This window comes from Streptomyces sp. NPDC050145 (genome assembly GCF_044460245.1).
Lineage (GTDB): Bacteria > Actinomycetota > Actinomycetes > Streptomycetales > Streptomycetaceae > Streptomyces.
Genome location: NZ_JBITJS010000015.1, coordinates 55,520 through 100,453, shown reverse-complemented (window position 1 = coordinate 100,453; position 44,934 = coordinate 55,520). Strand labels below are relative to the sequence as shown.

Annotated in this window: 44 protein-coding genes (1 of these 44 running past the window's edge); 20 read left to right on the top strand and 24 right to left on the bottom strand. The window is 72.7% G+C overall.

Annotated elements, in window-relative coordinates; genetic code table 11:
- Nucleotides 1–282 precede the first annotated feature (282 nt).
- The gene (locus tag ACIBTU_RS28190) at nucleotides 283–1,587 is read right to left on the bottom strand and encodes an MFS transporter (protein ID WP_399129311.1); all 1,305 of its coding nucleotides are present in this window, start codon (nucleotides 1,585–1,587) and stop codon (nucleotides 283–285) included.
- Nucleotides 1,588–1,658: 71 nt separating this feature from the next.
- On the opposite strand from ACIBTU_RS28190, the gene ACIBTU_RS28185 reads away from it, so the two are divergent.
- Nucleotides 1,659–2,654 carry a GlxA family transcriptional regulator gene (locus tag ACIBTU_RS28185; protein ID WP_399129310.1) on the top strand — a complete coding sequence of 332 codons (996 nt, stop codon included), beginning with the start codon at nucleotides 1,659–1,661 and terminating at the stop codon, nucleotides 2,652–2,654.
- A 9-nt stretch (nucleotides 2,655–2,663) separates the two neighbouring features.
- Here the strand turns inward: ACIBTU_RS28185 and ACIBTU_RS28180 are convergent, their stop codons facing one another.
- From ACIBTU_RS28180 to ACIBTU_RS28165, 4 genes are all read right to left on the bottom strand, one after another.
- Nucleotides 2,664–2,879 (bottom strand): hypothetical protein, encoded by a 216-nt coding sequence (locus ACIBTU_RS28180; protein ID WP_399129309.1) that lies wholly within the window; start codon nucleotides 2,877–2,879, stop codon nucleotides 2,664–2,666.
- Between the two features lie 68 nt (nucleotides 2,880–2,947).
- Nucleotides 2,948–3,997: a Zn-dependent alcohol dehydrogenase gene (locus ACIBTU_RS28175; RefSeq protein WP_399129308.1), complete on the bottom strand. Its 1,050-nt coding sequence runs from the start codon at nucleotides 3,995–3,997 to the stop codon at nucleotides 2,948–2,950.
- Nucleotides 3,998–4,014: 17 nt separating this feature from the next.
- The gene (locus ACIBTU_RS28170) at nucleotides 4,015–5,220 is read right to left on the bottom strand and encodes an acyl-CoA dehydrogenase family protein (protein WP_399129306.1); all 1,206 of its coding nucleotides are present in this window, start codon (nucleotides 5,218–5,220) and stop codon (nucleotides 4,015–4,017) included.
- Between the two features lie 29 nt (nucleotides 5,221–5,249).
- Nucleotides 5,250–6,161 (bottom strand): SDR family oxidoreductase, encoded by a 912-nt coding sequence (locus ACIBTU_RS28165; RefSeq protein WP_399129305.1) that lies wholly within the window; start codon nucleotides 6,159–6,161, stop codon nucleotides 5,250–5,252.
- Nucleotides 6,162–6,260: 99 nt separating this feature from the next.
- Here ACIBTU_RS28165 and ACIBTU_RS28160 point away from each other — a divergent pair, with 99 nt between their 5' ends.
- Entirely contained in the window at nucleotides 6,261–7,187 is a 927-nt protein-coding gene (locus tag ACIBTU_RS28160; RefSeq protein ID WP_399129304.1) for a cyclase family protein, read from the top strand.
- A 218-nt stretch (nucleotides 7,188–7,405) separates the two neighbouring features.
- Here the strand turns inward: ACIBTU_RS28160 and ACIBTU_RS28155 are convergent, their stop codons facing one another.
- From ACIBTU_RS28155 to ACIBTU_RS28140, 4 genes are all read right to left on the bottom strand, one after another.
- Nucleotides 7,406–7,849, bottom strand: coding sequence for an ATP-binding protein (locus tag ACIBTU_RS28155; protein ID WP_399129303.1), 444 nt, complete (start codon nucleotides 7,847–7,849; stop codon nucleotides 7,406–7,408).
- Nucleotides 7,850–8,325: 476 nt separating this feature from the next.
- Entirely contained in the window at nucleotides 8,326–9,186 is an 861-nt protein-coding gene (locus tag ACIBTU_RS28150) for an acyl-CoA dehydrogenase family protein (RefSeq protein WP_399129302.1), read from the bottom strand.
- A gap of 2 nt (nucleotides 9,187–9,188) precedes the next feature.
- Complete coding sequence (locus tag ACIBTU_RS28145; protein WP_399129301.1) at nucleotides 9,189–10,325, bottom strand: acyl-CoA dehydrogenase family protein; 1,137 nt, start codon at nucleotides 10,323–10,325, stop codon at nucleotides 9,189–9,191.
- Between the two features lie 12 nt (nucleotides 10,326–10,337).
- Nucleotides 10,338–11,531 carry an amidohydrolase family protein gene (locus tag ACIBTU_RS28140; RefSeq protein ID WP_399129299.1) on the bottom strand — a complete coding sequence of 398 codons (1,194 nt, stop codon included), beginning with the start codon at nucleotides 11,529–11,531 and terminating at the stop codon, nucleotides 10,338–10,340.
- A gap of 235 nt (nucleotides 11,532–11,766) precedes the next feature.
- On the opposite strand from ACIBTU_RS28140, the gene ACIBTU_RS28135 reads away from it, so the two are divergent.
- Nucleotides 11,767–13,299 carry a class I adenylate-forming enzyme family protein gene (locus ACIBTU_RS28135; RefSeq protein WP_399129298.1) on the top strand — a complete coding sequence of 511 codons (1,533 nt, stop codon included), beginning with the start codon at nucleotides 11,767–11,769 and terminating at the stop codon, nucleotides 13,297–13,299.
- A 208-nt stretch (nucleotides 13,300–13,507) separates the two neighbouring features.
- Here ACIBTU_RS28135 and ACIBTU_RS28130 read toward each other — a convergent pair whose 3' ends face one another.
- Both ACIBTU_RS28130 and ACIBTU_RS28125 read right to left on the bottom strand, forming a co-directional pair.
- Entirely contained in the window at nucleotides 13,508–14,002 is a 495-nt protein-coding gene (locus ACIBTU_RS28130; protein WP_399129297.1) for an EF-hand domain-containing protein, read from the bottom strand.
- A 163-nt stretch (nucleotides 14,003–14,165) separates the two neighbouring features.
- Nucleotides 14,166–14,540: an STAS domain-containing protein gene (locus tag ACIBTU_RS28125; RefSeq protein WP_399129296.1), complete on the bottom strand. Its 375-nt coding sequence runs from the start codon at nucleotides 14,538–14,540 to the stop codon at nucleotides 14,166–14,168.
- A gap of 351 nt (nucleotides 14,541–14,891) precedes the next feature.
- Between ACIBTU_RS28125 and ACIBTU_RS28120 the strand changes: the two genes are divergently transcribed.
- Both ACIBTU_RS28120 and ACIBTU_RS28115 read left to right on the top strand, forming a co-directional pair.
- Complete coding sequence (locus ACIBTU_RS28120; protein ID WP_188337555.1) at nucleotides 14,892–15,464, top strand: sigma-70 family RNA polymerase sigma factor; 573 nt, start codon at nucleotides 14,892–14,894, stop codon at nucleotides 15,462–15,464.
- Complete coding sequence (locus tag ACIBTU_RS28115) at nucleotides 15,461–16,729, top strand: zf-HC2 domain-containing protein (RefSeq protein WP_399129295.1); 1,269 nt, start codon at nucleotides 15,461–15,463, stop codon at nucleotides 16,727–16,729. The genes ACIBTU_RS28120 and ACIBTU_RS28115 overlap by 4 nt, the downstream gene beginning before the upstream one ends.
- A 181-nt stretch (nucleotides 16,730–16,910) precedes the next feature.
- On the opposite strand, the gene purU is transcribed toward ACIBTU_RS28115, so the two are convergent.
- Together purU and ACIBTU_RS28105 are read right to left on the bottom strand one after the other, a co-directional pair.
- Entirely contained in the window at nucleotides 16,911–17,789 is an 879-nt protein-coding gene (gene purU / locus ACIBTU_RS28110) for a formyltetrahydrofolate deformylase (protein ID WP_399129294.1), read from the bottom strand.
- An 84-nt stretch (nucleotides 17,790–17,873) separates the two neighbouring features.
- Nucleotides 17,874–18,374 (bottom strand): hypothetical protein, encoded by a 501-nt coding sequence (locus tag ACIBTU_RS28105; protein ID WP_399129293.1) that lies wholly within the window; start codon nucleotides 18,372–18,374, stop codon nucleotides 17,874–17,876.
- Between the two features lie 117 nt (nucleotides 18,375–18,491).
- Between ACIBTU_RS28105 and ACIBTU_RS28100 the strand changes: the two genes are divergently transcribed.
- On the top strand, nucleotides 18,492–19,766 hold the full coding sequence (locus ACIBTU_RS28100) for an ABC transporter substrate-binding protein (protein WP_399129292.1): 1,275 nt from the start codon (nucleotides 18,492–18,494) through the stop codon (nucleotides 19,764–19,766).
- Nucleotides 19,767–19,824: 58 nt separating this feature from the next.
- Here ACIBTU_RS28100 and ACIBTU_RS28095 read toward each other — a convergent pair whose 3' ends face one another.
- Together ACIBTU_RS28095 and ACIBTU_RS28090 are read right to left on the bottom strand one after the other, a co-directional pair.
- Complete coding sequence (locus tag ACIBTU_RS28095) at nucleotides 19,825–21,495, bottom strand: hypothetical protein (RefSeq protein ID WP_399129291.1); 1,671 nt, start codon at nucleotides 21,493–21,495, stop codon at nucleotides 19,825–19,827.
- A gap of 142 nt (nucleotides 21,496–21,637) precedes the next feature.
- A complete protein-coding gene (locus tag ACIBTU_RS28090) occupies nucleotides 21,638–23,026 on the bottom strand; it encodes a transcriptional regulator (protein WP_399129290.1) in 1,389 nt (462 codons plus the stop codon).
- 300 nt (nucleotides 23,027–23,326) lie between these two features.
- Between ACIBTU_RS28090 and ACIBTU_RS28085 the strand changes: the two genes are divergently transcribed.
- The 4 genes from ACIBTU_RS28085 to ACIBTU_RS28070 all read left to right on the top strand — a co-directional run bounded on the left by ACIBTU_RS28085 (nucleotide 23,327) and on the right by ACIBTU_RS28070 (nucleotide 28,295).
- Nucleotides 23,327–24,025, top strand: coding sequence for a bifunctional DNA primase/polymerase (locus ACIBTU_RS28085; protein ID WP_399129289.1), 699 nt, complete (start codon nucleotides 23,327–23,329; stop codon nucleotides 24,023–24,025).
- A 131-nt stretch (nucleotides 24,026–24,156) separates the two neighbouring features.
- Nucleotides 24,157–24,948 (top strand): ABC transporter ATP-binding protein, encoded by a 792-nt coding sequence (locus ACIBTU_RS28080; RefSeq protein WP_399129288.1) that lies wholly within the window; start codon nucleotides 24,157–24,159, stop codon nucleotides 24,946–24,948.
- Nucleotides 24,945–26,513 carry a transporter gene (locus tag ACIBTU_RS28075; RefSeq protein ID WP_399129286.1) on the top strand — a complete coding sequence of 523 codons (1,569 nt, stop codon included), beginning with the start codon at nucleotides 24,945–24,947 and terminating at the stop codon, nucleotides 26,511–26,513. The genes ACIBTU_RS28080 and ACIBTU_RS28075 overlap by 4 nt, the downstream gene beginning before the upstream one ends.
- 405 nt (nucleotides 26,514–26,918) lie before the next feature.
- Nucleotides 26,919–28,295 (top strand): PAS domain-containing protein, encoded by a 1,377-nt coding sequence (locus ACIBTU_RS28070; RefSeq protein WP_399129285.1) that lies wholly within the window; start codon nucleotides 26,919–26,921, stop codon nucleotides 28,293–28,295.
- A gap of 28 nt (nucleotides 28,296–28,323) precedes the next feature.
- On the opposite strand, the gene ACIBTU_RS28065 is transcribed toward ACIBTU_RS28070, so the two are convergent.
- Nucleotides 28,324–29,088, bottom strand: coding sequence for an SIS domain-containing protein (locus tag ACIBTU_RS28065; protein WP_399129284.1), 765 nt, complete (start codon nucleotides 29,086–29,088; stop codon nucleotides 28,324–28,326).
- A 303-nt stretch (nucleotides 29,089–29,391) separates the two neighbouring features.
- Between ACIBTU_RS28065 and ACIBTU_RS28060 the strand changes: the two genes are divergently transcribed.
- Nucleotides 29,392–30,084 carry a metal-dependent transcriptional regulator gene (locus ACIBTU_RS28060; RefSeq protein WP_399129283.1) on the top strand — a complete coding sequence of 231 codons (693 nt, stop codon included), beginning with the start codon at nucleotides 29,392–29,394 and terminating at the stop codon, nucleotides 30,082–30,084.
- Between the two features lie 497 nt (nucleotides 30,085–30,581).
- Nucleotides 30,582–31,445 (top strand): alpha/beta fold hydrolase, encoded by an 864-nt coding sequence (locus ACIBTU_RS28055; protein WP_399129282.1) that lies wholly within the window; start codon nucleotides 30,582–30,584, stop codon nucleotides 31,443–31,445.
- A gap of 223 nt (nucleotides 31,446–31,668) precedes the next feature.
- Here ACIBTU_RS28055 and pdxH read toward each other — a convergent pair whose 3' ends face one another.
- Entirely contained in the window at nucleotides 31,669–32,304 is a 636-nt protein-coding gene (gene pdxH, locus ACIBTU_RS28050; RefSeq protein ID WP_399129428.1) for a pyridoxamine 5'-phosphate oxidase, read from the bottom strand.
- A gap of 284 nt (nucleotides 32,305–32,588) precedes the next feature.
- Between pdxH and ACIBTU_RS28045 the strand changes: the two genes are divergently transcribed.
- A complete protein-coding gene (locus tag ACIBTU_RS28045; protein WP_399129280.1) occupies nucleotides 32,589–33,701 on the top strand; it encodes a citrate synthase 2 in 1,113 nt (370 codons plus the stop codon).
- Between the two features lie 213 nt (nucleotides 33,702–33,914).
- Here the strand turns inward: ACIBTU_RS28045 and ACIBTU_RS28040 are convergent, their stop codons facing one another.
- Complete coding sequence (locus ACIBTU_RS28040) at nucleotides 33,915–34,646, bottom strand: helix-turn-helix domain-containing protein (protein ID WP_399129279.1); 732 nt, start codon at nucleotides 34,644–34,646, stop codon at nucleotides 33,915–33,917.
- A gap of 254 nt (nucleotides 34,647–34,900) precedes the next feature.
- Between ACIBTU_RS28040 and ACIBTU_RS28035 the strand changes: the two genes are divergently transcribed.
- From ACIBTU_RS28035 to ACIBTU_RS28020, 4 genes are all read left to right on the top strand, one after another.
- The gene (locus ACIBTU_RS28035) at nucleotides 34,901–35,569 is read left to right on the top strand and encodes a DUF4097 family beta strand repeat-containing protein (protein ID WP_399129278.1); all 669 of its coding nucleotides are present in this window, start codon (nucleotides 34,901–34,903) and stop codon (nucleotides 35,567–35,569) included.
- A 29-nt stretch (nucleotides 35,570–35,598) separates the two neighbouring features.
- Nucleotides 35,599–36,594, top strand: coding sequence for an ATP-binding cassette domain-containing protein (locus tag ACIBTU_RS28030; RefSeq protein ID WP_399129276.1), 996 nt, complete (start codon nucleotides 35,599–35,601; stop codon nucleotides 36,592–36,594).
- Between the two features lies 1 nt (nucleotide 36,595).
- On the top strand, nucleotides 36,596–37,375 hold the full coding sequence (locus ACIBTU_RS28025; RefSeq protein WP_399129275.1) for an ABC transporter permease: 780 nt from the start codon (nucleotides 36,596–36,598) through the stop codon (nucleotides 37,373–37,375).
- A 76-nt stretch (nucleotides 37,376–37,451) separates the two neighbouring features.
- Nucleotides 37,452–37,739, top strand: coding sequence for a hypothetical protein (locus ACIBTU_RS28020; RefSeq protein WP_399129274.1), 288 nt, complete (start codon nucleotides 37,452–37,454; stop codon nucleotides 37,737–37,739).
- A gap of 99 nt (nucleotides 37,740–37,838) precedes the next feature.
- On the opposite strand, the gene ACIBTU_RS28015 is transcribed toward ACIBTU_RS28020, so the two are convergent.
- Nucleotides 37,839–38,249, bottom strand: a complete 411-nt coding sequence (locus ACIBTU_RS28015; protein ID WP_384625910.1) for a rodlin — start codon at nucleotides 38,247–38,249, stop codon at nucleotides 37,839–37,841.
- Between the two features lie 153 nt (nucleotides 38,250–38,402).
- Nucleotides 38,403–39,473 carry an LCP family protein gene (locus ACIBTU_RS28010; protein WP_399129272.1) on the bottom strand — a complete coding sequence of 357 codons (1,071 nt, stop codon included), beginning with the start codon at nucleotides 39,471–39,473 and terminating at the stop codon, nucleotides 38,403–38,405.
- Between the two features lie 188 nt (nucleotides 39,474–39,661).
- Here ACIBTU_RS28010 and ACIBTU_RS28005 point away from each other — a divergent pair, with 188 nt between their 5' ends.
- The gene (locus ACIBTU_RS28005) at nucleotides 39,662–39,862 is read left to right on the top strand and encodes a hypothetical protein (protein WP_399129271.1); all 201 of its coding nucleotides are present in this window, start codon (nucleotides 39,662–39,664) and stop codon (nucleotides 39,860–39,862) included.
- An 87-nt stretch (nucleotides 39,863–39,949) separates the two neighbouring features.
- Here the strand turns inward: ACIBTU_RS28005 and ACIBTU_RS28000 are convergent, their stop codons facing one another.
- Nucleotides 39,950–40,360: a rodlin gene (locus ACIBTU_RS28000; RefSeq protein ID WP_188337575.1), complete on the bottom strand. Its 411-nt coding sequence runs from the start codon at nucleotides 40,358–40,360 to the stop codon at nucleotides 39,950–39,952.
- A 169-nt stretch (nucleotides 40,361–40,529) separates the two neighbouring features.
- On the opposite strand from ACIBTU_RS28000, the gene ACIBTU_RS27995 reads away from it, so the two are divergent.
- Nucleotides 40,530–40,940, top strand: coding sequence for a rodlin (locus ACIBTU_RS27995; RefSeq protein ID WP_399129270.1), 411 nt, complete (start codon nucleotides 40,530–40,532; stop codon nucleotides 40,938–40,940).
- A 423-nt stretch (nucleotides 40,941–41,363) separates the two neighbouring features.
- Nucleotides 41,364–42,620: a glycoside hydrolase family 26 protein gene (locus tag ACIBTU_RS27990; protein ID WP_399129269.1), complete on the top strand. Its 1,257-nt coding sequence runs from the start codon at nucleotides 41,364–41,366 to the stop codon at nucleotides 42,618–42,620.
- Here the strand turns inward: ACIBTU_RS27990 and ACIBTU_RS27985 are convergent.
- The 3 genes in view from ACIBTU_RS27985 to ACIBTU_RS27975 are tightly spaced (each overlapping or abutting the next) and all read right to left on the bottom strand, a layout consistent with a single transcriptional unit that may run on beyond the window.
- The gene (locus ACIBTU_RS27985; RefSeq protein WP_399129268.1) at nucleotides 42,617–43,738 is read right to left on the bottom strand and encodes a GNAT family N-acetyltransferase; all 1,122 of its coding nucleotides are present in this window, start codon (nucleotides 43,736–43,738) and stop codon (nucleotides 42,617–42,619) included. The genes ACIBTU_RS27990 and ACIBTU_RS27985 overlap by 4 nt on opposite strands.
- Nucleotides 43,738–44,391, bottom strand: coding sequence for a lipopolysaccharide biosynthesis protein (locus ACIBTU_RS27980; protein WP_399129267.1), 654 nt, complete (start codon nucleotides 44,389–44,391; stop codon nucleotides 43,738–43,740). Before ACIBTU_RS27980 ends, ACIBTU_RS27985 begins: the two co-directional genes overlap by 1 nt.
- On the bottom strand, nucleotides 44,388–44,934 hold the end of the coding sequence (locus tag ACIBTU_RS27975; RefSeq protein ID WP_399129266.1) for a glycosyltransferase. The gene runs 602 nt beyond the window's last position; the window shows 547 of its 1,149 coding nt (coding positions 603–1,149); the start codon falls outside the window, past its right edge — the gene reads right to left on this strand; it ends in the stop codon at nucleotides 44,388–44,390. The genes ACIBTU_RS27980 and ACIBTU_RS27975 overlap by 4 nt, the downstream gene beginning before the upstream one ends.

Genomic DNA, 44,934 nt, shown 5'->3' with positions numbered 1-44,934 from the left:
CAGGGGCGCGGGGCTGTGTCCGATCAGCGACTCCGTCGAGGGGCGCGACCGGCAAGCCCCTGGGGCGCACGGAGTGTGCCTTCAGGGGCGCGGGGCTGTGTCCGATCAGCGACTCCGTCGAGGGGCGCGACCGGCAAGCCCCTGGGGCGCACGGAGTGTGCCTTCAGGGGCGCGGGGAACTGCGCGACCAGCCACGACGACGCGGCACCCGGCGACGATCCTCGACCCCTACGGCGTCCACCCGGAACTCACCCAGCCCGCACAGACTCCCCCGCCCCCCGATCACACAGCCCGCACAGGCTCCCCGGCCCCCCGACGAATCACCAGAGCCATCAGCGCGGCGACCGCGCACAGGGCGCCCGACGCGTACCAGACGACGTCGTACGAGCCGAAGACGTCGCGGGCCACTCCGCCCAGGAACGCCACGACCGCCGCCCCCACCTGGTGGGACGCGAGGACCCAGCCGAAGACGATCGCCGAGTCCTCGCCGTAGTGCTCGCGGCACAGCGCGATCGTCGGCGGCACGGTGGCCACCCAGTCGAGCCCGTAGAAGACGATGAAGAACAGCATCGGCGGATGCACGCTCGGCGCCAGCAGGATGGGCAGGAAGAGCAGCGAGACGCCGCGCAGCGCGTAGTACACGGCCAGCAGCCGCCGCGCCGAGAACCGATCGGTGAACCAGCCGGAGGCGATCGTGCCGACGACGTCGAAGACCCCGATGACGGCGAGCAGCGAGGCCGCGGCGGTGACCGGCATGTGGTGGTCGTGCGCGGCGGGCACGAAGTGCGTCTTGACGAGCCCGTTCGTGGAGGCGCCGCAGATCGCGAAGGTCCCGGCGAGCAGCCAGAAGGGACCGGTGCGCGCGGCCCGGGCGAGCACGCCGACGGCCCGCCGCGCGGCCCCACGCACCGGTTCCGGCTTGGGCACGAACGCCTCGGCCCCGTACGGCTTCACGCCCACGTCGGCCGGGTGGTCCCGCAGGAGCAGCCACACGAAGGGGACGACCGCGAGCGCGGCGATCGCCACCGTGACGGCGGCCGGACGCCAGTCGTGCCGGGTGACGATCCAGGAGAGGAGGGGGAGGAAGACGAGCTGGCCGGAGGCGCCGGCCGCGGTGAGGATGCCGGTGACGAGGCCGCGCCGGGCCACGAACCAGCGGTTGGTGACGGTCGCCGCGAAGGCGAGCGCCATCGAGCCGCTGCCGAGGCCGACCAGCACGCCCCAGCACAGGACGAGTTGCCAGGCGCTGGTCATCCACACGGTGAGCAGGGATCCGGCCGCGATGACGGTGAGCGCCACCGCGACGACCTTGCGGATGCCGAACCGGTCCATGAGCGCGGCGGCGAACGGCGCCGTGACCCCGTAGAGGGCGAGGTTCACGGACACGGCGAAGCCGATCGTGCCGCGGGACCAGCCGAACTCCTCGTGGAGCGGCTCGATGAGCAGTCCGGGCAGGGAGGCGAAGGCGGCGGCGCCGATGATCGTCACGAAGGTGACCGCGGCCACGGCCCAGGCCCAGAAGGGCGCGCTGCCGCCACCGGAGGCGGCCCTGCCCGGGGCCGCTGAGTTCTGCGTAGTCGTCGTCACGGGGAAGATCCTGCGGCAGGGCGGCCCGCCGATCGAGTGGCCCGAATGACATCCTTCGTTAGGATCGGGCCATGACCGCTGACCGGCACCGTGTCGTCGTCCTCGCCCTCGACGGGGTCATCCCGTTCGAACTGGGCATCCCGCAGCGCATCTTCGGCCGCGCCCGCACCTCCGCGGGCGAGCCCTTGTACGAGGTCCTGACCTGCGGCGTCCGCGGGCCGGGCCCGGTGATGACGGACGCCGACTTCGCGATCCTCGTGGAGCACGGTCCGCAGGCGCTCGCCTCGGCGGACACGGTGATCGTCCCGGCCTCGTACGAGCTGGGGCCGGTCTACGAGGAGGGTCGGCTCACGCCCGAGCTGGCCGCGGCCCTCGCCCACGTCCGGCCCGGTACGCGCATGGTGTCGATCTGCACGGGCAGTTGGGTGCTCGCGGCGGCGGGGCTGCTCGACGGCCGGCCCGCGACGACGCACTGGGCGGACGCGGAGGCGTTCCAGCGGATGTTCCCCGCGGTGCGGGTGGACGCCGACGTGCTGTTCGTGGACGACGGCGACGTGCTGACCTCGGCCGGGGTGGCCGCCGGCATCGACCTGTGCCTGCACCTGGTGCGCCGCGACCACGGCGCGGCCGTCGCCAACGACGTGGCCCGCCGCACGGTCGTGCCGCCGCACCGCGACGGCGGCCAGGCCCAGTACGTGCACCGGCCGGTGCCCGAGCCGGGTCTCGCCTCCACGACCGCCGCCCGCGCCTGGGCGCTGGCCCGGCTGCACGAGCCGATCCAGCTGCGGGACATGGCGGAGCAGGAGTCCATGTCGGTGCGCACGTTCACCCGGCGCTTCCGCGAGGAGGTCGGGGTGAGCCCCGGCCAGTGGCTGACCGGGCAGCGCGTCGAGCGCGCCCGGCACCTCCTGGAGACCTCGGACCTGGGCATCGACCAGGTCGCCCGGGAGTCGGGATTCGGCACGGCCCAGTCGATGCGCCAGCATCTGCAGGCCGCGCTCGGCGTGACCCCGACCGCGTACCGCCGCACCTTCCACCGCTCGGCGGAAAGGGCGGCGGCCACATAGGGCCGGCGGTCACCTCTTGGGGCGGTAGTCCCCGATGTTCGGCATCGTGTTGTGCTGGGCGAACGCGTTGTACTGGTACTTGTCGCCGACCGCGCGGACCCGGCTGTCCTGCTCGATGCGCAGGCCCTCCGCGGTCTCCGTCGTACTGCCGCGCCGCAGGATCTTCCAGATCAGCAGGCCCGCCACGAGGCCGAGCACTCCGAACAGGACCAGGACCGTCACCATCGCGTACCCCCGTCTCCAGGGACGGGCCCCCGGCCCGCCCACCGTCCTTTCACGATAGGCGCCCCGGGTCAGAAGGTCAGTACGCCGCGTGCGACCCGGCCCGCCTCGGCGTCCTCGACCGCCTTGGCGAAGTCCTCGACCGGATAGGTGCGGGTCACCAACTCGTCGAGCAGCAGCCGCCCTTCGGCGTACAGGTCCGCGTAGAGCCGGATGTCGCGCTGGGGGCGCGAGGAGCCGTAGCGGCAGCCGAGGACCGACTTGTCGAGGAAGAGCTGGGCGGGCACGAAGGTGGCCTCCGCGTCGGCGGCCGGCATGCCGAGCAGGACGGCCTGGCCGTGCCGGTCGAGGAGGTCGATCGCGGCCCGGATCAGCGCGACGTGGCCCACGCACTCGAAGACGTGGTCGGCGCCGTCGGGCAGCACCTCGCGCACCTTCGCCAGGTCGGTGAGGAACTCGGTCGCCCCGAACTGCCGGGCCACCTCCTCCTTCGCCGGGTTGGTGTCCACCGCGACGATCTTCAACGCGCCCGCGATCCGGGCCCCTTGGAGGACGTTGAGGCCGACGCCGCCGGTGCCGATGACGACGACGGAGTCGCCGCGGTCGACCCGGGCCCGGTTGAGGACCGCGCCGACGCCGGTGAGGACGCCGCAGCCGATGAGCGCGGCCGAGGTCAGCGGTATCTCCTTCGGGATCTTCACCGCCTGGACGGCCTTGACGACGGTCCGCTCGGCGAACGCCGAGTTCGACGCGAACTGGAACAGCTTCCTGTCCCCGCGCGAGAACGGCTTGCCCGGCATCCCGATCGCCTTGCGGCACATCGTGGGCCGGCCCCGGTCGCACTCGGCGCAGGCCCCGCAGTTGGCGAGCGTGGACAGCGACACGTGGTCGCCGGGCTCCACGTGCGTCACCCCGGCCCCGATCGCCTCCACGACCCCGGCGCCCTCGTGCCCGAGCACGACCGGCCTCGGGAACGGGATCGTCCCGTCGATCACCGACAGGTCGCTGTGGCACAGCCCCGCCGCCGCGACCTTGACGAGCACCTCCCCGGGCCCCGGGTCGCGAATCTCCAAGTCGTCGACCACCACGGCCTGTTCGCCGTCGAACACCACACCCCGCATGACGCCTCCCTGACTGACTAGCCGCGACCGGCTTCTTCTCTGGGCAGGCCGAGCACGCGCTCGGCGATGATGTTGCGCTGGATCTCGTCGGAGCCGCCGTAGATGGTGTCGGCCCGGGTGAACAGGAACAGGCGCTGCTGCGCGTCGAGTTCGTACGGCTGATCCGGCGACCAGTCGGCGGGCCCGACGGCCGCCGCGGGCCCGCGCACGCGCAGCGCGAGCTCACCGAGCCGCTGGTGCCAGCCGCCCCACAGCAGCTTGGCCACGCTGGGCGCGCCCGCGGCCCCGGCGTCGTCGGCGCCGCCGAGCGTGCGCAGCGCGTGCCAGCGCATGGTGCGCAGCTCGGCCCACAGCCGTACGAGCCGGTCGGCGATCACCGGGTCGCCGACCGCGCCGGACTTCACGGCGGTGCGGGTCACCTCGCGCAGCTCTTCGGCGAAGCCGATCTGCTGGGCGAGCGTGGACACCCCCCGCTCGAAGCCGAGCAGCCCCATCGCGACCCGCCAGCCGCCGCCCTCCTCGCCGACGAGGTCCTCGGCGAGCGCCCCTTCGAAGAACACCTCGTTGAACTCGCTGGTGCCGGTGAGCTGCCGGATCGGCCGTACGTCGATCAGGCCCGGCTGGTCCATCGGCACGAGCAGGAACGACAGGCCGTGGTGGCGGCGCGAGCCCGGCTCGGTGCGGGCGAGCACGAAGCACCGGTCGGCCTCGTGCGCGAGCGAGGTCCACACCTTCTGCCCGGTGACCCGCCAGCGCCCGTCGGCGTCGCGCACCGCGGTGGTGCGCAGGGAGGCGAGGTCGGAGCCGGCGCCCGGCTCGCTGTAGCCCTGGCACCACAGCTCCTCGCCGCGCGCGATCGGCGGCAGATAGCGGCGCCGCTGCTCCTCGGTCCCGTACGCGAGGAGGGTGGGGGCGAGGAGGTTCTCGCCGATGTGGCCGTAGCGGCCCGGCGCCCGCACCCGCGCGTACTCCTCCGCCCATACGACCTGCCGGGTCAGCGAGGCGACCCGGTTGCCGTACCCGGACTCGCTCCAGCCGAGGCCGATCCAGCCGCCCTCGCCCAACTCGCGTTCCCAGGCGCGCCGTTCGGCGCCGCCCTCGTGCTCACTGCCCGGACCACCGCGCCCCACCGCGGCCGTGAACCGGCCGACGAGATGCTCCTCCAGCCAGCTCCGCACCTCCTGCCGGAAGGCCTCGTCCCCGTCCCCGAACCCGAACTCCACGCCGTCACCGCCTCCTCACGAGGATGGGTCTACTGGTTGGGCCGTTCCTTGGCCGCCGCCGCCCGCGCCATCTCCTCGAGCTTCGCGAGCATCGGCATCGGGTCGGTGCCGACGGTCCCGGGCAGGAAGTCGGCGATCTTCTCCGGCGTCCACGGCCCGTCCGCGTACCCGGCGCGCAGCTCGCGCGGCTGGGCCCACACGGCGATCTTCGGCCCGGCGACGGTGTAGACCTGCCCGGTGATCTTCTCCTCGCGGGCCCGCTCGCTGAGCAGGTAGACGACGAGCGCGGCCACGTCCTCGGGCTCGCCGATCTCCTTGAGCTCCATCGGCACGTTGGCCGACATGCGGGTACGGGCGACGGGCGCGACGGCGTTCGCGGTCACCCCGTACTTGTTGAGGCCGAGCGCGGCGCTGCGCACGAGCGAGATGATGCCGCCCTTGGCCGCGCTGTAGTTGGCCTGCGCGACGGAACCCTGGTGGTTGCCGCTGGTGAACCCGATGAGGGTGCCGGTCCCCTGCTTGCGCATGACCGCCGACGCGGCCCGGAAGACGGTGAAGGTGCCCTTCAGGTGGGTGGCGACGACCGGGTCCCATTCCTGCTCGGACATGTTGAACAGCATCCGCTCGCGCAGGATCCCGGCCACGCACACGACGCCGTCGAGCCGCCCGTACTCCTCGACGGCCACGTCGACGATCCGCTGCCCGCCCGCCATCGTGGACACGTCGTCGGCGACGGCGACGGCGGTGCCGCCGGCCGCCTCTATCTCCTTGACCACCCCGAGCGCCACCTCGGAGGTGGGTTCACCGCCCTCGATGGACACCCCGTAGTCGTTGACGATCACCTTCGCGCCCTGCTCGGCACAGGCGAGCGCGACGGCCCTCCCGATGCCCCGGCCCGCTCCGGTGACGGCCACGACCTTGCCAGCCAAGAAGTTCCCCACGCCCGGCCCCTTCCCGCAGTTTCTGACGACCCGTTAGATTTCCTTCGTTCGGATTCTACGACCCGTCAGACACCGGAACACAAGACCCGGGAGGCCCCGATGCCGCTGCCCGCCGAGTTCCACGACATCGCCAAACGCGTGAACAACTGGGGGCGTTGGGGGGAGGCCGACGAGATCGGGACCCTGAATCTGGTCACCGACGAGGTGGTCCGCCAGGCCGCCGCCGAGGTCCGCACGGGGCGCCGGGTGCCGCTCGCGCTGCCCCTCAAGGAGGACGGAGTGCAGTCGGGGCTCATCCCCGGCCGCATCAACCCGTTCCACACGATGGTGCAGATCAACCAGCAGATCTTCGGCCCCGAGACCGTCGCCACCAGCGACGACGCGGTGACCATGGGCCTCCAGGCGGCCACCCACTGGGACGCCCTCACCCATGTCTCGCACTCGGGCCGCATCTACAACGGCCGCTCCGCCGACACGATCACGGCGCACCGCGGCTCCGAGTTCAGCGGCATCGACAAGATCCCGCACATCGTCTCGCGCGGGGTGCTGCTGGATGTCGCGGCGGCGAAGGGGCTCGACCGGCTGCCCGGCGACCACGCGGTCACCCCTCAGGACCTCGACGAGGCGGCGGAGTTCGGGCGGGTCACGGTGCGCTCCGGCGACATCGTCCTGGTCCGCACCGGTCAGATCCAGGTCTACCTGGCCGGCGACAAGCACGGCTACGGGTATCCGTCACCGGGGCTGTCCGTCCACACGCCCGAGTGGTTCCACGCCCGTGACGTGGCGGCCGTCGCCAACGACACCCTCACCTTCGAGATCTTCCCCCCGGAGATAGAGAACCTCTGGCTCCCCGTCCACGCCCTCGACCTCGTCGAGATGGGCATGCTCCAGGGCCAGAACTGGAACCTGGAATCCCTGTCCACAGCCTGTGGAGAAGCGGGGCGCTACGCGTTCCTCCTGACCGCCATGCCAGAACCCTTCCAGGGCGCGACGGGCACGCCGGTGGCCCCGGTCGCGGTGTTCTAGGTCGGAATTCCGGCTCTCCCGCCGCGGGGGCTGGTCGCGCAGTTCCCCGCGCCCCTGGAGATGCGCACTTCGTGCGCCATCTCCATCGGGGCGTCGGCGCATCGGGGAAATGCGCCCGAAGGGCATACATTTCAGGGGCGCGGGGAACTGCGCGAGAAGCCCCACCGGCCCGCACGCGGCAGCGAACCGCACAGGGCAGACGCACACCCGCCCCACCCTCAGGCAGACGCCCCCACCACGGTCCCGCCACCCACAGGCGCCCCCGCGCCGGGGACCCGTTCAAGCTCCACCCAGATCGCCTTGCCGGCCCCCTCGGGCCGCCACCCCCAGCGATCCGCCAGCACATCCACCAGCTCCAGGCCCCGCCCGTTCGTCTCGGACCCCTCCGCATGCCGCGGCGCCGGCGGCCGCGAACTCACGTCGGCCACCTCCACCCGCACCACACCCGAGCCCACCGGCAGCGCGAGCCGGAGCACCGCGGGGCGCCCCGTGTGCACCACGGCGTTCGTCACGAGCTCGGACACGAGGAGGATCAGCGTCTCGGCCACCGGCTCATCGGCCTCTATCCCCGCCCCGGCGAACCGTGAACGCGCCCACCTGCGAGCCCGACCCACTTCCGCGGGGTCGGCCCCGACCTCCAGCTGAACCTGAAGCACCTGCACCGCTCACACCATCCGAATCCGGCGGGACCGTTGGAGTTCTGCCTCGCGCCACTGACCACACTGGCCACGGAGCGGGATCACGGACCGTGATCCCCGTACAGCACAGCATGGTTGACGTACAGTCACCTCAACAAGCGCTTCGGGCATATTCCAGCGCGAAGGAGTACGCGTGCGGCATACTGTGCGACGCGTCTCGCAGGGGGTCGAACAGGCGGGCACGTGGCTCCGCCCTGCACCGCGAACGGCGGGCAACCCGGGGCCCGGAGCCACCTCACCGGCGACACCGGCACAGACGCCCGGGTTCAGCACCACTCGCATCTGCCACAAGGTACCGGAGCCGGGGGCCGACTCCATGCCGTGACGAGCCCCGCGAAGGACACAACCCGATATCGGACGCACCGTCACTCTCCGTACGGCACAGGCCCTGACGCCAGAGCCTGACCCACCGCCCCGCACCGCGCGCCCGCCCCGCCGGATCACAGCGCCGCCGCCAGCACCTCCTCCGCGTCTCGCGCGCTGCCCGCGAGCCCGGCCCGCACCCACGCCCGCTTCAGGTGGAGATGGACGTCGGCCTCCCAGGTGAAGCCCATGCCGCCGTGCACCTGGAGGCAGTCCCGCGCCCCCCGCACCGCGGCCTCGTCGGCGAGCAGCCGGGCCGCCGCGACCTCGACGGGGTCCCGGGTGACGGCCGCCGCGTACACGGCGGCCCGCGCCACCTCCACCCGCACGAGCAGGTCCGCGCACAGGTGTTTGACGGCCTGGAACGCCCCGATCGGCTGCCCGAACTGTTCGCGCTGCCGGGCGTACCCGACCGCCATCTCCAGGGTGCGGCCCGCCGAGCCGAGCTGTTCGGCCGCGTACAGCAGCGTCGCCTCCTGCGGTACGGGAGCCTCGGCGGGGACGCGGTGCAGCGGGGTGAGCGGGTCCACGGAGTCCGTCGCCACGGCCCCCTCCGCGTCCCCGCGTACGAGGTCCGCCGCGTCGGCCCAGGGCAGCAGCGCCCCGTACGGGCAGGTCACGACGGTCTCGCCGGTCGCGGCGCCCGGCACCTCGCCGGCCGCGAGGAACGTGGCGACGAGGGGGCCCGGCACCAGCGCCCGGCCCAGTTCCTCGAACACCACGACGGCCTCCGGCAGTCCGAGTCCGACGCCGCCCGCCGCCTCCGGCAGGCACAGGCCGAAGAGTCCGGCCTGCGCGAGCTCCGTCCACAGGTCCCGGTCGAGTGCGCCGGGCCGGTCCACGGCCGCGCGCAGCGCGTCGCGCCCGAACCGTCCGTCGAGCAGCTCTCGGATGCCCGTACGCAAGGCCCGTTGTTCTTCGGTCAGTTGGAAGTGCACGCCTACCGGCCCCCCTTGGGCAGTCCGAGGATCCGCTCGGCCACGATGTTGCGCTGGATCTGCGAGGTGCCGGCGGCGATCGTGTACGACAGCGAGGACAGCCGGTCGAAGGTCCACTCCTGCCCCGCGTCGAGAGCGCCGGGCCCGAGCACGTCGGCGGCGACGTCGAAGAGCTTCTGCCGCGCGTGCGAGTACCGCAGCTTGAAGACGGAGCCGCCGACCCCGGGCACCCCGCCGGTGGCCTGCGCCTCGCTGACGTTCCACTGCGTGAGCCGCCACAGGGCGCTGAACTCGGCGTTCAGCATGGCCAGTTCGCGGCGCAGTACGGCGTCGTCCCAGCGGCCCGACTTGCGGGCGTGCGCGGCGAGTTCGCCGAGGACGCGGCGGCAGGCGACGACCTCGCCGACGAACGCGGTGCCGCGCTCGAAGGACAGGGTCACCATGGTGACGCGCCAGCCGTCGTTCTCCTCGCCGACCCGGTTGCCGACCGGGATCCGTACCTCGTCGAGGAACATCTCGGCGAACTCGGTGGACCCGGCGAGCGTGCGCAGCGGCCGCACGGTGATGCCCGGGGCGTCCATCGGCATCGCGAGCCAGGTGATGCCGCGGTGCTTGGGCGCGTCCGGGTCGGTGCGCACGAGCAGCTCGCACCAGTCGGCGACCTCGGCGTGCGAGGTCCATATCTTGGAGCCGCTGACGACGTAGTGGTCGCCCTCGCGGCGGGCGCGGGTGCGCAGGGCGGCCAGGTCGGAGCCGGCGTCGGGCTCGCTGAAGCCCTGGCACCAGACCTCGTCGCCGCGCAGCACGGGCTGCAGCCAGCGCTCCTTCTGCGCGTCGGTGCCCTCGGCGGCGATGGTCGGCCCGGCGTGCAGAAGCCCGACGAAGTTGGCGCCGACGTACGGGGCGCCCGCCTTCTCGGTCTCCTCCAGGAAGATCAGCCGGGTGGTCGGTGAGGCGCCCCAGTGCACGTCCCCGTACCCGGCGTCGTGCAGGCGCCGCTGCCAGCCGGTGTCATAGGCGCGCCGGCCCGGCCAGTCGGTGGCCGCCGGTCGGGGCGGCAGCGCGGGCAGCGTCCCGCTCAGCCATTCCCGCAGCCGGGCCCGGAAGTCCTCTTCCTCTTCGGTGTAGGTGAGATCCACGGCCCGCCCCCGTCACTTGTCGAGGTCGAGGTCGAGCATGCGGATGGCGTTGCCGCGCATCAGCTTGTAGATCGTCTCGTCGTCGAGGCCCTTGACGTGGTCGAGGGCGACCTCCTTGGTGTTCGGGAAGGTCGAGTCGACGTGCGGGTAGTCGGTCTCGAAGGTGGCGTTGTCGCGCCCGACGACGTCGAGCGAGGCGACGCCGTGCTTGTCGCGGAAGAAGCAGCAGAACATCTGCCGGTAGTAGTACGTGGACGGCGGCTCCGGGATCAGGTCGCGCACCCCGCCCCAGGCGCGGTGCTCCTCCCACACGTCGTCGGCGCGCTCCAGGGCGTACGGGATCCAGCCCATCTGGCCCTCGCTGTAGGCGAGCTTGAGCCGCGGGAACTTGACGAGGACGCCGCTGAAGAGGAAGTCCATCATCGAGGCCATGGCGTTGTTGAAGCTCAGCGAGGCCTGGACGGCGGGCGGCGCGTCGGGGGACGCGGCGGGCATCTGGGAGGAGGACCCGATGTGCATGTTCACGACGGTGCCGGTCTCCTGGCACGCGGCGAAGAACGGGTCCCAGTACCCGGAGTGGATGGACGGCAGGCCGAGGTGGGTCGGGATCTCGGAGAAGGTGACGGCGCGCACGCCGCGGGCCGCGTTGCGGTGGATCTCGGCCACGGCGAGGTCGATGTCCCACAGCGGGATGATGCACAGCGGGATGAGGCGCCCGCCGCTGTCGCCGCACCACTCCTCGACCATCCAGTCGTTGTAGGCGCGCACGCAGGCGAGCGCGACCTCCTTGTCCTTGGCCTCGGCGAAGGTCTGGCCGCAGAAGCGCGGGAAGGTCGGGAAGCAGAGGCTGGCCTCGACGTGATTGAGGTCCATGTCCGCGAGCCGCGCCTTCGGGTCCCAGCACCCGCGGCGCATCTCGGCCCTGGTGATGCCCTCCAGGGTCATGTCGTCGCGGTCGAAGCCGACGGCGGCGATGTTGCGCTTGTACGGGAACTTGAGGTCCTCGTAGATCCACCAGTCGGTGGGCGGACCGTCGGGGTCCATCGTGATCTGGTACTTGCCGGCGACGTACGCGAGCTCGCCGATGCCCGCGGTGAGCGCCTTCGGGCCGCGGTCCCGGTACTTCGCCGGCAGCCAGGTCTCGAAGAGATGGGCCGGTTCGATCACATGGTCGTCGACACTGACGATGCGCGGCAGTTCCGTCATGGGAAACCCCTCAGCTCCGGTGGCCCGCTGGCCCGTTATCTGATGACCCGTCAGATGGAAGGCTAGCTCCGCACCCCTGGACCGACAAGAAGCACGGGCTTACGCTCTGCCCCGTATCTGACTCACCGTCAGCTCAGGGGCCGGCGGGCCGGCCAATTCGGTTCTCGCTCCCGCTCCCGCTCTTGCTCTCGCTCTCGTTCTCTTTCTCGTTCGCGTTCGTAGGGGGTCACCGCACATGACGGACACCGCACACGCTCTGGGCGCCGCCCGCACCCTGTGGGAGCTGGTGGAGCGCCGCGCCGCCCTCACCCCCGACCGGCCCGTCCTGCTCCAGGGCGACCGCACGCTGACGTTCGGGCAGCTCAGAGACCGTGCCGAGCGCGTCGCGGCCGGCCTGTACGAGCGCGGCGTACGCCCCGGCAGCGTCGTCGCCTGGCAGTTGCCCACCCGCATCGAGACGGCCCTGCTCTCCTTCGCCCTGGCCCGCCTCGGCGCCGTCCAGAGCCCGGTCATCCCCTTCTACCGGGACCGCGAGGTCGGCTTCGCGCTGCGCGAGTCGGGCGCCGAGTTCTTCGCGACCCCGGGCGTGTGGCGGGGCTTCGACCACACCGCGATGGCGCACCGGCTCGGCGCGCGCGGCGTCTTCGAGGCCTACGCGGACCTGCCCGAGGCCGACCCCTCGGTCCTGCCCCCGCCGCCCGCCGACGGCACGACGGTCCGCTGGATCTACTGGACCTCCGGCACGACCTCCGACCCCAAGGGCGTCCTGCACACCGACCGCTCCCTCATCGCGGGCGGCTCCTGCCTCGCCCACGCCCTGCACCTCACCGAGTCCGACGTGGGCTCCATGGCGTTCCCGTACGCGCACATAGCGGGCCCGGACTACACCGTGATGCTGCTCCTGTACGGCTTCCCGGCCGTCATGTTCGAGCAGTTCGCGCTGCCCGACGCGCTGGACGAGTACCGGCGCCACGGGGTGACCGTCGCCGGCGGCTCGACCGCCTTCTACTCCATGTTCCTGACGGAACAGCGCAAGACCCCGGAGTCGAAACTGATCCCGACCCTGCGCCTCCTGGCGGGCGGCGGCGCCCCCAAGCCCCCCGAGATCTACCACTCCGTGGTCCGCGAGATGGACGTCCAGCTCACGCACGGGTACGGCATGACCGAGGTCCCGATGATCACGATGGGCGCCCCGGACGACACGCCGGAGAACCTGGCCACGACGGAGGGCCGCCCGCCGTCCGGCATGTCCATCCGCGTCGTCGACGACGAGGGCAAGGAGGTCCCCGCGGGCGTCGACGGCGAGGTCCGCCTGCGCGGCGAGGCCGTCTGCCAGGGCTATCTGAACCCGGCCCAGAGCGCGGAGGCCTTCGACGCCGACGGCTACCTCGTCACCGGTGACCTCGGCCACGTCCTGCCCACCGGCCACCTCGTCCTCACCGGCCGCGCGAAGGACATCATCATCCGCAAGGGCGAGAACATCTCCGCGAAGGAGATCGAGGACCTCCTCCACGCCCACCCCGCGGTCCAGGACGCCGCGGTCATCGGCCTCCCCGACACGGAGCGCGGCGAGCGGGTGTGCGCGGTGCTCGAACTACGCCCCGACGCCCCCGAACCGACCCTCCCCGACCTGACCGCCTACCTACGCGCCGAGGGCCTCTCCACCTTCAAACTCCCCGAACAACTGGAGATCCTCCCGACCCTCCCCCGCAACGAAACCCTCCGCAAAACCCTCAAGTACAAACTCCGGGAACAGTTCACGGCGTAACGCCAACGCCCCTGGGGCGCACGGAGTGTGCCGTCCAGGGGCGCGGGGCTGTACCCGATCAGCGACTCCGTCGCGGGGGCGCGACCAACCGGGCCCCTGGGGCACGCGGAGCGTGCCTTCAGGGGCGCGGGGAACTGCGCGACCAGCCACGACGAGACGTGCGGCCGGCGACGAAATGGCCGGAGTTGCGGCGCGTGGAGGGGCCCGCCTACTCCGGGACCGTGAAATAGCGGGCGAAACCGTCGACCGCCTCGTCCTCCGAGATCCGCCCGTCCCCATCGGCGTCGAGCGCAGCGACAGCCGCGGACGTCACCCCCGCCTCGACCCCGAGCACCTTCAACACCCGCTCCGCATCCCCGCCGGCCAGATCCCCCGCCCCGCCGGCGACGGCAATCGCCCCGCGCAGGAACGGCCGGGCGATCTCGGCGAACCGCCCCGGGTTGTCCCGCAGCCGCTTCACCGCCCCGGTGACGAACTCCTCCCGGGTCACCCGCTGGTCCCCGTCCACATCGGCGATCCCGGCCATCCCCTGCCAGAAGGCCTCGGCCCCGGCGAACAGCGCCTGCCCGCGCTCGGAACGGGCGGGAACACCAAACTCGGCGAGCAGCGCCTTGGCCGCGACATAGAAGTCCTCGCGGTCGATGTAGCCGTTCCCGTCCTGATCGAACCCCGCGAACCGGCTCGCGATCCTCCGCTCGTCCATGCTCCTGGGCCGCCTCTCACATCGGTGGGGTTTCCGCATCGGAGCGTACGACGAAGAGCCGCACCGGGACGCCGAAGTGCGGGGGTTGTGTCAAGACGGGGAAGAATCCGGGACGTAAGACCGACAGGGCCGGCCAGGACAGGGGCTGTTTCCGGCCAGAGTGTCAGGCCGACAGCGGCTGAGCCCCGTCGTCCGTGGCGGCGGCCACGTCCGGGTACACGTCGAAGAGCCGGCGCACACCGAGCGCCCCGAGCACACGGTTCACATGCGAACCGTCCACCGCCCCCTGCGCGGGCAGGATCAGCCGCAGCCGCCCCCGGCAGGAGCGGATCAGCCGCCGGGCGGCGATCAGCACACCGACCCCGCTGGAATCGCAGAACAGCACGTCGGAGAGGTCGAGGACCAGACTGCGCCGACCGTCGGCCACGGCATCGTGCACCCGCTGACGCAGCGCCGGGGACGTCACCAGGTCCATCTCGCCGGACACCGACACGACGGCCCAGTCGCCTCGCACTCCCTCATTCACCCTGAGCGCCACACGCCACGCCTTCCTGCTCCTACGTCATTCCTGCGCGGCTGCCCTGCCCTACACGGGCCGAAACACCCACGGGCAACACCACCGACACCCTTGCAGGCCTATCACATATGAGCTGCTTAAACCCCAGCCGCCCACAACCCGCCCGATTCGGTCACACTTCGCCGGAGGCCCGGCTCTTTATCACCGCCTGCCGTAGGACAGCACACAATGCGGTAAAGGCGCGTGCTCAGGCGGTGTGCCGGACTACCTTTGGGTAGCAGGCAGGCAGTACAGGTGCCCGTACAGGACCGGTACACGGCACAACACAGCACGGCACAGCACGGCACGACGGGCAGTCGGTGAGGGGGCCTCATGCCCAAGGACACTCCGTCCCGCTGGGACCGGAGGATGCAGCAGCGGCTCGCGCACGGCGAGGCCGCGGCCCTCGGCGAGCTCTACGACCGCTTCGCATCCCTGGTCCACGGCCTCGCCCACCGCGTCCTGGACGACGAGGACGCCGCCGACCAGATCACCCGCGAGGTCTTCACCCGCGTCTGGGAGAACCCGGAGGCGTACGACCCGCGACAGGGCCCGCTGCGCTCGTTCGTCGCGACGCTCGCCCACCGCCAGGCCGTGCAGCGACTGCGCCAGACCGAGTCGGCGGCGCTGGTGCGCAGCGGCTGCGGCACCACCGAGGACCTGGAGCGCAAGGTGCGCCGTGCCTCCGCGGCCGCCCGCGCGGACTACATCGTGACCTCGATGCCCGCCCCGCTCAGGGCCGCGCTCGAACTGGCGTACTTCCAGCGGCGTGACTACCGCCAGACCGCCGCCGACCTCGGCGTCACCGAGGACGAGGCCCGCCGCCGGCTCCGGCTCGGCCTGCAGCTGCTGTCCACGGCCCACGACAGCGGCATCCCCCCGGGCGGCTACGGGAGGCCCGCGTGAGCGGCGCCGGCGGGCCGGACCGCTTCGACCCCTACGACCCGCGCGACGACGGGCCCGAGGGCCGGTCCGGCGCGGGCGGGGCCCGGGGCGGCGCCGCCCGCATACCGACGCCGCGCTCCTCCGTCGAGGACACCGGCCGCCCGCTGCCCGACCTGCCCGCACCGGAGCCGCTCGTGCTCGAGCACCGGGTCCTCAAGTCGCTGCTCGGCGCCTGGGCCCTCGCCGCCTGCTCCCCCGAGGAGGCGGCCGCCGTCGAGGACCATCTCGGCGGCTGCGGCGCCTGCGCCGAGGAGGCGCTGCGACTGCGGGACGCGGTCGGGCTGCTGCACGCCGACGAGTCCCTCGACCTGGACCCGCTGCTGCGGGCCCGCGTCCTGGAGGGCTGCCTCTCCCGGCGCCCCGCCCGCATCCCGGTCCCGTCCTGGGCGACCCCGTTCGACGCGGAGACCGCCCGCCTCGACGCGCTCCTGAAGGACTTCGGCGACGGGGAGTGGCACGCGCCGGTGCGGCTGCGCTGGTACGAGGGGGACGAGCAGCTCAGCCGCAAGACGACCGTCGCGGGTGTCATAGCGCATCTGATCAGCGTCGACGGCCTGGTCGCCCGCGCCCTCGGCCTCGACGACCCGCTCGGCCCGCCCGCCCCGCCGCAGACGCTCGGCCCCGCCGCACGCACGGAGGCGCTCTGGCAGGCCTCGCACTTCCCGCCGACGCGGGCGGTACGGGCGCCGTGGCGGGAGCAGGCCCATGAGCTGATCCGCACGGTGTCGTTCGCCGGGTCGGACGGCGAGGGCGGCGGCGGCTCGGGGCAACTCCCCGTCTCGTACGGCGACTTCACGCTGTCACTGCGGGACGCGATGGCGGACCGGGCGTTCGAGTGCTGGGTGCACGCGGGGGACATCGCGGACGCGGTCGACTACCCGTACGAGGCGCCGGCGCCGAAGCATCTGCACCGGATGATCGACCTGGCGGCGCGGATGCTGCCCGACGCTCTTGCCGCACGGGGGCGGGACCGGGACCTGGCCGCCTCGGGGCGAGTACTGCGGCTGGAGGTCGAGGGGGCCGGGGGTGGTCAGTGGCTCATCCCGCTCGACCCGTCCGGTGCCGAGGGGGCCGACGAGGTGGCGCATGTCGCGCTCGACGGGGTGGAGTTCTGCCGCCTCGCCGCGGGTCGCGTCCCGCCCGCCGAAGCGGCGGCCGGCTCCGTGGGCGACCGCGCCGCGATCATGGATGTCCTGACCGCGACGGCGGGCTTGAGCCGTATGTGAGTGCGGCTCCGGTGGGGGCTGGTCGCGCAGTTCCCCGCGCCCCTATGGAGATGCGCACTTCGTGCGCTATCTCCATAGGGGCGTCGGCGCATCGGGGAAATGCGACCCGAAGGGTCTGCATTTCAGGGGCGCGGGGAACTGCGCGACCAGCCCCCACGCACCCGCAGCCCGCGACGAAACGCTAGGCGAAGACCACAGTGCGGCGCCCGTCCAGCAGAACGCGCCGCTCCGCATGCCACTTGACGGCCCGCGCCAGCGCCTGGCACTCGACGTCCCGCCCCACCGCGACAAGCTGATCCGGCGTGACCTCGTGCCCGACCCGCTCGACCTCCTGCTCGATGATCGGGCCCTCGTCGAGATCGGCGGTGACATAGTGCGCGGTCGCCCCGATGAGCTTCACACCCCGCGCATGCGCCTGGTGATACGGCTTCGCGCCCTTGAAGCTCGGCAGGAACGAGTGGTGGATGTTGATGATCCGCCCGCTGAGCTGCTTGCACAGGTCGTCCGAGAGGACCTGCATGTACCGGGCGAGCACGACGAGCTCGACACCCTCGGAGCGGACGAGCTCCAGCAGCTGCGCCTCGGCCGCCGCCTTGGTGTCCTTCGTCACGGGGATGTGGCGGAAGGGGATGTCGTAGGAGGCGACGAGCTCGGCGAAGTCCGTGTGGTTGGAGACGACCGCCACGATGTCGACGGGCAGCGCCCCGATCCGCGCCCGGAACAGCAGGTCGTTCAGGCAGTGCCCGAACTTGCTGACCATGAGCACGACCTTCATCCGGTCGGAGGCCCGGTGGATCTGCCAGTCCATCTGGAACGAGTCGCCGATCGCGGCGAAGCTGGCCCGCAGCTTCTCCACGGTGACCGGCGCGTCCGCGCTGAAGTGGACCCGCATGAAGAACAGTCCCGTGTCGTGGTCACCGAACTGCTGGCTGTCCTCGATGTTGCAGCCGGTCATGAAGAGATAGCTCGACACGGCGTGCACGATGCCCTGCTTGTCGGGGCACGAAAGCGTGAGGACGTACTGCTCGGAGCCGGAAACAGGTGCGGACTGCGCATTCATAGAGGCAAGGTTCGCACAAGGCCGGGCGACGGTGAGACGCCATCCCGAGGAACGGACCTCAAGGCCGGCACCCGGCGACCGTACCTAAGCCGCCCGCGTCATGATCCGCAGAACCTCGAGCGTCCGAGGAGCCGCGTCGGGATCGTCCTCGTCACTCGCGGCCAGCCGGACGTGCGCCTCCCGGGACGCGGCCACCGCCTCGGCCCACTCCGGGTGATCGAGATACGCGGAGACGGGAGCGTCCGGCCCGACCTGGTGCATGATCCGCAGCACCCGCAGCACCGCCGCGTCGACGAGCACGGCCTCCTGCGCGTCACGGAAGATCGTCCCCACGTACTTCTCGGCGGACCAGTTGTCGAGCCAGGTGTCCTCGACGAGGCGGTACACGGCATCGGTCACGTCCCCGTACCCGTCCACACCGGCGAGCCAGACCTCCCGCTGGAAGACCGGGTCCGAGAGCATGTGCAGCGCGGAGCGCACATTGCTGCGCCAGCGCCACCACGGCATGTCGTTGAGTGGCATGCCGCCCATTTTCGTGGAGCGACGGCCGCGGCGGGAAGAGTTCTCCGAGCTTTGCACGGTCATCGATCGTACGTCCCGGGCCGCAGCGGCCCGATCGGCCCCCGTAATTCACCTCCGCGTCACCAACCGTTGACCACAGGTCACCGGCTGGTTAGGCATGCGGCGGAATCGTGCAGGAACATGACCGGCCGGCGACAGACCTCCATCAAGCGCACCTTCACCGCTCTCTCCGCAGTCGTCACGGGCGGCGCCCTGGTCGCCGGTTGCGGCCTGATCCCTGGAGCCACGGGGGGCTCCGGGGATCGGACCGTGACGGTGATGACCTGGGCACCCGAGAAGACCGACGCGACGAACATGCCCGGAATGCCCGCCATGGCCCGCGCCTACGCCCGCTGGACCAACGCGCACGGCGGCCTCGGCGGACGCAGGCTCCGGGTTCTGACCTGCAACGACCACGACGACAGCGTGGGCGCCGCGAAGTGCGCCCGCAGGGCCGCCGACGCGGGCGCCGTCGCCGTCGTCGGCTCGTACAGCCAGCACGGGCGGGCGTTCCTGTCCCCGCTGGAGTCCGCGGGGATCCCGTACATCGGCGGGTACGGGACGACCGACGCCGAGTTCACGAGCCCGCTGTCCTATCCCGTCAACGGCGGCCAGGCCGCCCTGCTCGCCGGGAACGGGCGGCAGCTCGCCGAGCGCTGCGCGCGCACCGTCCTGGTACGGCCCGACACGATCGCGGGCGACGAGCTGGTGCCGCTCCTGAACGCGGGGCTCGCCGAGCGCGACCGGGGCGCGGTCGCCGACCTGCGCGCGCCCGAGGACGCCACCGACTACGGCGGCAAGGCCCGCGAGGCCCTGACCACGGCGAGCTCCGCCGGACTCGGCCGCGAGGGCTGCGTCGCGGCGGTCCTCGGCGAGCGCACCAACACGTTCTTCGACTCGTTCCGCCGCCTGCGCGAGAGCTATCCGGCGGTGCGCACGGCGACGGTCCTGGGCAGCATCGACCAGTCCACGATCAACCGCACCGGCGGCGCGAGCAGCCCGTACGAGGGCGCGTACGTGACCGGCTGGTACCCGGCCTCGGACGACGCCCGCTGGGACGGGATGAAGCGCGTGATCAAGGAGCAGGCCTTCGACGACAACCGGATCGACCCGGCGGACGCGGGCGTGCAGACCACCTGGATCGCGTACGAGGTGCTGCGGCAGGCCGTCGGGTCACTCGGGGACGGCGAGGTGACGGCCCGGGCGGTCAGCTCGGCGCTCGACGACGGCCTTCAGGTGAACACGGGTGGGCTGACCCCGCCGCTGCGCTGGGGCTACGACCACATGTCCGACGCGGGCGACTTCCCGCGCCTGGTCAACGCGCGCGTCACGTTCCAGCGGGTCGAGAAGGGCCGCCTCGTGGCGACCCGGAAGACGGCGGTGGACCTGACGCGGACCCTCGCGAAGGCCTCCTGAGCCACCGCCCGGACCGGGGCACCGGCCCGCCGCCGTCCCGTCAGAGTCAGAGTCAGAGTCAGAGCTGGACGGCGGTGCGGCGGGTCAGCTGGTACTGGTCCGCGATCTCGTTCCAGATCTTCGCGGCCTGGTTCTTCTGCGTGGAGGCCGTCACGCTGGCCCGGTCACCGGCACGGCGCTGCGGCGTCGGCCGGGCGTGGCCCTTCTGGCAGCCCTTCTTGCCGGCGACCTGGTCGCCCCAGGCCGCGTAGTGGCTGTCCGCCGAGGCGGACGCCTTCCAGGCGCTGGTCAGGGCGGCCTTGAGCTCCGCGTTCTTCGGCAGCTTGTCGATGGCCAGGCCGTTCAGGCGGGTCACCAGGCCGTTGCGCTGGCCGGCCGCGTCGCGCAGGTCCTTGGAGGACTGCGGCAGGGCCTTGCACGCGCCGATGTTGGCGACGGCGCGGACCACGGAGTCGCGGCTGTTGTTGGAGTCGGCGAGCAGCTTGTCGAGCGCGACGGCCTGCTCCTTGGCCGGGTCCACGCTCGGCGAGGCCTCGGCCGGGGCCGACGAGGCGTCGGAGACGGTCTTGGTCTGCTCGGTCTTGTCGTCGTCCGGGCCGCCGCCGATGAGGGCGCCCGCGCCGATGCCGACGACGAGCAGGCCGACACCGATGGCCGCGACCATCGGCAGCTTGGACCCGGTACGGGCCTTGCGCCGGGACGGCTCGGGCTCGTACGTGTCCTGGTACTGCGGGGCCGCGGGCTGCTGCGGCGGGCCCTGCTGGTGGGCGTGCGGGTCGAACCGCGGCATCTGCTGCGTGGCCCCGGCCGCGCTCTCCGGCTCCGTACGGAAGAGGGCGTCGAACTCGGCGGGCGGCTGACGGTCGCCCGGGGCGCCGGGGCGGATGCCGTAGGCCGGCTCCTGGGGGCCGCCGGGGACGGGGGCTATGTACTGGGTGGCCTCGCTGTCGGAGGGGCCGCCGGGCACCGCGTCGGGCAGGGCGCCCGGCATAGGCTGCCGGTTCACGGCGCGGCCCAGGAACTGGGTGGCGTCGGCGGCGGGCTGCTCGGGCGGCAGCGGGGCGGCGGCCGAGGGCTGCTGCGCGGCGACGGGCGCGATGTACTGCGTGGCGTCACCGTCGTAGGCGGCGCCGGCCGGAGCGGCGGGCGGCAGCGGGCCCGCACCGGGCATCTGCGGAGGCGGCAGCTGCTGGGCCTGCGGCTGCGGCGGGATCTGCGGGGCCTGAGGCTGGTGCGGCAGCTGCTGGGCCTGCGGCTGCTGCGGCAGACGGGGAGGCTGCTGGGCCTGCGGCTGCTGCGTCCCGTACGGCTGCTGCGGTATCTGCTGAGGCTGGGGCTGCGGCTGCGGCGCCCCGTACGCCTGCTGCGGCATATGAGGGGACTGCGGCTGCTGCGGCACGTGGGGAGGCTGCTGGGCCTGCGGCTGCTGGGCGGGCGGCATCCCGGCCCCACCGTGCTGCTGCGCCTCGGGCCTGCCCCACTCGTAGGACGGCATCGGACCCGCGTCCTGCGCCTGCTGCGACTGCGGTCCCCAGGGCTGGCCCCAGGGCGCGGCACCGGCCGGACCGGCGGGCGCGGCCGGAGGCGTCGGGTCGCCGTAGGTGCCCGGCATCAGGGGCTCGGAGCCGTCGGCGGGCAGCACGACACCCTCGTGCGCCTGTCGGGCCTGCGGAAGGTGCGGGCCCTCGCCCTGTCCGCCCTGGCCGTTCTGGCCGCTGTGCTGCGTCACCGGGACTCCTACGATGGGGGAAGTCGGAATCGTCGGCTCACGCTACCGGGTCCTCGCACGCCCGTGCTACGCACCTCAAATCCCGAGAACCTCCCCCGTGACGGGAGTAACAAAACCGGCCCCGGTGACGCTGTTGTGGGCTTCAGGCCGCCTGCAGCTCCACGCGCGCCCCGAACTCCCGTACCACCGGCTCCTCCCGGTACGGCTCGAGCCGCGCCCTGAGGTCCTCCAGATACTCCGCGCCGCGGTTCGAGCGCAGGGTGTTGAGGAGTTCGACGGCCCGAAGTCCCGTGTGGCAGGCCTGTTCCACCTCGCGCTGCTGCACCTGGGCCGTCGCCAGGAGCACGAGCCCGATCGCGCGACGCCTGGCCTTCGACGCGGGAAGCCCGTCCAACGCCTCGCGCGCACACCGCTCCGCGTCCCGCCCCTGCCCCAAGTCCCGGTGACAGTGCGCCAGTTCGTCGGCGAGATAGGCGGGCCCGAAGTGCCCGATCCACGCCGGGTCGTCACCGGAACCGCTCTGCCCCTCGGCCCGTTCCATCGCGGCGAGCGCCCGCCCGATCGAACCGTGCGCGGACCGCTCGTCCCCGAGCAGGGCGTGACCGCGCGCTTCGGCGGCGTGGAACATCGCCTCCGCGCGCGGTGTGACCCGCCCGCGCGCCCCCTCCTGAGCCGCGCGGGCGAGCTGGGAGATCTCCCGCGGATTGCCGAGCTGCGCGGCCAGATGACTCATCGACGCGGCGAGCACGTACCCGCCGTAGCCGCGGTCACCGGCCGCCTGCGCGAGCCGCAGGGACTGGATGTAGTAGCGCTGGGCGAGCCCCGGCTGCCCCGTGTCGACGGCCATGTACCCGGCCAGCTCCGTCAACCGGGCGACGGACGCGAACAGTTCACGCCCCACCGCTTCCCGGTACGAGCCCGCGAGCAGCCCGCTCACCACACTGTTCAGGTAGTGCACCACCACCGGGCGCACGTGCCCGCTGCCGTACTGGTGGTCCAGATCGGTCAGCGCCTGCGTCATCGCGCGCACGGCACCCACGTCCGACACCCCGACCCGCGGCCCCGCGGACCGCGCGACCTGCGAGTCCGGTACGGAGATCAGCCAGTCCCTGCTGGGCTCGACGAGCGCGGACGAGGCCACGGCCGAGCCCGACAGGAAGTCCCGCCGCCCCACGTCACTGCGCCACAGCTCACACACCTGCTCGATGGCGCCGAGCACCGTCGGCGAGAACTGCAGACCGACACCGGAGGCCAGGTTCTTCCCGTTGGCCATGCCGATCTCGTCGATGGTGACCGTGCGGCCGAGCTTGCGGCCCAGAGCCTCGGCGATGATGCCGGGCGCCCGGCCGCGCGGCTGCTGCCCGCGCAGCCACCGGGCCACCGACGTCTTGTCGTAGCGCAGGTCGAGTCCGTGCTCGGACCCGCACATGTTGACCCGGCGGGCCAGGCCGGCGTTGGAACAGCCCGCCTCCTGGATGAGCGCCTGCAGCCGTTCGTTGGGCTGTCGCGCGACGAGAGGCCGTGCGGCCATGACGTAACCCCCTGCTGTGCCCGTCCGGGTGGCCGGCTGTGCGGATCACGGCCGGTCGTGAAATGACTGCCCTGTCCGAAAGGGGAAGATGCACCACATTCACGTATCAATAGGGAGGAACCAGGCCAGGCATGACGTGCGGCGGTCCGGCCCGTCCCCCGATGACTACCCCTCCCCCGCTGCCGTCCCGCCCGCGCGCCCCCGACCGTGCACCCATGCGCCCCACGTGCGGGAACGATGCTCCGGAGCCACCCGTACGTGCCCCCGTAACCCCAGCTGACGGCGGGAGTTGAGAACGTCGTGGAAGAGACCATCGCAGGCACCTCGGACGTCACGTCACCCGTCACCTCACCTGTCACCCCCACCGGGCAGATCCCGCCCCAGCGCGGTGAATCCCTCCTGGAAACGGCCGTGCGCTACGCGGAAGAACGGCACTGGGACGTGTTCCCCGGCACCTGGCTGGAGTTCGAGCAGGGCGTGCAGCGCTGCTCGTGCGACGACGCCGCGTGCCCCACGCCCGGCGCGCACGCCGCGCGGCCCGACTGGGCGACCCAGGCGACCGGGAGCGCGACCGGCGCACGCCGCCTGTGGTCCAAACACCCCAAGGCGTCGATCCTTCTTCCCACCGGCCGCACCTTCGACGCCATCGACGTGCCCGAGACCGCCGGGTTCCTGGCGCTGGCCCGCATGGAACGCATGGAGCTCACCCTCGGCCCCGTGACCTGCACGCCCGACCGCCGCATGCAGTTCTTCGTGCTGCCCGGTGCCGCCGCCAAGGTCCCCGACCTCGTACGGAAGTTGGGCTGGCCGCCGGCCTCCCTCGACCTCGTCACCCTCGGCGAGGGCCAGTACGTGGCCGCGCCGCCGACCCGCTTCGGCAGCCAGGGTGCCGTGCAGTGGGCCTGCCGGCCGACCGCCGCGAACCGGTGGCTGCCCGACGCCGAGGAGCTCGTCTCCCCGCTCGCCTACGCGTGCGGGCGCGAAGGGCGCCGCCCGTAGGGACGGGCCCGTGCCACCTCCCTGTGCCCCGCCCTTGGTCGACGTATCGTGCCCAGACGTAAAGGCCGTCCCGGACCCGGACGCAGCCGCACGCGCTCCCGCACGACGACGCCGATGAAGGGCGGGCACAGTTGACCGACGCAGCCGTGGACGCGGCCGTACGCGTCCACGACCTCTGGAAGTCCTTCGGCCGGCAGACCGCCGTCGCCGGGATCGAACTCGCACTGCCCGCAGGCCGGTTCATCGGCCTCGTCGGCCCCAACGGGGCGGGCAAGACCACCACCCTCTCCATGATCACCGGCCTGCTCCGGCCCGACCGCGGCACCGTGCACGTCGCCGGGCACGACGTCTGGGCCGACCCCGCCGAGGTCAAGGCCCGCATCGGGGTGCTGCCCGAGGGACTGCGCCTCTTCGAACGCCTCTCGGGACGCGAACTCCTCGCCTACACCGGGCGCTTGCGGGGGCTGCCCGGCGCCGAGGTCGACCGGCGGGCCGCCGGACTCCTCGACGTCCTCGACCTCGCCGGCGCCCAGCACAAACTCGTCGTCGACTACTCGACCGGCATGCGCAAGAAGATCGGCCTCGCCGCCGCGCTCCTCCACAACCCCGAAGTCCTCTTTCTCGACGAGCCCTTCGAAGGCGTCGACCCCGTGTCGGCCCAGACGATCCGCGGCGTCCTCGAACGCTTCACCCGGTCCGGGGCGACCGTCGTCTTCTCCTCGCACGTGATGGAACTGGTGGAGTCGCTGTGCGACTGGGTCGCCGTGATGGCCGCGGGCCGGATCCGGGCGCAGGGGCCGCTCGCGGACGTGAAGGGCGACGCGGGGTCCCTGCAGGAAGCCTTCCTGGAGCTGGTCGGCGCCACCGGGAGCCCGACCGGGGCCTCCCTGGACTGGCTCGGCGGGGGCGGGGCGGCTCGGTGACCAGGGTTCTCGTCGGGCTCAAATGGGCGCTGCTGCGCAACGGACTGCGGCAGTCGGCGGGGCGGCGGGTGGCCTACGCGGTGTCCGCGCTGGTCTCGGTGCTGTTCGGGGCCCTCGTCGTCCTCGGCCTCGTACTCCTCCACGGGAACCGGCACGCGCCCACCGTCGGCATCGTCCTGCTCGCGCTGCTCGCACTGGGCTGGGCCGTCTTCCCGTTGTTCTTCCCGAGCGGCGACGAGACCCTCGACCCGACCCGGCTCGTCATGCTGCCGCTGCGCCCGGACCCTCTCGTCCGCGGCCTCCTCGTCGCCTCCCTCGTCGGGATCGGCCCCCTGTTCACCCTGTGCCTGACGGCCGGGGCGGCGTACGCGGTCGGGCACGGGGCGGCGTCCACCGCGGGCGCCCTGCTCGCCGTACCGCTCGCCGTCCTCGTCTGTGTCGCCCTGGCCCGCGCCGTCGCCGCCGCCAACACCCGCCTGCTGACCAGCCGCAAGGGCCGCGACCTCGCCGTGCTCAGCGGCCTCGTCATCGCGATCGGCGCCCAGCTCGTCAACTTCGGCGCCCAGCGGCTCGGCCGCGCCGGCGGTCTCGGCGCGCTCGACCCGGCGGCGGACGTCCTGCGCTGGGTGCCCCCGGCGTCCGCGATCGGCGCGGTCGAGGCGGCGGGCCGCGGCGCGTACGGCACGGCCGCCGCGCAACTCGCCCTCAGCGCCGCCGCACTGGCCGCGCTGCTCCTCGTGTGGCGGCGCGCGCTGACCCGCCTGATGACGGCGCCGGACGGCTCGACGCTCCAGGCCGCGGAGCCCACCCGCCGCGCGGGCACCCGGCGCCGCCTGTTCCCCGACGGCCGCACCGGCACCGTCATGGAACGCAGCCTGCGCTACGTGTGGCGCGACCCGAAGACCAAAGCCGCCTGGATCACGTCCCTGGCCATCGGCCTGATCGTCCCCGTGTTCAACGCCCTCCAGGGCACCGGCTCCGCCTACTTCGCGTGCTTCGCCTCGGGCATGCTCGGCATCCAGATGTACAACCAGTTCGGCCAGGACACGTCCGCGTTCTGGATGGTCGCCGCGACGATCGCCTCCCCGCGCGACGCCTACGCGGAACTGCGCGCCCGCGCCCTCGCCCTGCTCGTGATCACACTGCCCTACGCGACCCTGGTCACCGTCCTCACCAGCGCCCTGCTGGGCACCTGGCACGACCTCCCCGAGGTGCTCGGCCTCTCCTTCGCCCTGCTCGGGGCGATGCTGGCCACCGGCGCGTGGACCTCGGCCCGCTTCCCCTACTCGATCCCGCAGGAGGGCTACAAGAACGTCGCTCCCGGCCAGGCGGGCCTCGCCTGGATAGCGATCTTCGGCGGCATGGTCGCGGCGGCCGTCCTGTGCGCCCCGGTCCTCGCGCTGACGATCGCCCTGCACGCGACGGACCACACCGACCGGTCCTGGCTGCTCCTCCCGGTGGGCGCGGCCTACGGCACCGCCGCAACCGTCCTGGGCCTGCGCCTGGCGGCCCCCCGCACCGCGGACCGCCTCCCGGAGATCCTCACGGCGGTCGGCAAAGGCTGACCCTACGAAGACTTCGCAGACCCCGTAGCCCCCCTGAAACGCAGGCGACCCGCGAGCCTGGTTCCTCCCGTACGAGACGGTCGGAAGCCGGCCGGACGTACCGGCGGCTCGCGGGTCGGGTGACTGCTTGGGAATGGGGCCGGCTGCGCGCGTGCACACGCGCGGGTCCGGCGCCGAATTCGAAATGCGACGTCGGGCCGCTAGCCCGCAGTCACCTCACGCGTCCGGAATGCATACATCTGCCGAACCACCTCCCTTCGTGTGTACGGCCCACCCTAAGGACCCCTCTGGACCCCTTCAACCCTTTTTCCGTCGCCGCCCCCGGTCCGAAGTCGGCCAGGAAGTTGACGGAACATTGTGTGGGGTGCGTCACGTTCAAGTTGAATGAGGTGGAGGGGGTGCCAGGTGAGTGCATCACGGCGTAGTGGGGCCACCGACGCGCTCGGGCCCGAGGGTGAGCCCGAGCGGGACGGGGGCGATCTTCTGGCCGCGTTGTTGGACGGGATGGACGCGGCGCTGTGCGCGTTCGACGCGGACGGCGTGGTCACGCACTGGAACCGGGAGGCCGAGCGGATTCTGGGCTGGTCCGCGGCGGAGGCCGTGGGGCGGGCCGGGTTCGCGGGCTGGGCGGTGCGCAGTGCCGACGCGGCGGAGGTGCAGGAGCGGCTGCTGTCCGCGATGCACGCGCCGGGGCGGCAGGTGCACGAGTTCGCGCTGGTGACCAAGAGTGGCGGGCGGGTGCTCGTCCGGACGCAGTCGGCGGCGGTGCGCGGGCCGGGCGGGGAGCCCGCCGGGGTGTACTGCGCGTTCAGCGAGGTGCACGCGCAGATCGATCTGGAGCGGTCGATCGCGCTGAGCGAGGCGCTGTTCGAGGACGCCACGGCGTGGGGCGTGGTCCTGGTCGACGCGGATCTGCGGCCGGCGCTGGTGAACGCGCACGCGGCGAAGGCGCTCGGCTCGGGGCGCAGCGCCGTGCTGGGGCGGCCGCTGGGCGATCTGGTGTCCCAGGGTGTGGAGGAGCTGGAGAGCGCGCTCGCGCACGTGCTGGCGGAGGGTGCGCCGCCCGCGCCGGCCGAGGTGTGGGTGACGGTGCGCTCGGAGCGGGGTGAGCCGGAGCGGCGCTGCTGGCGCAGTGGTTTCGTACGGCTGTCGTCGCCGCTGGCGGAGGAGCCGGTGCCGCTCGGGGTGGCGTGGCTGTTCGAGGACGTGACGGAGGCGCGGCGGGCGGAGCAGGAGGCGGCGGCGCTGCGGTTCCGGACGCAGCAGTTGCACCGGGCGGCGCGGGCGGCCGCGGAGTGCGAGGACCCGGCGGAGGCGGCGACGACGCATCTGGACTTCGCGCTGGCCGGGTTCGCCGATCACGCGGTGATCGATCTGGTGGCGAGCGCGGAGGGCGAGGAGCCGGTGCGGCTGGTGCGGGCGGCGGCGACGCCTTCGGGGGCGCCGGGGCCGAGTCTGCTGGTGACGCGCGGGGCGCTGCCCGTGCGGTACGCGGCGGGGCATCCGGCGTTGCAGTGTGCCGAGCGGGCCGGTTCGGTGCGGGCGGGGGCGCCGGAGGGGGACGGCGGGGCGGAGTGGGCGGCCGCGCGGCAGTGGCCGCGGGACAGCCGGTTCGCGCTGTGCGCGGTGCTGCGCAGCCGGGGGCGGACGCTGGGCGTGGTGACGTTCCTGCGCGGGTCGGGCCGGGCCCGGTTCGAGCGCGGGGACGCGGTGTACGCGGAGAGTGTGGCGGTACGGATCGCGGCGGCGGTGGATCTGGCGGCCGCGACCCGGCCGTCGTAGCCGTCGTCGGACTGTCCGCTTCCGGGGGTCAGTGCTGGTAGAAGATGCGGTCCCGGTACTGCTCGAAGACCTTGGCGTTCCAGTCGTGGCCGCCGTCCACGTTGCCGGAGCGGAGCAGTGGGGGCTGGATGCCGCGGTCGGCGAGGGACTCGGCGCAGGTGGCCAGCATCGACTGCATGAGGGCGCTGGTGGTGACGGTGGAGGCGGAGGCGAAGGGCGCGTCCACGCCGTCGTGGGTGAGTTCGGCGTCGCCGACGGCGATCTTGGAGTCGAGGACGATGTCGCAGTGGTCGCGCAGGTACGTGCCGGAGGCGTGCCGGGACCTGGGGGCGTCGGGTCCGGTGGCGTAGGCGAGGGACGTGACGCCGATGACCTTGAGGCCGAGGGCGCGGGCGTTCATGGCCATCTCGACGGGCAGGGCGTTGCGCCCGGAGAGAGAGATGATCACGAGGGCGTCGCCGGCCCGGGCGGGGCTGGAGTCGAGGACGGCGGCGGCGAGTCCGTCGACCCGTTCGAGGGCGGAGCCGAGGGTGGCGGGCATGACGTCGACGCCGACGGCGCCGGGCACGGCGAGCAGGTTCATCAGGGCGAGGCTGCCGGCGCGGTAGACGACGTCCTGCGCGGCGAGCGAGGAGTGTCCGGCACCGAACGCGAAGAGGCGGCCGCCCGCGACGACGGTGTCCGCGAGGAGGGTGCCGGCGGCGGCGACGGAGTCGGCCTCCTCGTCGCGGATCCGGCGCAGCAGGCCGATCGCGGTGTCGAGGTACTGCGCGGCCAGCTTGCTCTCGCTCATCGGCGTAACCCCTCGGGTGGTGACGCGGCGTGCCCCGTGCCCGTCGCGGATCGCGTCTGTCGCGGATCACCGTGCGGTCTGGACCAGTGCCGTGTCAATACGGCGCCGGTGGCGTCGGCGGGGCGAAATAAAGGCGCGGCCGTGGCTGTTTCGTACGGGCCCGTGGCGGTTCGGGGTGCTGTTTCCCTGGCGCGGCACGGTTGTCGGCGGTATGCGTCAGAATTGACGGCAGGGCCAGCGCACGCGCTGCGCAGTACGCCAGCGGAGCGGCTGCGGAGCTAGAGAGCTACACGAGGGGCACGTATGTCCGGACTGATCGACACGACGGAGATGTACCTCCGCACCATCCTCGAGCTGGAGGAGGAAGGTGTGGTCCCCATGCGCGCCCGGATCGCCGAGCGTCTGGACCAGAGCGGGCCGACGGTCAGCCAGACCGTGGCGCGCATGGAGCGGGACGGTCTGGTGGCCGTGGCCGCGGACCGGCATCTGGAGCTGACGGACGAGGGCCGGCGGCTGGCCACGCGCGTGATGCGCAAGCACCGGCTCGCGGAGTGTCTCCTGGTCGATGTGATCGGCCTCGAATGGGAGCAGGTGCACGCGGAGGCCTGCCGCTGGGAGCACGTGATGAGCGAGGCCGTGGAGCGCCGCGTCCTGGAGCTGCTGCGGCACCCGACGGAGTCGCCGTACGGGAATCCGATCCCGGGCCTGGAGGAGCTGGGCGAGAAGGACGGGGCGGACCCGTTCCTGGACGAGGGCATGGTCTCGCTGGCGGACCTGGAGACGGGTGCGGACGGCAAGACGGTGGTGGTGCGGCGTATCGGCGAGCCGATCCAGACGGACGCGCAGCTGATGTACACGCTGCGGCGTGCGGGTGTGCAGCCCGGTTCGGTGGTCAGCGTGACGCAGTCGCCGGGCGGGGTGCTCGTGGGCAGCAGCGGTGAGGCGGCGGAGCTGGAGGCGGACGTCGCCTCGCACGTGTTCGTGGCCAAGCGCTGAGTTCTTCCGGGGGCGCCCGGGCGGCGGGACCGCTTGTATGCCGCGTGCGCGGGGCGCGCGCGGCGCACTGAAAGCAAGATTCAGTGTGCGGAATCGCAGCGCTCGGGCGTTTTGCGTGCCACGCTGTCGCGTGAGCGTAGGGCCTGAGTGCCTGGGGACCGGAGGGGGCCAGCATGGACCGGCCGTTCGGCGTGCGACGGGTCCGGGGCGTGGGGGGCGGGGTTTCGGCAGAGGGCCCCGGCGCCTTGCGGCGCCGGGGCCTGTCCTCCCCTGTTCCGACCCGGAGCCCCGAGCTCCCAGGGTCGTCCCCCTCGGACCGTTTTCCCCGAGCGGTCCGCCTCCCGCTGAAGAGATCCCCTCGGCGACGCCGGTCATTCCTTGAGCGTTGTCACTCAAAAGAGGGGTGTGACGGAAACGCCGCCCGCTTTCGAATGCGAGTTCGATAACGTACGCGGATCAGCGACTGCAGGCGTGACCACGAGGGGGTGCCGGGGCCTATGGCGCGACGCATCGACGTGACCGGAGCGGGCGGGGTCCGGCTGGCCGCCTGGGAGTTCGCCGACCCGCCCAAGACGGGCGAGGCCGGCCAGCCTCCCGGAGTGCTGTTACTGCACGGCCTGATGGGCCGGGCGTCCCATTGGGCCGGCACCGCGCGCTGGCTCGCCGAGCGGCGCCGCGCCGTCGCACTCGACCAGCGCGGGCACGGCCAGAGCGACAAACCCGAGGAAGGCCCCTTCGACCGCGAGGCCTACGTGCTGGACGCGGAGGCGGCGCTCGAAGCGCTCGGGCTCGGCCCGGCCGTGCTCGTCGGGCACGCCATGGGGGCGCTGACGGCCTGGCAGCTCGCCGCGCGCCGGCCCGATCTGGTCAGCGGCCTCGTCATCTGCGACATGCGGGCCTCGGCGCTCGGCGCGGCGTCCCAGCGGGAGTGGGAGGACTGGTTCCAGGCCTGGCCGCTGCCCTTCGCGACGCTGGGTGACGTACGGAAGTGGTTCGGCGAGGACGATCCCTGGGTGGAGCGGCCCAATCCGGCGCGCGGGGAGTTCTACGCGGAGGTCATGACGCAGGCCGAGGACGGGTGGCGGCCGGTGTTCTCGCGGCGGCAGATGCTCGCGGCCCGCTCGACGTGGGTACGGGACGCGCACTGGGAGGAGCTGGCGGGGGTCCAGTGCCCCGCGCTCGTCGTGCGGGGGCTCGACGGGGAGCTGGGGCGGGCGGAGGCCCAGGAGATGGTGCGGGTCCTTCCCAGGGGGGTGTACGCGGAGGTCCCCGACGCGGGGCATCTCGTCCACTACGACCAGCCCCTGAGGTGGCGGGAGGTCGTCGAACCCTTCCTCGACGGGGTCCTGGCCGGGCGTTGAATCGCTCCGCTTCGCCTGCCGTGGGCGGGTGCGGCCCCGGTGGGGGCTGGTCGCGCAGTTCCCCGCGCCCCTGAAATGCACGCCCTGCGGGCGGCATTTCCCCGATCAAGGCGCGGGGCGCCTGATGCCGGGGGAAGGCGCGGCGAAGCCGCAGCCTTCCAGGGGCGCGGGGAACTGCGCGACCAGCCCCCACGCACCCTCACTCGGCAACGAACCGCACGGGTCACGGACTGAGCCGCTCCACGCGCCAACCCCCCGGCACCCGGACATAGCGGAGCCGATCGTGGAGGCGGTTCTCGCGGCCCTGCCAGAATTCGATCTCCTCCGGGGCGACCCGGAAACCGCCCCAGTGCGGCGGCACGGGAACATCCGACCCCACCGGATAGCGCCGCACCAACTCCCCGTACGCCGCGTCGAGTTCGGCCCGCGACCCGATCACGGAGGACTGCGCGCTGGCCCACGCCCCGAGCTGCGACCCGTGCGGCCGGGAATGGAAGTACGCCGCCGTCTCCTCGGCAGAGGTCCGCACCGCCGTACCGGCGACATGGATCTGGCGGCCCATCGGGTGCCAGGGGAAGAGGATCGCGACCTGCGGGTTGGCGTCCAGGTCCTGGGCCTTGCGGGAGCCGTAGTTGGTGTAGAAGACGAAGCCCTCGTGGTCGTAGGACTTGAGGAGCACCGTGCGGGAGGCCGGGCGGCCGCTCGCGTCGGCGGTGGAGACCACCATCGCGTTGGGCTCGGCGAGCGGCGAGCCGGGTTCGGCCGCCTGCCGGAACCAGCGGGCGAACTGGTCCATGGGGTGCGGGGCGAGGTCGGGCTCGAGCAGACCGCCGTCGTGCGTGCGGTACTGCTCCCGCATGAAGGCGGGGTCCGGGTCGAGGTCGTCGTGGGCGCTCACGGCGTCATCCTGCCGTACGCGTGCCCGTACCCCGAAGGTGAGACATGGCACTGAGTGCCACCAACTCTCGCCAAGCCTGGCACCGGGAGTTATGGTCCAGAGACCCGAGGGTTGGGTGACCGCCTGCCGAACGGGGCATCACGGGTGTGACCGACCCGGACCGCGAGCCGCACGTCCCCTGGCCGTGGATCCGATCGCGCACCCCAGTCCCCGTCCACGCATCACGCATCTAGAGGAGCCGCCTGATGTCCGACTTCGACCCCAGCTTCGTACCTGGTCTCGAAGGAGTCGTCGCGTTCGAGACCGAGATCGCCGAGCCGGACAAGGAGGGCGGCGCCCTGCGGTACCGGGGCGTCGACATCGAGGATCTGGTCGGCCATGTGTCGTTCGGGAACGTGTGGGGGCTGCTGGTCGACGGCGCCTTCAACCCCGGGCTGCCGCCGGCCGAGCCCTTCCCGATCCCTGTCCACTCGGGTGACATCCGCGTCGACGTGCAGTCCGCGCTGTCGATGCTGGCCCCCGTGTGGGGCCTGAAACCGCTGCTCGACATCGACGAGGCGCGAGCCCGTGACGACCTGGCCCGCGCCGCCGTCATGGCCCTCTCCTACGTCGCCCAGTCGGCCCGCGGCCAGGCGCAGCCGATGGTGCCGCAGAGCGAGATCGACAAGGCCGAGTCGATCGTCGAGCGGTTCATGATCCGCTGGCGGGGCGAGCCCGACCCCAAGCACGTCGCGGCGGTCGACGCGTACTGGACCTCGGCCGCCGAGCACGGCATGAACGCGTCGACGTTCACCGCCCGCGTCATCGCCTCCACCGGCGCCGACGTGGCCGCCGCCCTGTCCGGCGCGGTCGGCGCCATGTCCGGGCCGCTGCACGGCGGCGCTCCCTCCCGTGTCCTCGGCATGATCGAGGAGATCGAGCGGACCGGCGACGCCGAGGCGTACGTCCGCCGGGCGCTCGACCAGGGCGAGCGCCTGATGGGCTTCGGGCACCGCGTGTACCGGGCCGAGGACCCCCGCGCCCGTGTGCTGCGGCGCACCGCCCGCGAGCTGGGCGCCCCGCGCTTCGAGGTGGCCGAGGCGCTGGAGAAGGCGGCCCTGGCCGAGCTGCACGCGCGCCGCCCCGACCGGGTGCTCGCGACGAACGTGGAGTTCTGGGCGGCGATCGTGCTCGACTTCGCCGAGGTGCCCGCGCACATGTTCACGTCGATGTTCACGTGCGCCCGCACGGCCGGCTGGAGCGCGCACATCCTGGAGCAGAAGCGCACGGGCCGCCTGGTGCGCCCGTCGGCCCGCTACATCGGCCCGGGCACCCGCCCGCCGCAGGACATCGAGGGGTACGGGGACATCGCCCGCTAGGGCGTTCCCCCACCCCGTCCACGAAAAGCTCCCGTCCGCGAAAAGCCCCGCCTGTCGCTCCCGGGACCGGCGACACCCCGGGACTAGCCTGACTCTGCGCGGCAGGGATCACCCGGGCGAGTGCGACCGCCCGGCGTGGGATCACCCCTTGCCGCGCGGCCACGTGAACCGACGGCCCGCCCCCGGACTTCCGGGGGCGGGCCGTCGGCGTTCCTAGGCCTGCCCGTCCTCGGCCTCGCGGCGGGCGGAGAGTATGTCGCGGGCCTGGTCGGAGGCGCGGACCAGGCTCTCGGACACGTAGTCGAGGAACCGCGCGATGTTCTCCAGGCGAACCCCGGCCCGGCTGTCGGTGCCGAGGATCCCGGTGCCCTGGCGGGCCGTCGTGGCGATCTCGGCGGTGGACCGGGCGCTGGCCATCATCGACTGGTACCAGACGTCGTCGTCGATGGAGTAGCGGTCGCGCCGCCGCTCGTCGCGGTCGCGCCGCACCAGGTCCTGACCGACCAGGAACGTGACGGCCTTGGAGATGGACGCCGGGCTGACCTGGAGCCGCTGGACGAGTTCGGCGGCGGTGAGGCTGCCGGACTCGCTGATCACCAGGCAGGCCATGACCCGGGCCATCATGCGGGGCGTCCCGGACGCCATGAAGACCGTCGTCAGAGTCTCCTCGTAGGCGCGTACGGCCTCGGCCCGCTGCGTGTCACCGGCCGGCCCGGCCTGGCCCGCGGCGGCGCCGGGCGCCTTGCGGCGGTGGGCGCGGTGCCCGGTGGCGCGCTGGGCGAGGTCCGCGCGGTAGCCGGTGGGGCCGCCGTTGCGCATGACCTCGCGGGTGATCGTGGAGGTCGGGCGCTCCAGGCGCCGGGCGATCTCCGCGTAGGCGAGGCCGTCGCCCAGCCCCTGTGCGATCTGGTGACGCTCCTGCTGGGTGAGCCTGCCGCCCGGCATCGCGGCCTCCTTCATGGTCCTCGGTGCTGCCCTCGACGCTGTCCGCGGACGCCACCTTAGCGTTCACTCTCATTCCATTGCAACGCAACACCCTATGACGCGTTGCGTTCCTCGCAGAACCATTGCAATGAAATCCCGCGATTCACCTGCGGTTACCGGGTTTTGATGCAACAAGCTTGTTGCCAGCCCCGTAAATGCAACGTAGCGTTTTCGATGTCAGAAACAAACGGAACACCACCGCAGGAGTGAGTCACATGCAGAAGTTCGACACCCCGAACCCCGTCCGCACCACCCTCGCCGTCCCCGCCGGCCGCCTCCAGCTCATCGCCGCGGACCGCGCCGACACCGTCGTCGAGGTCCGCCCGGCCGACCCGGCCCGGAGCCGCGACGTGAAGGCCGCCGAGGAGATCGAGGTCGGCTACGCGGACGGCGCCCTGCGCATCGCCGCCCGCGACCCGAAGAACCGCCTCTTCGGCCCGTCCGGCGCCGTCGAGATCACCGTCCAGCTCCCGGCCGGCTCGCCGGTCGTCATCGACACCGCCGACGCGGACATCCGGGGCGTCGGCCGGCTCGGCGACCTCGCGATCGAAGCCGCCCGCGCCACCGTCAAGGTCGACGAGAGCAGCGCCGCCCAGGTCACCGTCGCCGCCGGCGACATCACCCTCGGCCGCCTCACCGGCTCCGCCGTCGTCCGTACGCAGAAGGGCGACATCACCGTCACCGAGGCCGCCCGCGGCGACCTCGACCTGAAGACCGAGATGGGCGACATCACCGTCGACACCGCCCACGGCAGCAACGCCACCCTCGACGCCGGCACCTCCTACGGCCGCGTCGCCAACTCCCTCGTCCACGACGGCGGCACCCCGGACGTCACCGTCCGCGCCACCACCTCGCACGGCGACATCACCGCCCGCGCCCTCTGACCCCTCACCCACCCAAGGAGCGAACCGCCATGACCGACCTGGCCCTCTCGGCGACCGGACTGCGCAAGGCCTACGGAGACAAGACCGTGCTCGACGGCGTCGACCTGGCCGTCCCGCAAGGATCGGTCTTCGCGCTGCTCGGCCCCAACGGCGCCGGCAAGACCACCACCGTCAAGATCCTCTCCACCCTCGTCTCCGCGGACCCGGGCAGCGGCCCGATCCGCGTCGGCGGCCACGACCTCGCCACCCACCCGCAGGCGGTCCGCGCCGCGATCGGCGTCACCGGCCAGTTCTCCGCCGTCGACGGGCTCATCACCGGCGAGGAGAACATGCTCCTCATGGCCGACCTGCAGCACCTCTCCAAGCGGGAGGGCCGCCGCGTCACCGCCGAACTCCTCGAACGCTTCGACCTCGTGGACGCCGCGAAGAAGCCCGCGTCCACCTACTCCGGCGGCATGAAGCGCCGCCTCGACATCGCCATGACGCTCGTCGGCGACCCGCGCATCATCTTCCTCGACGAGCCCACCACAGGACTCGACCCGCGCTCCCGCCACACCATGTGGGGCATCATCCGCGAGCTCGTGAACGGCGGCGTCACCGTCCTGCTCACCACCCAGTACCTCGAGGAGGCCGACGAACTCGCCGACCGCATCGCGGTGCTGCACGACGGCACGATCGCCGCCGAGGGCACCGCCGACGAGCTCAAGCGGCTCGTCCCCGGCGGCCACGTCCGGCTCCGCTTCACCGACCCGGCCGCCTACCGCAGCGCGGCCGGCGCCCTGAACGGCGCCGCGGCCGACGACGAGGCGCTCTCCCTCCAGGTCCCCAGCGACGGCAGCCAGCGCGCCCTGCGCTCCGTCCTCGACCGGCTCGACGCGGCCGGTGTCGAGGCCGACGAGCTGACCGTGCACACCCCCGACCTCGACGACGTCTTCTTCGCCCTCACCGGCGGCGGCGCCGGCGTCCCCGCCCAGCCCAAGCCCCAGACCAAGAGCCAGACCAAGACCCTGACCCAGGAGGCCTGACATGAGCTCGTTCGCCCTCGCCGTACGTGACTCCTCGACGATGCTGCGCCGCAACCTCCTGCACGCCAGGCGCTACCCGTCGCTCACCCTGAACCTGCTGCTGACGCCGATCATGCTGCTCCTGCTGTTCGTCTACATCTTCGGCGACACCATGAGCGGCGGAGCCGGCCGCGACGCCTACATCGCGTACATCGTCCCCGGCATCCTGCTGATGACGATCGGCTCCACCACGATCGGCACCGCGGTCTCCGTCTCCAACGACATGACCGAGGGCATCATCGCCCGCTTCCGCACCATGGCCATCCACCGCGGTTCGGTCCTGATCGGGCACGTCATCGGCAGCGTGCTGCAGTCGGTGGCCAGCGTGGTCCTGGTCGGCGCCGTCGGCGTGGCCATCGGCTTCCGGTCCACGGACGCCACGGTCCTGGAGTGGCTCGCCGCCTTCGGCCTGCTCGTCCTGTTCTCGCTCGCGCTCACCTGGATCGCGGTCGGCATGGGGCTGATCAGCCCGAACGCGGAGGCCGCGAGCAACAACGCGATGCCGCTGATCCTGCTCCCGCTGCTGTCCAGCGCCTTCGTCCCGCTCGACTCGATGCCCGGCTGGTTCCGGCCGATCGCCGAGTACCAGCCCTTCACCCCGGCGATCGAGACGCTGCGCGGACTGCTCCAGGGCACCGAGATCGGGCACAACGGCTGGCTGGCCGTCGGCTGGTGCCTCGGCCTCGCGGTCCTCGGCTACTTCTGGTCCGCCGCGAAGTTCCAGGGCGAGCCGCAGCAGTGACCCGCGGGCGTGGGCCCGCCGGGTGGGCGGGCGGCGCGGACCGTGTCCGGGGCGGCGGACGGAGCGTTAGAGATGCATGATCACACCTCGACGCGCTCTCACCGCCGCCCTGCTCGCCGTCGGAGCCGGCGCCCTCGCCGCCCCGGCGGCGCAGGCCGCTCCGCTCACCGGCGTGGAGCCCATCTCCCCCATCGCGACCCTCGACCAGGTCTCCACCCTGGGGGTCCCGGCCGAGCACAAGGCCGAACTGCCCACCGCACGGGAGCAGCTGAGCGGCCTGAGTCACCTGAACGACCTCAACCAGCTCCACCAGGCCACCGACCTCGTGGCCCCGGTCACCGGCCTGCTCCCCGCGGTCGGCTGACCGCCGCAAGGCACAGCACACAGCCACACAGATACGGGCACGACAGAGGGGCAGCCGCACCACAGCGGCTGCCCCTCAGGTGTGTCCGTACGCGGAACGTCAGTGGTTCGCGACGCCGTTGCCCGACAGGACCGGGATGTCGTCGACGATGTGCGAGAGAGCCTCGTCGCCCTTGGCCTGCGTCGAGTTCTCCGTGCACTGCTGGTTCTGCGGCGAGGACAGGACGTTGATGTCCTGGACGGCGACCGGCACCAGGAGGCCGACGACCGAGCCGACGTTGGCCTTCGCCGGGAGACCGATGCAGGGCTTGTTCAGGGAACCCTGGACCAGGCCGAGCTGCGGGCTCATGTCGCCCTCGGTCTCCGAGTTGCCGAAGGACTGCTCGGCGCCGTTGCCGGACAGCGACGTCGTGCCCGTGTCGTCACCGATGGCCATGGCCTGCGGGGCGGCCACCGCTGCCAGGCCGGCGACGGACGCCGCGATCGTGGCGGATGCCCACAGCTTCTTCATGTGCTTTCCCTTCAGAACGGTGAACCCTGATTGCGGGGTCCGGGCTGAACAACTGGGCAGCGGCACGGGAGTTGCGCCCGGGAACCCGTTCGGCCTATCACCGTTCGAACAGACCGGGGGCCGCTCGCAGACCAGTGCCAGGTCGGAACGGGCTCAGGCACAGTCCAGGGTGTCGCCGTGCACGATCGTCTGGACCTTCATGTCCGGCGGGTCCAGCGGCTGCGTCTGCGAATCCTCGGGCGTCAGCGGCCGGTCCTCGCGCATGTTCCCGAACAGGGCGGCGGAGCGCTTGTCGTCCCACCGCAGCGTGGACCCGGCGCCCTCGATCACCGGGTTGAACCCGGCGATGGGCACGGTGCCGAACTCCGTACGGGACAGCGGCACCCGGCGCAGATCGCGGGCCAGGGACAGCAACTGGTCCGGGCCGAAACCCTGGTCGACGCGGGCGTCGGAGCCGAGGACCGTGGAGACGAGGTCCATCGCGCGGCCCGGGTCCGCGAGGGCGTCGCGCAGGCCCGCGCCGCGCAGGGTGTTGACGAGGAAGCGGTGCTGGCGCTGGATGCGGCCCAGGTCGGCGGCGTTGTCGACGTGGCGCGAGCGCACGTACTGGAGCGCGGGCCCGCCGGCCAGGCGGTGGCGTCCGGGGGCGAGGTCGAGCTTGGTGGCGGAGTCGGTCAACTGCCGGGACGTGCAGACGTCCACGCCGCCGACCGTGTCGACGCTGTCCATGAAGCGCCGGAAATCGATCTGCAGGAAATGGTCGATGCGGACGCCGGTCATCGATTCGATGGTCCGCACGGCGAGCGCCGGACCACCCTCGTGATAGGCCGCGTTGAGTTTCGCGGGATGGGTTCTCGCGGAGTCGGCGTCGGGAATGTCCGCGTAGGAGTCCCGGGGCAGGCTGACGACGCTGATCCGGTCGTGGTCCCGGGAGATGTGGACGAGCATCATCACGTCGCTGCAGCCACAGGCCACGCCGCCCGCGTGGAACTGCTCCTTCTCGGCGCGGGAGATGGTGTCCCGGCCGTCGGTGCCCATCAGCAGGACGGTCGTGCCGGGGCCCGCCGCGGGCCGGTTCTTCAGCGTGCCGAACACGTCGACACGGGCGGGCAGGGCCGCCGCCACGGGGCCGGCCGCGGCCCCGGAGAAGGTCAGCAGGCCCAGGGCGAGCGCCCCGAGCATGAGTCCGCCGCGCCGGCCGCGCCGTCTTTCGTTCCGCTTCATTGCCGCTCCGCCGGAGAAAAGGGGATGGAATGAGGGACGAGAGTAGGCGTATTCGTATTTCCGCCCGCGAATGTCACGCCGCACAGCGCAAAGGCAACCCTTTTGCCTCAGGCGGCGATTGAGAAAGGCCGTCGGGGAGGTAAGGGGACGGGGACGGGAACGACCACCGGAGAGCGAGAGGCGATGAAATGGGAGAGTCGCACGAACGCTGGAGGTACCGGGCGCTGATTCCGCCCAGCCGGGCGCCGTCGGACGCGGCCGAGAGCGAGCCGGTCTTCGCACGGCTCATGGCGGAGTGGCGCGAGCGCGGCAGGACGCTGCCGAGCTGTTACGACGAGGAGTGGCGCCGGATCGCCGGCCGGGACTGCTGGCCGGACTCCTCGCCCTGAGGCGTCCGGGACCGTCCGGGACCGTCCGGGGCCGGAAACGGCGTCGGGCCGCCGGAAGACCGGCGGCCCGACCTGATCGGGGTGTGATCAGTGGTTGCCCGCACCGTTGCCGGACAGGACCGGGATGTCGTCCAGGATGTGCGAGAGAGCCTCGTCGCCCTTGGCCTGCGTCGAGTTCTCGGTGCACTGCTGGTTCTGCGGGGAGGACAGGACGTTGACGTCCTGGACCGAGATCGGCACGACGCCCAGGATCGAGCCGGCGTTGACCTTGGCGGGCAGGCCGATGCAGGGCTTGTTCAGCGAACCCTGGATGAGCGCCATCTGCGGGCTCATGTTGCCGTAGGTGGCGGAGTTGCCGTAGGCCTGCGAGGCGCCGTTGCCGGACAGCGACGTGGTGCCGCCGTCGTTGCCGATGGCCAGGGCCGACGGGGCGGCCGCGGCCGACATACCGATGACCGACGCGGTGAGGGCCGCAGCGGCGGCCGCCTTCTTCATCATGGTGAGGGGTTCCCCTTCATTCGCTTTTGCTGGGAGGCACCCGGGTCAACTCCGCGGCGGGCGATCGGTTGCGCACATTCGGGCATTCGAGTGAATCCGGAGAACCTCTCGGCACCCCGGGCAGTTGTCCCGGTCGCAGCAACCGGTGCCTGTTGAAAAGGAACAGCAAATGCTCAAGAAGGTTATGGCCACCGCCGCCGTCGCGGTCTCCGTCGTCGGCGTCACGGCCGCGGGCGCTACCCAGGCCCTCGCCATCGGCGACGACACGGGCACGACGTCGCTGTCCGGCAACGGCGCCTCGCAGTCCTTCGGCAACTCCGTGACCGAGGGCGACATGAGCCCGCAGCTCGGCCTGGTCCAGGGTTCGCTGAACAAGCCCTGTGTCGGCCTGCCGGTCAAGGGCAACGTCGGCTCGATCCTGGGCGTCGTGCCGATCGCGGTCCAGGACGTCAACGTCCTGTCGAACCCGCAGAACCAGCAGTGCACGGAGAACTCGACGCAGGCCAAGGGCGACGAGCCGCTGTCGCACATCCTCAGCGACATCCCGGTCCTCTCCGGCAACGGTGCGGGCAACGGCTGATCTGCCTGACCCCCGCAACACGGCCCGGGCCGCCCGTCTCGACGACGGGCGGCCCGGGCTTTCGCGTACCTGGCGTGCGGGACGTGGCGGTCCGTGCCGTACAACCGGCGGCCGCAGCCGCCCGCCCAACGGCTGGAGGGCCGTCGGCTGGAGGCGGGCGGCTGCGGCCGGTCCCATGGAGCCGGTCTCAGTGGACCACCGGCAGGGCCGCACGGCCGAACCGGTTCACTCGTTCGCGCGAGCCGTCACCCCAAGGAGGTCCACGGCGTACGGATGCGCGGTGCACGGCCCCGACCAGCGACGACGGCCCCGTACGGCCCACTCCCGCCCCGTCCGGCCGTATCGGGCGGATCCCGGATGGCGCCACGGGGGCACTCATGACTAAGTGTCAGGAATGCAGTGAGTGCACCACGAGGAGCAGCCATGGCCCGACCACGCCGAGGGACATACCGCGGAAGACTGCCGCTGATCGCGGCGGGGGCGCTGGCCTCCCTGGTGTTCGCGGCCGGTGCGGTGGCCGCGCCGGGGGCGACGGGAGCGCCCCGGGACGATCCGTCCCCGTCGGCCACGGCGACCCCGAGCGGCTCTCCCGTCCCGGCCGATCCTCCCGCCACCCCGGCGTCCGCCCCTGCCGCGAAGTACCCCGCGTTCGGTGCGTACCTGGACTACGGGCCGGACGGGGTGACCCGGATGGAGCGGCTGTCGCAGTGGCTCGGCGGGGCCGAGCTGCGGGTCGGGCACACGTATCTGCCCGGTGACCGGTGGAGCAACATCGAGGGCACGCCCACCTTCCTCGACGACTGGGCGAAGTGGCGCACGGAGCGCGACGACCGGATCTTCGTGCTCAACGTGCCGATGCTGGAGCGCAACGAGGACCGGGTGCCGGACGCGCAGGTGCGGTCGCTGCTGCGGCGGGGCGCGGCGGGCGACTTCGACGCGCACTTCAAGGCGCTGGCCGAGCGGCTGGTCGAGCTGAGGATCCCGGACACCGTGCTCGTGCTCGGCTGGGAGATGAACGGCATCACGTACACGCACCGCTGCGGGCCCGACCCCGAGGCGTGGAAGGCGTACTGGAAGCGGATCGTGGGCGTGATGCGCTCGGTGCCGGGGCAGAAGTTCCGCTTCGACTTCACGCCGAGCCGGGGCCGGGACGCGGTGCCGTGGACGCAGTGCTACCCGGGTGACGACACCGTCGACATCATCGGGATGGACTCCTACGACCAGCCGCGCGGCATGGCCTTCGACGAGCAGGTCTCCGAGCCGTACGGGCTGCAGGCGCAGGTCGACTTCGCGAAGGCGCACGGCAAGCCCGTCTCGTACCCGGAGTGGGGGCTGTTCCGCAACGGGGACAACGCGGAGTACATGCGGCGGATGCTGGCCTGGATGGACGAGCACAAGCCGGTCTACAACACGCTGACCGACTACTGCCCGCACGGGGTGTGGCAGTGCTCGGACAATCCGCGGGCGTCGGAGGTGTACCGGGCCACGCTGACCGGGCGCGAGACGACGGGTACGCCCACCGCGCCGGAGACGACGCCGCCCCCGGTCACGCCGACGCTGCCGCCGACGCGGCCGCCGAACTGCACGCCGCTGCACCTCGGCGACTGGGTCGAGTACTGGATCGGCGGCACGCTGTGTCTGCGGCTCGACTGGTGGGAGCGGCTCCCGGACCGCAGTTAGTCCGCCCGCTCCTGCGGGTTCCCGGCCCGCCTCTGCCGCCAGGCGCGGCGGGCCGCGCCGGCCCGGGAGCGGGCGCGGTCCTCGGCGAGCAGGACGGCGAGCTGCGGGGCGCTGGGGCGGCGGGCGAGCAGGAGCCGCTGGTTGACGGACGGTTCGGGGCGCCAGTGCAGTTTGTACGGCTCGGTGCCGCGCAGCAGGCTCAGGACGCCGGGCGGGGCGCCGTCCTGGAGGTGCTCGGTGCAGGAGCGCAGCAGCATGGTGGCGACGTCGATCTTGCGTTCGCGCAGGCCGGGGTGGGCGCCGTACAGGTAGCCGCCGGCCAGGTGCGGGGAGCGCAGGGTCAGGTCGGCGGCGACGACCTCCCCGTCGAGGGTGAACTCGGTGACGTGCGCGTCCCCGCTCTGCGCCATGAGCGTCACCGAGCGGACGAGGTGGTCGGCGAAGCGGGGCCGCAGATGCTCCGTGGTCACCTTGCGCTGCTGCCACTGGAGCCGGTGCAGGTCGAGGAGGCGGCGGACCGATCCGGCGACCTCGTCCGGGGCGACGACCCGGCGTTCGACGCCCGCCGCGTCGAGCTTGCGGAGCTTGGCGCGGGCGCGCTGGGCGCGGGGCCGGGGCAGCCGACCGACCAGGTCGTCCATCGGGAGGGCGGGCAGGTCGAGGCAGGGCGAGTCGTCGAGGCGGCGGCGGGGGCCGGGCCAGCGCGCGTAGAGGGTCTCGGCGGCGGCGCCGGGGCGCACCTCGCGCAGGTCGATCGCGCTGGTCGCGGCGAGTTTCCACAGGGCGGCGGCGAGGTCGTCGAGGGCCTCGGGGCAGCTCGCGTCGGCGAGGACGTCGCCGTAGTCGGAGAGGGCGGCGCCGATCGTGGTCAGGACGGGGGCCGGGCGCAGCCTGCGCAGGAGGGGGGCGGCGGCGACGAGGCGGCCGTCGCGGCGGACGAGGACGACGCGCAGGGCGCCCCGGTGGCCGTAGGAGAGCCACCAGGAGTGGAGCCAGGCGTGGGTCTGGAAGGGGGTGGCGGCCGGGGAGGCGCGGTGCAGGCGGGTCCATTCCTCGCGCAGGGCGCCGAACGCGTCGCCGCTCGTGCAGAGCGTGACCCCGGACGACGGGGCCGCCATCAGGCGCCGCCCCGCACCGCCGCGCCGGCCGCGGGTGCCGGGGCCGGGACCGTGGCGGCCGGGGGCTGCTCCTGTTCGCGGCGCGGGCGCAGCAGCAGGGCGAGGCCGCCGAGGAGGCCGCCGGCGCAGGTGCCGACGAGGGCGGTCAGGGCGGCGGACGGGGTGGAGGGTTCCGTGGGCTTCACGGCGCGGGTGAAGCGCAGGAGTTCGACGTGGGTGTCGTCCTTGGTGTGGGCGGCCTCGGTGGTGAGGGCGCGGGCGACCGCGTTGGCCATCTCCATCGCCTTGGCGGGGTCGGCGGAGGTCGCCGAGATGGACACCATGGGGGCGTCGGGCGAGGTCTCGGCGCGGACACTGGAGCGCAGCGTCGCCACCGGCACGCCCGCGGCGACCTGGGCGTCGCTGAGCACGGCGACCTGGGTGGCGACCTTCCCGTAGGCCTGGGCGAAGCCGACGGCGGACATCGGGTCGGCCTTCTCGGTGGGCACCGCGATGACGTAGCCGGTCGCCGTGTACTGGGGGGTGGCGGCGAGGCCGTAGCCGCCGCCGGCGAGGGCGCCGAGGAGGATCCCGGCGGGCAGCGGCCACCAGCGCGGCACGGAGCGGGTGCGGCGGGCGGCGCGGTGGAACGGGGTGCGCGCGGTGTCGGTCATCGGGTGTTCACTCCTGGGGTGGGGGCGGCGCCCAGAGCGGCCTCGTAGACCCCGAGGTGGCGGGCGGCGCTGCGGGCGATGCTGTAGTGGAGGGCGGCCCGGGCGGGGGTGCGGGGGGCCGGCGGGCGGGTGCGGGCCGCCTCGGTCTCCCGGGCGAACGAGGCCGCCTCGCACGGGACACGGACGGTGTCGGCCGGCTGCCGGGCGCCGGGCAGGTCGTCGAGGGCCGGGCAGTGGACGTGGACGACGGGGAGGCCGCAGGCCCGGGCCTCGACGACGGCCAGGCCGAAGGCCTCGTCGGTGGACGGGGAGGCGAGCAGGTCCATGGCGGAGAACAGGGCGGGCAGGTCGGGGCCCGCCGCGGCGGTGGCCGCGGTGTGCGGACGTTCGCCGGTGAACACGACCCGGTCGCGGACGCCCGCCGTGCGGGCCGCCGCTTCGAGGGCGGCCTCCTCCGGCCCCGTACCGACGAGCAACAGGCGTACGTCGCCGGGCAGTTGGGCGAGCGCTTCGATGAGTACGTCGAAGCGTTTGCCGGGGACG

Bases quoted from the DNA above. Each gene is read 5' to 3' on its own strand.
- ACIBTU_RS28185 (WP_399129310.1), top strand. From the start codon at position 1,659: ATGACCGCTGACCGGCACCGTGTCGTCGTCCTCGCCCTCGACGGGGTC.
- ACIBTU_RS28180 (WP_399129309.1), bottom strand. From the start codon at position 2,879: ATGGTGACGGTCCTGGTCCTGTTCGGAGTGCTCGGCCTCGTGGCGGGC.
- ACIBTU_RS28175 (WP_399129308.1), bottom strand. From the start codon at position 3,997: ATGCGGGGTGTGGTGTTCGACGGCGAACAGGCCGTGGTGGTCGACGAC.
- ACIBTU_RS28160 (WP_399129304.1), top strand. From the start codon at position 6,261: ATGCCGCTGCCCGCCGAGTTCCACGACATCGCCAAACGCGTGAACAAC.
- ACIBTU_RS28140 (WP_399129299.1), bottom strand. From the start codon at position 11,531: ATGACGGAACTGCCGCGCATCGTCAGTGTCGACGACCATGTGATCGAA.
- ACIBTU_RS28135 (WP_399129298.1), top strand. From the start codon at position 11,767: ATGACGGACACCGCACACGCTCTGGGCGCCGCCCGCACCCTGTGGGAG.
- ACIBTU_RS28130 (WP_399129297.1), bottom strand. From the start codon at position 14,002: ATGGACGAGCGGAGGATCGCGAGCCGGTTCGCGGGGTTCGATCAGGAC.
- ACIBTU_RS28120 (WP_188337555.1), top strand. From the start codon at position 14,892: ATGCCCAAGGACACTCCGTCCCGCTGGGACCGGAGGATGCAGCAGCGG.
- purU (WP_399129294.1), bottom strand. From the start codon at position 17,789: ATGAATGCGCAGTCCGCACCTGTTTCCGGCTCCGAGCAGTACGTCCTC.
- ACIBTU_RS28105 (WP_399129293.1), bottom strand. From the start codon at position 18,374: ATGACCGTGCAAAGCTCGGAGAACTCTTCCCGCCGCGGCCGTCGCTCC.
- ACIBTU_RS28100 (WP_399129292.1), top strand. From the start codon at position 18,492: ATGACCGGCCGGCGACAGACCTCCATCAAGCGCACCTTCACCGCTCTC.
- ACIBTU_RS28090 (WP_399129290.1), bottom strand. From the start codon at position 23,026: ATGGCCGCACGGCCTCTCGTCGCGCGACAGCCCAACGAACGGCTGCAG.
- ACIBTU_RS28065 (WP_399129284.1), bottom strand. From the start codon at position 29,088: ATGAGCGAGAGCAAGCTGGCCGCGCAGTACCTCGACACCGCGATCGGC.
- ACIBTU_RS28060 (WP_399129283.1), top strand. From the start codon at position 29,392: ATGTCCGGACTGATCGACACGACGGAGATGTACCTCCGCACCATCCTC.
- ACIBTU_RS28055 (WP_399129282.1), top strand. From the start codon at position 30,582: ATGGCGCGACGCATCGACGTGACCGGAGCGGGCGGGGTCCGGCTGGCC.
- pdxH (WP_399129428.1), bottom strand. From the start codon at position 32,304: ATGCGGGAGCAGTACCGCACGCACGACGGCGGTCTGCTCGAGCCCGAC.
- ACIBTU_RS28045 (WP_399129280.1), top strand. From the start codon at position 32,589: ATGTCCGACTTCGACCCCAGCTTCGTACCTGGTCTCGAAGGAGTCGTC.
- ACIBTU_RS28040 (WP_399129279.1), bottom strand. From the start codon at position 34,646: ATGCCGGGCGGCAGGCTCACCCAGCAGGAGCGTCACCAGATCGCACAG.
- ACIBTU_RS28035 (WP_399129278.1), top strand. From the start codon at position 34,901: ATGCAGAAGTTCGACACCCCGAACCCCGTCCGCACCACCCTCGCCGTC.
- ACIBTU_RS28030 (WP_399129276.1), top strand. From the start codon at position 35,599: ATGACCGACCTGGCCCTCTCGGCGACCGGACTGCGCAAGGCCTACGGA.
- ACIBTU_RS28025 (WP_399129275.1), top strand. From the start codon at position 36,596: ATGAGCTCGTTCGCCCTCGCCGTACGTGACTCCTCGACGATGCTGCGC.
- ACIBTU_RS28020 (WP_399129274.1), top strand. From the start codon at position 37,452: ATGATCACACCTCGACGCGCTCTCACCGCCGCCCTGCTCGCCGTCGGA.
- ACIBTU_RS28015 (WP_384625910.1), bottom strand. From the start codon at position 38,249: ATGAAGAAGCTGTGGGCATCCGCCACGATCGCGGCGTCCGTCGCCGGC.
- ACIBTU_RS28010 (WP_399129272.1), bottom strand. From the start codon at position 39,473: ATGAAGCGGAACGAAAGACGGCGCGGCCGGCGCGGCGGACTCATGCTC.
- ACIBTU_RS28005 (WP_399129271.1), top strand. From the start codon at position 39,662: ATGGGAGAGTCGCACGAACGCTGGAGGTACCGGGCGCTGATTCCGCCC.
- ACIBTU_RS28000 (WP_188337575.1), bottom strand. From the start codon at position 40,360: ATGATGAAGAAGGCGGCCGCCGCTGCGGCCCTCACCGCGTCGGTCATC.
- ACIBTU_RS27995 (WP_399129270.1), top strand. From the start codon at position 40,530: ATGCTCAAGAAGGTTATGGCCACCGCCGCCGTCGCGGTCTCCGTCGTC.
- ACIBTU_RS27990 (WP_399129269.1), top strand. From the start codon at position 41,364: ATGGCCCGACCACGCCGAGGGACATACCGCGGAAGACTGCCGCTGATC.
- ACIBTU_RS27985 (WP_399129268.1), bottom strand. From the start codon at position 43,738: ATGGCGGCCCCGTCGTCCGGGGTCACGCTCTGCACGAGCGGCGACGCG.
- ACIBTU_RS27980 (WP_399129267.1), bottom strand. From the start codon at position 44,391: ATGACCGACACCGCGCGCACCCCGTTCCACCGCGCCGCCCGCCGCACC.